Here is a 57,671-nt window from a genome sequence, read left to right as displayed (position 1 = left end):
GCACGACCCGTCCGGCACCGGAGCCGTCTCCCGGCCCTCCCGGAAGCCGGTGAGCGTTCCGAAGGGCGGTCGGCCGGCGGAGAAGTGCGCGTAGTCGGCGGCGACGGCGAGCCCGCGGCCCAGGCTCGCCACCGCGGCGGCCCAGGCGATGTCCCTGGGGAGCCCGATCTCGGCCCGGGCACCCACGGGGGACGCCGCCCGCGCGGGCAGCGGCCACCAGCGCCGCAGCCACCGTTCGTCCGTCCCCGTCACCGGTTCCCCGAGACGTTCCGTGCCGTCCTCCCGTACGAGGACCAGGCGCCGTACTCCCTCGGCGTCCACCTCGGCGACGTCCACGGGCACGTTGTCCAGCCACTCGTTGGCGAACAGCAGCCCGGTGATCCCCTGCGGGGGCCCGGCCGACCACTCGATCCCGTGATCGAGGCCCGCGGGGCGGTCGGCGCGCTCGACCGCGTACCCGCGCGCGCGGGAGGCCACCTCCGCGGGGAGCGCGGCGAGCACGCCGGTCACCAGCTCGCCGCGGCCCGCAGCCATGTCCACGAAGTCGAGCCGGGCGGGGCGGCCGAGCGCCTCGTCGACCCGGCACAGCAGCCGGGCCACGGCACCGGCGAAGAGCGGGGAGGCGTGCACCGAGGTGCGGAAGTGTCCGGCGGGGCCCTCGGACCTGCGGTAGAAGCCGGAGGGCCCGTACAGCGCCTCCTCCGTCGCCTCGCGCCAACCCCGCCACTCGCCCGCCGCCTCACGTCTCACGGGGCCAGGCTAGGCCTGCCCGGCCGCCGGGCAGGCCCGGACAGGGGGCCCGGCCCGGCGGGAGTCCCGGCGAACGGCGCCGCGACGGTACGGACACCCGTCCCGGCCGACCGGGTCCGGGACCGGGCCGCCAGGGGGCTTCAGCCGCCAGGAAGGGGTGAGCCTCCACCTTGGGGAGTACGAGCACCGGTTGCGGATCGACCCTCCGGTTGACCCCTGCACACTGCACGCTTCCCTACTCTGGGTTACGTGCAGCGCCTCTATGACTTCCTCCGCAGGCACCCGACATGGGTCGACAGCTTCTGGGCCGTCGTCCTGTTCGGGATCACCTGCGTGAACCTCGTGAGCGTCAACGGGGCCCCGGAGCAGCACGGGGCGCCCGCCGTGGCGTTCCCGATCGCCGTGCTCCTGTGCGTCGTCGTCGCGCTGCGCCGCCGCATGCCGGAGAAGATGCTCGTGCTGGCCGCTGTGCTGGGCCTTCTCCAGCTGATCACCGACGTCGAGGTGATGCCCGCCGACTTCGCCATGATGGTGATCATCTTCACCGTCGCGGCGGACGGCGCCCGCTGGGCCTCCCGGTTCGCGCTGACGGGCGGTCTCTGCGCGGGGTTCCTCTCGCAGCTGCGCTGGCCCGCCCAGGAGGCGGGCGGTCTGAACGTCGTCCTCATAGCCGTCTTCCAGACCGTCCCCTTCGCCCTCGCCTGGGTGCTCGGTGACTCCCTGCGCACCCGCCGTGCCTACCTCGCCCAGCTGGAGGAGCGGGCCGCGCGCCTGGAGAAGGAGCGCGAGGCGCAGTCCAAGGTCGCCGTCGCTGCCGAGCGCGCCCGGATCGCCCGCGAGCTGCACGACGTCGTCGCGCACAACGTCTCGGTGATGGTCGTCCAGGCGGACGGTGCCGCCTACGTCATGGACACCGCGCCGGACCAGGCCAAGAAGGCGCTGGAGACCATCTCCGGGACCGGCCGCCAGGCCCTCGCCGAGATGCGCCGGCTGCTCGGCGTGCTGCGCACCGGCGAGCACCAGGAGGGCGGCGAGTACGTGCCGCAGCCCGACGTCGAACAGCTCGACGACCTCATCGAGCAGTGCCGCACCGCGGGCCTCCCCGTCGACTTCAAGGTCGAGGGAACCCCGCGCCCGCTGCCCAGCGGTGTGGAGCTCACGGCGTACCGGATCGTGCAGGAGGCGCTCACCAACACGCGCAAGCACGGCGGCCCGAACACCGGCGCGAGCGTGCGCCTCGTCTACTTCGACGACGGCCTCGGCCTGCTCGTCGAGGACGACGGCAAGGGCGCGCCCCACGAGCTGTACGAGGAGGGCGGCGCCGACGGCCAGGGCCACGGCCTGATCGGCATGCGGGAACGCGTCGGTATGGTCGGCGGCACCCTGGACGCGGGACCACGGCCTGGTGGAGGCTTCCGCATCAGCGCGCTCCTGCCGCTGAAACCGGCCCACTGACCACGGCCCACTGACACCTGTAACGACCGTTTTCGACCGTTTCTGAATATTTCTGGCTGTTCCCAAAGCTTTTCGGCCTTTGGTGGAGAGGGAAGAGGACCCCGATGGCGATCCGAGTCATGCTCGTCGACGACCAGGTGCTGCTGCGCACCGGTTTCCGGATGGTGCTCGCCGCCCAGCCGGACATGGAGGTCGTGGCCGAGGCGGGCGACGGGGTCGAGGCCCTCCAGGTGCTGCGCACCACCGCGGTCGACGTGGTCCTGATGGACGTTCGCATGCCGAAGCTGGACGGCGTCGAGACGACCCGGCGGATCTGTTCCGATCCCAACCCGCCGAAGGTGCTCATCCTGACCACCTTCGACCTCGACGAGTACGCCTTCTCCGGGCTGAAGGCCGGCGCCTCCGGCTTCATGCTCAAGGACGTGCCCCCGGGAGAGCTGCTCACCGCCATCCGGTCCGTGCACAGCGGCGACGCCGTGGTCGCCCCCTCCACCACCAGGCGCCTGCTCGACCGCTTCGCTCCGATGCTGCCCAGCGCGGGCAAGCAGCCGCAGCACAAGGAGTTGGAGCGGCTCACCGACCGTGAGCGCGAGGTCATGGTCCTCGTCGCGCAGGGTCTGTCCAACGGCGAGATCGCGGCCCGCCTCGTGCTGTCCGAGGCGACCGTGAAGACGCACGTCGGGCGCATCCTGACCAAGCTGGGGCTGCGCGACCGGGTGCAGGTGGTCGTGCTCGCCTACGAGACGGGGCTCGTGCGCGCGGGCGGACACGGCTGACCCGGGGCCGACCGGGGCGTGACCCCGGCGTGACCGGCGGCCACTAGGGTCTGCGCATGCTCCTGTGGATCAACGGCCCCTTCGGGGGCGGCAAGACACAGACCGCACACGAGATCCGGCGACGGCTGCCCGGCAGCGTCATCTGCGATCCGGAACACGCCGGTTTCGGCCTGCGGCGGATGCTGCCTCCTGAACTGCGCGGTGATTTCCAGGACTTGGCGTCCTGGCGCGAGGGCGTGGTCGAGGTGCTGGACCTCGCCCTCGCCAAGCACGACGGCGTGGTCATCGCCCCCATGACGGTCACGAACTCCCGCTATTTCGAGGAGACGGTCGGCCGGCTGCGCGAACGGGGCCACGACGTACGGCACTTCGCGCTGCTCGCCGAGCGCGAGACCGTGCTCGAGCGGCTGCGGGAGCGCGGCTTCGGGCACCTCCTGCGGTACGTCGCGGGCAAGGACGCCCCGCTGCGCCGCGAGAGCTGGGCAGTGCAGCAGCTCGACCACTGCCTGGAGCGGCTGCGCGAGCCCGAGTTCGCCGAACACCTGTGGACCGACCACACGACGGTGGCCAAGACCGCGGACCGGATCGCCGTACTGGCGGGGCTGACGCTCACGCCGAACCGCGACGGGGCGCTGCGGGGGCGGCTGCGCAGGGCGTGGACGGGCGTGCGGCACATCCGGTTCGACTGACCCGGGTGGAACGGCTTTCGACCCGGGTGGAACGGCTTCTGACCCGGGTAGAACGGCTTTCGACCCGGGCGGAACGGCTTCTCCTGCCCGACGTCGGCCCGGGCAGGCCGGCCTGCGGGCGGGTGCCGTGTGCCGCGCGGAGGCCGGCGCGGGACACGACGTCGGCAGGGGACACGACGTCGGCGCGGGACTCACGGGCCCCGGACGGCCGACCGGGCCTGCGGCGCGTGCCGTGCGGGCGTCAGCGCAGCACGCTCTCCAGGAAGTCGCTGCCCAGACGGGCCACCACGGTGACGTCCAGCTGGTGCAGCACGTATCGGCCGCGGCGGCGCGTGGAGATCAGGCCCGCCTTCTTGAGCACGCCCAGGTGGCGGGATATCTCGGGTGCCGTCATCCCGTGCACCTGCGCCAGCTCGCCGGTGGTGTACGCGCTGCGGGCCAGATGACGGCAGATCCGCATCCGGACCGGGTGGGACAGCGCGGTCATCCGCCGGGACAGCTCCTCGACGGAAGGCGGCGCGGCGAGCTCGGGCGAGCCGACGGGGTAGTGCAGCACGGGCTGCCAGCCGGGCCGGTGCAGCACCATCAGGTGCGGCCGTCCGAGACTGGTGGGGACGAGGAGCAGACCGCCGTCCGCGGTGACCGTGTGCCCCTCCGTCAGCTTGTCGACGGTGAGCCGCCCGGCCGCCTCGTCCAGCGACACCGCGGGGGAGACGGACGTCAGCGCCTCGGCGGGGCCCTTGTGCCGCAGCAGATCCGTCTTGTGGCGGGCCTCCGCGGCGAGCTGGTGGCGCAGCCGGGACCAGGTCTCCGCGAAGAACGCCTCGTCGCAGTCCTGAAGGAACTGCCTCAGCCAGGCCCGCACGCGCGGCGGATCCTCCAGGAGGCGCTGCGTGAAGCGGGTCTGCTGCGGTCCGCGTGAGGCGGCCAGGTCCACGGCGCGGCGCCGCACCTCGGGATCGGAGAGATAGCCGGGCTCCTGCGAGCCGTACGCCAGCGCGCAGGTGAACTCCAGCGCCGCGTCCACGAACTGCTCGTCCGTCAGCTTGTCCAGCAGGTCCAGGTCGTCGGCGAGGGTCGCGCCCGGCAGGGTGCTCCCGCCGGGGATGCCGGCGAAGGGCAGGAACAGGTCCGAGAACGTCGTCCGCCACAGGAAGTCCGCCTCGCACATCCGGTCGGCGAGATGCGGGTCGAGCCGGGTCGTGACCCCGGTCGCCCAGGCCTGGAGGCCCGGATGGTGCCCCGGCTCGGCGAGGGCGTGCAGCGCCATCCCGAGCTCGGCCAGCGGGGAAGGCACGACGGCGATCCGCTCCCGGCGCAGCCCGGAGATGTCGATGTGCACGCTCATGCCCCCATGGTGCACCCCGCCACCGACAACGCCGCCGTCGATTGACGCCGCCCGTCAATCGGGGCGACATGTGCCGGGAGCGGGCGCAGCCTGGGAGGACACCGGGGCAACCGCGGGCCTTCGGATCCCATCTCCCGTCCCGAGAGGCGACCGGCCGTGAGCATCACCCAGCAGTACCTTCTCGACACCTACCGGTCCCGGCAGCACGGCGAGCCCGTGCCCCCGGCGCCCGGCCGGCACGACCGGCGGCTCGTGCGCGAGTTGCGCGTCCAGCGGCAGTTCCGGGCCGTACTGGCGGGACACCCGGCCCACGGCCGGATGCGGGAGGCCATGGTCCGTCTGCTGCACGGGCGCCGCCGCCAGGCCGGCTGCTGACCCCGTGCGGGGGCGCGGCTGCGGCGCCGGGAGGGCGGGCGCGCCGGCTCGGCCGCGCCCGCCGTACACGTCAGCGCGGCAGCCGCTCCACGAGGTCCTTCACGACCGACCTGACGTCCTCGGCGGTCCACTCCAGCCCTGCCGCGTCCACCGTGACCTCGGTGGACGCGAGGCCGGGGCCGGCATGCCCCCACCGCTGCCCGAAGAGGCCGGCCCCCGTCTCCTCGACCTGTGCCGTGCCCGCCTCCGTGAGGACGTCGGCGTCGTACGGCAGCCAGACCTGGAACTGGTGGGTGTGGGGCTGCTCGGGGTGCACGCGGGCCCACGCCACCCCGGCCTCCGTGAACCCCTCGCGCAGCGCGGCGGCGACCACGCGCGCGTGCGCCACGTACTCGGGCAGCCGGGGCAGCTCCCGCTCCAGGCCGACGAGCGCGGCCAGGGCCGTCGGGAACTGCTGGAGGACCATGCCGCCGTACCGGTGCCGCCAGGCCTTCGCCTCGTCGACGAGCGTGCGGGGCCCCGCGACCGCCGCCCCGCCCAGGCCGCCGAGGGACTTGTAGAACGACACGTACACGCTGTCCGCGAGGCCCGCGATCTCCTCCAGGGGGCGGCCGAAGTGCGTGGTGCACTCCCACAGCCGGGCGCCGTCGAAGTGGACAACCGCGTCGCGCTCCCGGGCGGCCTCCACCACCTCGGACAGCTCCTCCCAGGACGGCAGCACGAAACCGGCGTCCCTGAGAGGCAGCTCCAGCATCAGCGCCCCGAAGGGCTCGTCGAAGTCCCGTATCTCCGCCGCGGTCGGCAGCCGCTGCCCGTCCGTCACCCGGACCGGACGCAAACCGCTGACCTGGCTGAACGCATGCCGCTCGTGGACTTCCGGATGGCTGAGCGCGTGCACCCCCACCGTGGTGTTCCCGGTGCGGCCCGCCCAGCAGCGCAGCGCGACCTGCTGGGCCATCGTGCCGGTGGGGAAGAAGACCGCGGCTTCCTGGCCGAGCAGGTCCGCGACCCGTTCCTCCAGGGTCTCGACGATGCCGTCGCCGTACATGTCGACCGGCCGGTCGAGGTCGTACACGCCCTCGGCGTTCTCCGCCAGCCATGCCAGACGCTCGCGGACCGTGTCGCGGAAGCTGGGCCGCCACAGCACCCGACGCGCCGCCCGCCACGCGGCCGCCCGCCGCTCCTTCCCCCCGTCCGCCGGCTCCGCGCCGGCCGTCGCTCCCGCCTGCGGGTCCCTGGCCGTCCCGTCCCCGTGCCGTCCCGCCGCCTCTTGCGTCCTGTCACTCATGACCGGATCATCCCGCGGGCCGACCTGACGAAGCACCCCGATTTCGGCACCCGCGTGACCTGCGGAAACCCACAGGCTGTGGACGAGGAAACAGCCGCTCGGACCAATCGCGTTAACATGACGAGAAATCGTCCGGTACCCCGAGCGGACTGGAACGGAAGGCCGCCGTCGAGTGAGTACATCCCCACAGCAAGATCCCAAGGACCGCCCCGCCAGGCTGACCGTCGGTGTCGTCGGGGCCGGCCGGGTCGGCCCCGCGCTCGCCGCGGCGCTGCAGCTCGCCGGGCACCGGCCGGTCGCCGTCTCCGGGGTCTCCGACGCCTCCAGGCGGCGGGCCGCCGAGATGCTGCCCGACGTGCCGCTGGTGTCCCCGGCCCAGGTCCTGGAGCGTGCCGACCTGGTGCTGCTGACCGTCCCCGACGACGCCCTGCCCGGTCTCGCGGAGGGGCTCGCCGAGACCGGAGCCGTGCGGCCCGGCCAGCTGCTCGTCCACACCTCCGGGCGGTACGGCGCGCGCGTGCTGGACCCCGCGCTCCGGGCCGGCGCGCTGCCGCTCGCGCTGCACCCCGCGATGACGTTCACCGGCACCCCCGTGGACGTCCAGCGGCTCGCCGGATGCTCGTTCGGGGTCACCGCGCCCGAGGAACTGCGGCTGGCCGCCGAGGCCCTGGTGATCGAGATGGGCGGCGAGCCCGAGTGGATCGCCGAGGAGTCCCGGCCGCTGTACCACGCGGCCCTCGCGCTCGGCGCCAACCACCTGGTGACGCTGGTGGCCGAGTCCATGGACCTGCTGCGCGCCGCCGGCGTGGAGGCCCCCGACCGGATGCTCGGCCCGCTGCTCGGCGCCGCCCTGGACAACGCGCTCCGCTCGGGCGACGCCGCCCTCACCGGCCCCGTCGCCCGCGGTGACGCCGGCACCGTCGCGGCGCACGTCTTCGAGCTGCGCAGGCACGCCCCGCAGACCGTCGCGGGCTATCTGGCGATGGCCCGCGCCACCGCCGACCGCGCGCTCGCCCACGGACTGCTCAAGCCGGAGCTCGCCGAGGACCTTCTCGGGGTGCTCGCCGACGGGACCGCCGGAACTGCCGGGCCCGGCAGCGCCGAGGGAGACGCCCGATGAGCGGGGTGCGCGACGCTGCGCCCGTCCGGGCCCGGAGCGGGGCCGCGGCCCACGCCCGCCCGGCGGACCCGGCCGCGTCCGGGACCGCAGACGAAGGCCGCCCGACCCCGCGCGTGCCGGAGAACGGAGACGCCCGATGACCACCGTCCTGCTGCGCACCGCCGACGAACTGCACGCACGCCCGCGTGCGGGCCGCCGAGCCGTCGTGATGACCATGGGCGCCCTCCACGAGGGGCACGCCACGCTGGTCCGCGCCGCCCGCGAGATCGCCGGGGACCGGGGCGAAGTGGTCGTCACCGTCTTCGTCAACCCGCTCCAGTTCGGCGCGGGAGAGGACCTCGACCGTTACCCGCGCACCCTGGACGCCGATCTGAAGATCGCCGAACTGGCGGGCGCCGACGTGGTCTTCGCCCCCTCCGCCGACGAGGTCTACCCGGGCGGCGAACCCCAGGTCCGTATCAGCGCGGGCCCCATGGGCGAGCGCCTGGAGGGCTCCTCTCGGCCCGGGCACTTCGACGGCATGCTCACCGTCGTCGCCAAGCTGCTGCACCTCACCCGGCCCGACGTGGCGCTGTACGGGCAGAAGGACGCGCAGCAGCTGGCCCTCATCCGCCGCATGGTCCGGGACCTGAACTTCGGCGTGGAGATCGTCGGTGTGCCCACGGTGCGGGAGGAGGACGGGCTCGCTCTCTCCAGCCGCAACCGCTACCTGTCGGCCGAGGAGCGGCGGACCGCGCTCGCCCTGTCGGGCGCCCTGTTCGCGGGCCGTGACCGGCACGCCGCCCAGGAGGCGCTGCGCGCGCGTGCCCGCGAAGTGCCCGCCACGCGCGCGCGTGCCGAGGCCCTGAGCGCCATAGGCGAGTCCCGCGCCGCCGCCGACGCCCACGCCGTGGCGAAGGCCGTCCCCGGCGGTCCCGCGGGCGTCCGCGCGGCGGCCCGGCTCGTCCTCGACGAGGCGGCCCGTTCGAAGCCGCCGCTGCTTCTCGACTACCTGGCCCTGGTCGACCCCGCCGACTTCACCGAGGTCGGGGACGATTTCACCGGCGAGGCGGTCCTCGCCGTCGCCGCGCGGGTCGGGACGACCCGGCTGATCGACAACATCCCCCTCACCTTCGGAGCCGCCTCGTGACCGGCACAGGCACAGGTACTGGTATACGACTGCACGCGCCCGCCCCCGGCTGGGCCCTCACCGCCGACGTCGTGGTCGTCGGCTCCGGAGTGGCGGGCCTCACCGCGGCCCTGCGCTGCGAGGCGGCGGGGCTGCGGACCGTCGTGGTCACCAAGGCCCGTCTGGACGACGGGTCGACCCGCTGGGCGCAGGGCGGCATCGCCGCGGCCCTCGGCGAGGGCGACACCCCCGAGCAGCACCTCGACGACACGCTGGTGGCGGGCGCGGGCCTGTGCGACGAGGAGGCCGTCCGCATCCTCGTCACCGAGGGCCCCGACGCCGTACGCCGTCTCATCGCGACCGGCGCCCACTTCGACGAGTCCTCCGAGGGCGATCTGGCCCTCACCCGCGAGGGCGGCCACCACCGGCGCCGCATCGCGCACGCGGGCGGCGACGCCACGGGCGCGGAGATCTCCCGCGCCCTGGTCGAGGCGGTCCGCGCGCGTGGTCTGCGCACCGTCGAGAACGCGCTCGTCCTGGACCTCCTCACGGACGCCGACGGCCGCACCGCGGGTGTGACCCTGCACGTGATGGGAGAGGGCCAGCACGACGGCGTGGGAGCCGTGCACGCCCCCGCAGTGGTCCTCGCCACCGGCGGCATGGGGCAGGTCTTCTCGGCGACCACCAACCCGTCCGTGTCCACGGGGGACGGCGTCGCGCTCGCCCTGCGCGCCGGGGCCGAGGTCAGCGACCTCGAGTTCGTGCAGTTCCACCCGACGGTGCTCTTCCTCGGCCCGGACGCGGAGGGCCAGCAGCCGCTGGTCTCCGAAGCGGTGCGCGGCGAGGGGGCCCACCTGGTCGACGCCGACGGCGTGCGCTTCATGGTCGGGCAGCACGAGCTCGCCGAGCTGGCGCCCCGGGACATCGTCGCCAAGGGCATCATGCGCCGCATGCAGGAGCGGGACGCCGAGCACATGTTCCTCGACGCCCGGCACTTCGGCGCCGAGATGTGGGAGCACCGCTTCCCGACGATCCTCGCCGCCTGCCGGGCCCACGGCATCGACCCCGTCCACGAGCCGATCCCGATCGCCCCGGCCGCCCACTACGCCTCCGGCGGAGTCCGCACCGACTCGCGGGGCCGCACCACGGTCCCGGGTCTGTACGCGTGCGGAGAGGTCGCCTGCACCGGCGTCCACGGCGCCAACCGGCTCGCCTCCAACTCGCTCCTGGAAGGCCTGGTCTACGCCGAGCGGATCGCCGCCGACATCACGGGCAGCCACGCGGAGAACGGCCTGCACGCGCGCGTGCCCCAGCCGGTCCCGCACCCGGAGAAGCCGGCGCAGCCGCTGCTGGCTCCCGAGGCCCGCTTCGCGATCCAGCGGATCATGGCGGAGGGAGCGGGCGTACTGCGCTCCGCAGGGTCCCTCGCCACCGCCGCCGACCAGCTCCAGCGGATGCACACCGACGCGCGCGACGCCCTCGACGAGAACGGCAAGACCTCCGAGCCCGGCGTCGACACCTGGGAGGCCACCAACCTCCTGTGCGTGGCACAGGTCCTGGTCGCCGCCGCCCGGCTGCGCGAGGAGACCCGCGGCTGCCACTGGCGGGAGGACCACGCCGACCGGGACGACGCACGGTGGCGCCGTCACATCGTCGTACGGCTGAATCCCGACCGGACGCTCGCGGCGCACACCACCGACACAGCAGACTTCCCCCCGACCCTCCCAGGGGGGACCCCCGAGCCCCAGCCGGCGCTTCGGCATCGTTCTCAGGAGCAGTGACAGCAGTGAGCACCCCCGACCTTCCCCTCGCCCAGAGCGGCGGCTGCGGCGACGGCTGCGGCTGCGGCGCCGAATCGGACGACGCGTACCTGGAGTGCGGGCTCGACCCCGCGCTCGCCCAGCTCCTCGCCGACGCCGGACTCGACCCCCTGGAGGTCGAGGACGTCGCGAACGTCGCCATCCAGGAGGACCTCGACCACGGCGTGGACGTGACGACCGTCGCGACCATCCCCGAGGACGCCGTCTCCACCGCCGACTTCACCGCCCGGGACGCGGGCGTCGTCGCCGGCCTGCGGGTGGCCGAGGCGGTCATCTCCGTGGTCTGCACCGACGAGTTCGAGGTCGAGCGGCACGTGGAGGACGGCGAGCGCGTCGAGGCCGGCCAGAAGCTGCTGAGCGTCACCACCCGCACCCGTGACCTGCTCACGGCCGAGCGCAGCGCGCTGAACCTCCTGTGCCGCCTCTCCGGCATCGCGACGGCCACGCGCGCGTGGGCGGACGCCCTGGAGGGCACGGGCACCCGGGTCCGCGACACCCGCAAGACGACGCCGGGTCTGCGTTCCCTGGAGAAGTTCGCCGTGCGCTGCGGCGGCGGCGTCAACCACCGCATGTCCCTCTCGGACGCCGCGCTGGTCAAGGACAACCACGTGGTCGCCGCGGGCGGTGTGGCACAGGCCTTCGAGGCCGTGCGGGAGGCCTTCCCCGAGGTCCCGATCGAGGTCGAGGTCGACACGCTGCACCAGCTGCGCGAGGTCGTGGACGCGGGTGCCGACCTCATCCTTCTGGACAACTTCACGCCGGTCGAGTGCGAGGAGGCGGTGGCCATCGTCGACGGCCGGGCGCTGCTGGAGGCCTCCGGGCGGCTCACCCTCGACAACGCCGCGACGTACGCGAAGACGGGCGTCGACTTCCTCGCGGTGGGCGCGCTGACCCACTCCTCCCCGATCCTGGACATCGGCCTCGACCTGCGAGCGGCGGAGTAACCGGGACCATGCTGCTGACCATCGACGTGGGCAACACCCACACCGTCCTCGGCCTCTTCGACGGCGAGGAGATCGTCGAGCACTGGCGAATCTCCACCGACTCGCGCCGCACCGCGGACGAGCTCGCCGTGCTCCTCCAGGGCCTCATGGGCATGCACCCGCTGCTCGGCGAGGAGCTCGGCGACGGGATCGACGGCATCGCGATCTGCGCCACGGTCCCGTCCGTGCTGCACGAACTGCGCGAGGTGACCCGCCGCTACTACGGCGACGTGCCGGCCGTCCTGGTCGAGCCGGGCGTGAAGACCGGCGTGCCGATCCTCACGGACAACCCCAAGGAGGTCGGCGCCGACCGCATCATCAACGCCGTCGCGGCCGTCGAGCTGTACGGCGGGCCCGCGATCGTCGTCGACTTCGGCACGGCGACGACGTTCGACGCGGTCAGCGCCCGCGGCGAGTACGTCGGCGGTGTCATCGCGCCCGGCATCGAGATCTCCGTCGACGCGCTCGGGGTCAAGGGCGCGCAGCTGCGGAAGATCGAGGTGGCCCGGCCGCGGGCGGTGATCGGCAAGAACACCGTCGAGGCCATGCAGTCCGGGATCATCTACGGCTTCGCCGGGCAGGTCGACGGGGTCGTCAACCGGATGGCCCGCGAGCTGGCCGACGACCCCGACGACGTCACCGTCATCGCCACGGGCGGGCTGGCCCCCATGGTGCTCGGCGAGTCCTCGGTCATCGACGAGCACGAGCCGTGGCTGACGCTCATCGGGCTGCGCCTGGTGTACGAGCGGAACGTGTCGCGCACCTGAGGGGCCTCGCGGCTCCGGCAGCGCCCCGCACCGTCCCGATCCGTGGGCGGCAGCCCCGTGTCCGTGGGCTGCCGCCCACGGCCGTTCGGCGCCGGACGGGGCGGACGCGCCGCGATATGCCCGCTATGCAGATTTTGTCTGATTAGCGCGTATCGTCGGCGCATGCCCACGCCATACGGATCCCACGGCGGCATGGCGTTCGGTGCGGAGGAGCTGCGTGTGCTCCGCCGCGCTCTCGCCCTCGCCCTGCAGCCCAGCCCCGCCTCGGCCGAGGACGTCCAGGACTGTCTCCGCCTAGCCGAGTCCGTCGACGAGGCCGCCCGCGAAGGGGCCAGGCTCCGGGCCTTCCTGCTGGCCGACCTAGGCCGCTACCGGGCCGCACTGCCGGGCTCGGTCGCCGGGTACCTCGCCCTCCTGGAGGAGGTGCTCGTGGCCGGCTACCGGCCCGTCCCCGACGACCTCGCGGCGCTGCGGGCGCTGCGCGGCAACCCCGCGGCGGCCGCCCTCCTGGACCGCTGCCGGGCTCTCGCCGAACAGGACGTGCGCACCCGCCTGGCGGGCCGCGCCGCCCCGGTGGTCCCGCACTCACGCACCCGTCTGCTGGCGCTACCCGGCGGCCGGGCGGCCGACGAGCCCGCGAAGAAGCCGGCGGAGCGGCCCGCCGCCGCGCCGAAGCCGCAGTCCCCGCCCCCGGACAGGTCGCCGCGACCGGACAGGCCCATCCCCACCCCGGGCGAGGTCTTCCCCCCGAGGCGCAAGCCCACGCCGCCACCGGCGAACCCGCCGCAGCAGCTCGCGGCGGGCTAGCTACTCTGGAGGCATGGACTACGTCTCCGCGCTCGTGCCCCCGGTAGTGATGGCCGTGTTCTTCATCGGGCTGATCGTGACGATCGTGAAGACCCAGGGCGGGGCCAACAAGGCCAAGGAGGACGCCGTCGTCGACGCCGCCCTCGCCCGCGCGGAGGGCGTCCCCCGGCCCGCGAAGGACGCCGGGGCCTGACCCGCCCGGCGCGGTTCCGGGCGGGCCCGTACCCGCCCGCAGCACGTCCCACCTGCCCCTCCCGGCATCCTGCGGCCCGTTCCCGACCCTTCGACGGGACGCCAGGGCGTACGACTCATACGTTTTTCGAGTCGTACGCCCTTTTTGTCGCCCATCTCCCACTATTGTGCTGAGCGTGCCTCGCCCATTGGGAGAACTCGAAGACGCGGTCATGACGCGGGTGTGGAAGTGGAACCGCCCGGTGACCGTTCGGGAAGTCCTGGAAGACCTTCAACAGGAACGGTCCATCGCGTACACGACGGTGATGACCGTTTTGGACAATCTCCATCAGAAGGGCTGGGTGCGCCGCGAGGCGGAGGGCCGGGCCTATCGATATGAGGCGGTCTCCACCCGAGCCGCCTACGCGGCCGCACTGATGAACGACGCGTGGTCGCAGAGCGACAACCCGGCGGCCGCTCTCGTCGCCTTCTTCGGCATGATGTCGGCGGAACAGCGCGAAGCCCTGCGGGACGCCGTGCGTATGGTCCAGGGGCCGGAAACCCGCGCGGGGCAGAACCCGCCGGAGGGTCGTGCGGGCGAGCGCCCTGCCGCCCCCGAGGGCGAGGACGGGCGATAGCGTCCGTTCATGCCAGCAGAGCATCCCGCAGAGCATCAGGCAGGGGTTTCGGCACAGCGTCCGGAAGCCGCGGCAAAAGCCGTCACCGTCCGACGGGCCAGGACCAGCGATGTCACGGCCGTACGACGCCTCCTGGACCAGAACGTCCGGCGCCGCATCCTGCTCGACAAAGCGACCGTGACGCTTTACGAGGACATCCAGGAGTTCTGGGTCGCGGAACGCGACGACAACGCCGAGGTGGTCGGCTGCGGTGCGCTGCACGTCATGTGGGAAGACCTCGCGGAAGTCCGCACTCTCGCGGTGAACCCGGCGGTCAAGGGTCTCGGGGTCGGACATCACTTGCTGGAGAAGTTGCTGCAGACCGCGCGCTGGCTCGGCGTTCGACGCGTTTTCTGTCTGACCTTCGAAGTCGACTTCTTCGCGAAGCACGGCTTCGTGGAGATCGGGGAGACACCCGTCGACACCGATGTGTACGCGGAGCTCCTTCGCTCCTATGACGAGGGCGTCGCCGAGTTCCTCGGTCTCGAACGAGTGAAACCGAACACCTTGGGCAACAGCCGGATGCTTCTGCATCTGTGATCGCCCGCCGGTATTCCGGCGGAGTGCACTGCCCAGGTTCCCTATGTCCGAAACGCGCACCTTTCCGGGCCGTCGGACCGCAGTGGGTCTCCTCCAGGGGTTTGTGTTTTTCCAGCAAAAGCGGTTTGCTTTCCGACGTACTGCAGTACTGCATATAACAGGGGACGGCGAAACGGGTGGACGCCGCAGACCCCCGGCCCTGAAGTTTTCGATGAAAGGAAATCCGGTGGCACAGAAGGTTCAGGTCCTTCTTGTCGACGACCTCGACGGTGGCGAGGCGGACGAGACCGTGACGTTCGCGCTGGACGGCAAGACGTACGAAATCGATCTCACGACCGCCAATGCGGACAAGCTCCGTGGCCTTCTCGACCCCTACGTGAAGGGTGGCCGTCGCACCGGAGGCCGCGCTTCTGGAGGCCGCGGAAAGGCCCGCGTCGCTTCCGGTGGTGGCAGCCAGGACACCGCGCAGATCCGCGCTTGGGCGAAGGAGAACGGCTACGAGGTCAACGACCGTGGCCGAGTTCCCGCGTCCATTCGCGAGGCCTACGAGAAGGCCAACGGCTGAGCGCACGCGCGCCGCAGCCTCACGCGATGGCAGTGTGTCGCCATCGTGTCCACGAGTCGTACGAGATCGGGGGCGCCCCCACCGCCCCCTCCGACCGCTCGGCCGCCCAGGGCCGACAGCGTCGGCAGGGTCGGCTCGACCTCGCAGCCGGGCTCCGGGGGCCGCAGCCAGACGGCGGCCCTTCGTGGGCCCAGGCGTGTTCTCGCCCCCGGCGCGGGCCGTGCGGCGGCCCCGGCCGTCCGCTCCTCCTCCGGCGCCGCGGGCACTCCGGTGCCGTGCCCCGGCGGCGGCCCGGCCGTGCGGCCGGCGGGCGGCCCGTCGGCGCCCCATGGAGGCGTCGGGGCCTCGATGCTCCCGCCCACACCGATGGCCGTCAGGTCCAGCGGTAGATCCCCCCACTCCAGCCAGTCGAGCAGGCCGGGCAGCTCGTCCGCGCTGCCCGCGGCCACCAGGAGCAGCATCCGGCCGCCGCGCAGGGCCACCGGAGACGCGGGACCCAGATGCCGCAGCGCCGCGTACCCCGCCTCCGCCGGGACCTCCAGGACGTCGAACCGCAGCCCGGTGACGAGCCGCAGCGGTGGGCCGGGCACTGCCGTCCACCCCAGTTCGTTCTCGTACCAGTGCCGCACCGGATCGTCCGGGCCGAGCGGCCGGCGAGGGAGAGGGGCGGTGGGGTCCATGCCAGGAGCAACCGCCGGAAGCCGCCTGAGGTTACGCTGTGTATTCCCGTGAATGCGCAGAGTGCCGGTTCAGGGGGCGCGCGAGGCCGGTCGGCGGCGCAAGGATGTTCGCCCATAGCGGAGGGAACCGGTGCGCGCGGCATGGAGTGTCGGTGCGTGCGGGTAAGACATCCCTAGTGGGAGGGGCGACACGTATGGCTCGGGCACCTCACGTTCGCCATCGGCGTACAGCTGGAGAGGGTATCTGCCTGGCCTGCGGGAACATCGTCTCGCACCATCGGGTTGGAGCATATGTCGGCGTTCGGGGTCAGGAGGCAGTGCTGGTTCTCGGTCCGGTGTCGGCAGTTGGAATGAGCGGTCCCCGCTTGCGGGACTAAGCTGCGGAAGGACAGGGAGGGGAGCGTCCCCTTACTGCCTGACCGCTCTGAGGAGCGATTAACGATGTTCGAGAGGTTCACCGACCGCGCGCGGCGGGTTGTCGTCCTGGCTCAGGAAGAAGCCCGGATGCTCAACCACAACTACATCGGCACCGAGCACATCCTCCTGGGCCTGATCCACGAGGGTGAAGGTGTCGCCGCAAAGGCCCTGGAGAGCCTCGGCATTTCGCTTGAGGCGGTCCGCCAGCAGGTGGAGGAGATCATCGGCCAGGGCCAGCAGGCTCCGTCCGGGCACATCCCCTTCACCCCCCGTGCCAAGAAGGTCCTGGAGCTGTCGCTCCGCGAGGCTCTTCAGCTGGGCCACAACTACATCGGCACGGAGCACATCCTGCTCGGCCTGATCCGTGAGGGCGAGGGCGTCGCCGCCCAGGTCCTGGTCAAGCTGGGCGCAGACCTCAACCGGGTGCGGCAGCAGGTCATCCAGCTGCTCTCCGGATACCAGGGCAAGGAGACCGCCGCGGCCGGCGGTCCTGCCGAGGGCACCCCCTCCACGTCCCTGGTCCTCGACCAGTTCGGCCGGAACCTCACCCAGGCCGCTCGTGAGTCCAAGCTCGACCCCGTCATCGGGCGCGAGAAGGAGATCGAGCGGGTCATGCAGGTGCTGTCCCGCCGCACCAAGAACAACCCGGTCCTCATCGGTGAGCCCGGCGTCGGCAAGACCGCCGTCGTCGAGGGCCTCGCCCAGGCCATCGTCAAGGGCGAGGTGCCCGAGACCCTCAAGGACAAGCACCTCTACACCCTGGACCTCGGTGCGCTGGTCGCCGGCTCCCGCTACCGCGGTGACTTCGAGGAGCGCCTGAAGAAGGTGCTCAAGGAGATCCGCACCCGCGGCGACATCATCCTGTTCATCGACGAGCTCCACACGCTGGTCGGTGCGGGTGCCGCCGAGGGCGCCATCGACGCCGCTTCGATCCTGAAGCCGATGCTGGCGCGCGGTGAACTCCAGACCATCGGTGCGACCACGCTCGACGAGTACCGCAAGCACCTGGAGAAGGACGCGGCCCTTGAGCGCCGCTTCCAGCCCATCCAGGTCGCGGAGCCGTCCCTGCCGCACACCATCGAGATCCTCAAGGGTCTGCGCGACCGGTACGAGGCGCACCACCGCGTCTCCATCACCGACGAGGCACTGGTGCAGGCCGCCACCCTGGCCGACCGGTACATCTCGGACCGCTTCCTGCCGGACAAGGCGATCGACCTGATCGACGAGGCCGGTTCCCGGATGCGCATCCGCCGGATGACCGCGCCGCCGGACCTCCGCGAGTTCGACGAGAAGATCGCCGGCGTCCGCCGCGACAAGGAGTCCGCGATCGACTCGCAGGACTTCGAGAAGGCCGCGTCCCTGCGCGACAAGGAGAAGCAGCTCCTGGCCGCCAAGGCCAAGCGGGAGAAGGAGTGGAAGGCCGGCGACATGGACGTCGTCGCCGAGGTCGACGGCGAGCTGATCGCCGAGGTCCTCGCGACCGCCACCGGCATCCCGGTCTTCAAGCTGACCGAGGAGGAGTCCTCGCGTCTGCTCCGCATGGAGGACGAGCTCCACAAGCGGGTCATCGGGCAGAAGGACGCCATCAAGGCGCTCTCGCAGGCGATCCGTCGTACGCGAGCGGGTCTGAAGGACCCGAAGCGTCCCGGCGGTTCGTTCATCTTCGCGGGCCCGTCGGGTGTCGGTAAGACCGAGCTGTCGAAGACCCTCGCCGAGTTCCTCTTCGGTGACGAGGACGCGCTGATCTCCCTCGACATGTCGGAGTTCAGCGAGAAGCACACGGTGTCGCGTCTCTTCGGTTCGCCCCCCGGATACGTGGGCTACGAAGAGGGCGGCCAGCTGACCGAGAAGGTCCGTCGCAAGCCGTTCTCCGTCGTCCTGTTCGACGAGGTGGAGAAGGCCCACCCGGACATCTTCAACTCGCTGCTGCAGATCCTGGAGGACGGTCGGCTGACCGACTCCCAGGGCCGGGTCGTGGACTTCAAGAACACGGTCATCATCATGACGACCAACCTCGGCACCCGGGACATCTCCAAGGGCTTCAACCTCGGCTTCGCGGCCGCGGGTGACGTCAAGACCGGCTACGAGCGCATGAAGGCCAAGGTCAACGACGAGCTGAAGCAGCACTTCCGCCCGGAGTTCCTGAACCGTGTCGACGACACGGTGGTCTTCCACCAGCTCACCGAGGAAGACATCATCCAGATCGTCGACCTCATGATCGCCAAGGTGGACGAGCGGCTGAAGGACCGGGACATGGGCATCGAGCTCAGCCCGACCGCCAAGTCGCTCCTCGCGAAGAAGGGGTACGACCCCGTCCTGGGCGCCCGGCCGCTGCGCCGGACCATCCAGCGCGAGATCGAGGACATCCTCTCCGAGAAGATCCTCTTCGGGGAGCTGCGTCCCGGCCACATCGTGGTCGTCGACACGGAGGGCGAGGGCGACGCCAAGGCCTTCACCTTCCGGGGCGAGGAGAAGTCCGCGCTCCCCGACGTCCCGCCGATCGAGCAGGCGGCCGGCGGCGCCGGACCGAACCTGAGCAAGGACGCGTGACACCGCGCCCGCGCAAAGCATGACAGGGGCGCCCGACCGGGCGTCACGAGGTGGCCCCCCGGAACCACGGTTCCGGGGGGCCACCTTTTCGTGCGGCAAGGGCCCTAGAACTCTCCGGGCCTCAGCACACGCCCATTGGCCTCGATCACCAGCCCGGGGTGGTGGCCCAGCGGGGACAGGTCGAGCGGGGCGTTCCGCGGGTAGTGGAGGGTGAGGCGGACGAGCGAGGGAAATACCCGGGCGAGATCCGCCGCGGAACCGCCGCGGCCCACCGATCTCAGCGTCAGACTTCGAATTCCGGGCAAGGGGTCGAGTTCGCGCGGTTTGCGGGGAAGCAACTCAAGACCTTCGATACTGGGCGGCTCGATCTGCCGCGGCAGGTACAGAGAAGGCAGCGAGAAGTCCAGGCTGTGCAGTGAAGGAGCCCTCGAAACCGCGAGGAGCAGTGAGTGCGCGTCGCAGTCGCCCTGCACGACGAGTTCCTCCAGCAAAGGCCACTGACCGAGTTCGTTGATCACTATCGGTATCTGACTGGCGACGCGCAGATTCCGTACGTTCGGATGCCCGGCGGGCAGAGGGATATCGCTGTCGAGAAGACTTCCCACCAAAGACAGGGACGTGAGCCGGTCGAGGCGCTGAAGGGAAGCCAGATCCGCCTTCCGCACTTCGTGGAGTTCCAGCCCCAGCGAGGTGAGTGCCAGTCCTTCGAGCGCGGACAGGTCCCGTACCCGCGGGCAGCCGGTGAGCCGCAGGGAAGTGAGCCCGGACAACTGCCGCGCGAAGGAGAGGGAGACCAGGCGTGGATTGTCGACCACTTCGATTTCACGGATGCCCTCGTGCGGCAGGAACGCGCGGAGTTCTCCGTCGTCGAGCGGTGTGTCCACGACCAGCCGGCCGATGGGCCCGCAGTGACGCAGCGCCGCCGTCATGCCGTCGTCGACGACGATGACCCGGTCGTCCGCCAGGTCCATGTGGGCGAGGACCTCACGGGCGTAGTCGTCCGCCGGATAGCGCGGCCACGCCGTGGTGAGGACGCCGCGGACCTGCGGGGAGGGGTGTGGGGCGAACCGCCGCAGCAGGGGCAGCGACGCGGGACCCCCGATGTCGCGGACCAACTGCACCACCGTTTCGGCCTCTTCGGCGCTCAGTTCCTCGGGGCCGGGGACGAGCGGCAGTACGTACGCGCCGAGGGACGTCAGCTTGGCGGCCAGGGTGGCGTCGGCCGGCGGGATCAGCGCCCGGATGCGGTCGGCGATCTGTTCGCGTACCTCCTCGTCCAGCACCACCGCGCTGATCGCGCACCGGGCCGCCAGGACGTGGATGTCGCCGCGGGCCCTGCCCTCCTCGGCCTGGTCGCCCCGTTCCACCAACCCCTCGACCAAGCGTCGGACTTCACCGCGACGACAGTGGCCGACGGCCAGCAGGACGATGTCCTGCCACTGTTCGTCGGCCGCGTGCTGCAGCAGCTCGCCCAGGCCGTCGCTCTCCTGGAGCTCCTTCGCAGCGAGGTAGTCCTGGAAGGTGCGGTGGATGAACTGGACGACCTTCTCGTTGCGTTCCTGAAGGAGGCCGCTGCGGTTGAGCAGGTGGACGAGTACGTCCTGCGGGGTGCCCTGGTCGCGGACCTGGGGCATGCCGCGCATCGCGAGTTCGATCTGCCATGCCGCCTGGCCGTGGGTGAACTCGACGTGCCCGCTGCGCGCGAGCCACGCCGCGATGGTCTGGAGGAGCTGCTGGTGCTCCTCGACGCCCAGGCTGATGCCCTCCGGCGCACCGACCCTGCGCAGGGTGTCCCGGCCGCCGAGGAGCATGGTCAGGGCGGCGTTGTAGAGGGACCAGCGGGATTCGGGCAGGAACCCCCTGCGGCGGCGGTGCAGCGCGCAGACGACGCCGGCCAGCAGCGGGGTACGGGCCAGTGAGCGCAGCGTCGTGTTGTGCCGCAACTCCCGTTCCAGGGCCTGTTCCAGGGCGCGCAGGTTCTCGTCCTCGGCGGCGGCCCGGTGGGCGTCGCGGAAGCCCGCGCATTCGAGGCGGGCCGCGTTGTGCCAGGCCTTGGAGAAGGCCAGGATGTCGTCGTCCCGCATGGGCAGCAGGCGGAGTTCCTCGAAGTGCTCCGAGGCCAGCCAGTCGCTGGCGACGGCGAGGGGCCGCACGGTGACCAGGCAGCGGTTGTGCGGGTACATGCCCAGCAGGTCGGTGAGACGGCGCCGTGCCGCGTCCCGCTCGGCCGGCGGCACCTCGTCGATGCCGTCGACCAGGATGAGGGCCCGGCCGGCCTCCAGCACGCGGCGCGCCCATCCCTCGGGGACGCCGTCGAGGGGGAGTTCGGCGACCGAGGGAAGCTGCTGGGGCGAGGGGAAGGCCATGCCGAGGGTGGGCAGGCTGCGCATGGGGACGACGAAGGGCACCAGGTCGTTCAGTTCGGCGAGTTCGTGGCCGAGTGCCCCGCAGGCCGCGTGGGAGGCGAGCCACCACACCAGGGTGGTCTTGCCGGCTCCGGCCTCGCCGCGCAGCAGGGTCTTCGGGCGGTCGGCGAGCAGGTCGTTCACCCGGCGCGGCACGGCGACGGAGTCCTGTGCGAGTGCGGGACCGGAAGGGCGTGCGGTGGGGACGGCCTCCAGGCTCAGATACGCGGTGTCGAGGTCCCAGGTGGTCTCGGTGGTGCCGAGTTCGTCGATCCCGAAGATCTCGATCTTTCGGTAGCGGGTCCGCAGCGCGCGTGCGTAGTGCCGCTCGAACTCCTCGTCCCGGAGGTGGAATCCCGAGACCGGCTCCAGGACGGGCGGCACATGGCCGGGTTCGGCGCCCATCACATGGCGCGGGAAGTCCGGCGCCTCCAGGATGCGTGACACGGGTACGGCCTCGACGCGACGGTGGTCCCGGCCGTCCGGGACCTCCGTCACCACGCCGATGAGGACGGCCCCGGCGAACACGGGCGCCCCGGACAGTCCGGCAAGCGGTGACTCCCCGCGCCGGGGCGGCGCGACCGGTGGCCTGTCGAACTCGCACACCAGCGTCGACCTGATCCGCCCCGCCATGGGGAGCACGGTCCCGGTCAGCTGGTCGGACTCCAGGTGCTGTTCGGGCCCGTACCGTCCCACGGCGGGGAAGCCGACGGTCTGGCAGCCGGGCAGCGGGTCCGTGGTGTCGAGGACACCCCAGCGCAGCCGGGCGAGCGCCCACTTCTCCGGGGCGACCAGTTCCTCCCCGGTGAGCAGCAGCGCGACGTCGCTCTCCTCGTCCCGCCAGATCGTCCGGCCCGGGATCGGCCGCTCACTGTCCGGATGGACCGTGCGGATCCATTCCTTGTCGCGCAGGACGTGTGCGCTGGTCAGCACGAGGCGCGGGGACAGCATCACGCCGCTGCCCTGCGAGCCCGCCAGGACCACCACGGTCCGTTCGGCCGCCGAGCGCAGCATCACGGGGCCGTGGAGGAGCCGCGGCCGAAGGCGGCGACACTTCCCTCGGTCTCGTTGCTCACCTTCAGCGGCGCGCCGGTCCGGGCGTCCTGGGCCCGCAGGGTGAAGGACACCTTGTGCGTACGGCTGCCGGCGCGGGTGCCGTCGATGTTCGCGTCCACCACCCAGGCGCGTACCTTGGCGCCGGCCTTCAACTCCTTGCGCAGCTCGACGGTGAACTCCATCTGGATGTCGCCCAGTTCGAAGACGATGTCCTGTCCGGCCGCGTTGCGCGACGCGAGCAGCAGCTCGTCGCGGATGCTCCGCACGGCGTCGGACAGTCCGATGCGCGTCTCGTCGGGGTTGCTCATGGTCTCCCTCTTGCTGGTTCGGGCAGGACGCCGGTGACGTCCGGCTCCTCGTTCTCCGGGCCGCGCCGCACACCGGGCGGTCACGTCTGCTGGGTCCAGGTCGTTCCGCTGAGGTGGCGCTGGGGCTGATGGACGACAGTCTGCTCCGGGAGCTGGTCGACGCCGCACAACTCGCCCTCCCCGCCCGGGACGACGAGCAGCTCCCGCAGGCCGTGGGCGGCCTTCAGGGGGGAGACGTCCAGTCGGGTGCGGGTGGTGACGTCACCGATGATGTGCAGCTTCGTCAGGTGCGGGAAAGCCGCCGGGACTCTCTCCAGGTCGAGGGTCCCCGCCATGTCGTCGAGGAGGAAGAGGTCGGTGACGCCGGGTAGTTCCAGGGAGTCCGGGCACAGCGCGAACAGGCTCACGCTCATCTGGAGATGGACGAGTTCGGGCAGTGTGGCGACGGCCGACCAGCCGTGGAGGAACCGGGTGTCCGCGGGCCAGCCGCTCGCGAGGAAAGCGAAGGTCAGCTCCTTCAGATGGCGCAGCGTCGCCAGCGGGCGCAGGTCCGGCTCGGGGCCCAGGCCGCCGAGGATCAGTGCCTCGATGGTCTGTCCGGTCAGGGCCGACAGGTCGGTCAGGTGCGGGCAGGCGTCGATCTCCAGGCGGGTCAGCGTCGTCGCCCCGCCGAGGAAGGAGACGTCGGTGAGGGTGCTGTTGCTCCGGATGCACAGATGGGTGGGCGGGACCTCCGAGACGTACGCGCGTAACTGGTCGGCGGGCAGGTCGCCCTGGACGTCCACCATGGGGCGCCCGCCCAGTGCCCGCAGTGACCGCAGTTGTGCGGCTTCGGTGACCAGGAAGTAGACCTCGTGCGGGTCGACCTGGGCGATGACCTCGCGGGCGAAGCGCTCGGTGTCGAACCGGGACCAGCTCCTGACGATCCGGTCGCGGACCCGCGGGGAGTCGTGGCAGGCGAATCGGGTGAGGTACGGGATCGCCGCGTCCGACGCCAGGTGCAGCGCGGTCGCGACGACGGCGCCGGCCTCCTCGACGCTGAGTTCCTCGGGCCCCGGGAGCAGGTCCAGGACGAGGGGGCCGACGGTGGCGAGTTCGACGGCCTCCTGCGAGGTGGACGGCGGGATGAGTGTGCTGGTGCGTTCCTTGACCGCGAGCCGGACTGCGGGGTCGAGCTCGGCGGCGTGCTCCAGACAGGCGGCGGCCAGCAGGAACACCCGGTTGCGCACCGGAACGTCCGTGGTCCGGTCGCCCACGGCGAGCAACTCGGTGAGGAGGTCGGCCCGTTCGCGCGGCCTGCTGTGGGCCACGGCCATCCGGATGACGTCCTCCCACTGGTCGTCGGCCGCGTGCTCGATCAGCAGGCCGATGTCCCACACCTCCACGGCCGCTCGTGCTCCCAGATAGTCCTGGAAGGTGCGGTGGATGAAGTCGACGGCGCCGGGGGCCGGTTCGCGCAACAGGCCGCTGCGCAGAAGGAGATGGCGGAAGACGGCCGCCGCGTCGCCCAGGGCTGCCGCGGCGGGCACCGAGGGGAGGGCCTCCTGGATGATCTGCTCGGCGCGTTCGCGGTCGAGTTCGGTACGGCCGTTGCGGATCAGCCAGTACGCGAGCCGCTGGAGCAGTTGGGTCTGTGGCTCCTGCCGCAGTTCGAGCGTCAGGATGTCGCGCTCCCGGTCCCGGCGCGTCAGCAGCATGGTGAGCGCGGCCTCGTACAACTCCTTGCGTCCTTGCGGGAGATAGCCGCGCCGGTCGCGGTGGAGCGCGCAGATGAGCCCGCACATGAGCGGGTTGGTGGCGAGCCGGCCAAGATCTCCCTTGCTGCGTACGGCGGTCAGCAACTGGCTCTTGTACGTGGTGAGGGCCTCGTCCTCGTCCGGGCTGCCGATCCGTGCGGCGGTGTGCCAGCGCTCGATGAACGCGGCGACGTCCGCCGGGCTCATCGCGGAGAGGGTGAGCTCGGCGAAGTCGTCGTCCGTGAGCCAGTTCTCGCGCACCGCCGAGGGCCGTGAGGTGACCAGCCAGCGGTTGCCGGGATACGCGCTGATGAGGTCGCTGAGCCAGACACGGGTCCGCGCCCGTTCGGCGTCGGGCACCTCGTCGATGCCGTCGACGAGGACCAGTCCGCGCCGCGAGCCGAGGACCCGGTCCGCCCAGCCCTCCGGCTGGCCGGCGGCGAGCGGGCAGCCGGTGGCCTCCAGGAAGCGGTCGGGCACGGGGAGCCGCTCCCCGTGCCGGGTGAGGGTGCGCAGGGGGAGCACGAAGGGGACCCTCTCGTGCAGGTACGACATCGGGCCCTCCGGTGCCGAGCGGGCGGCGGAGACGGCCAGCCACTGGACGAGGGTGGTCTTGCCGGAGCCGGCGACCCCGCGCAGCAGGACGCGTTCGTGGGCGGCGAGGGCCTGGTCGGCGGGGCGCGAGTCGAAGCGTTCGAGGTGGCGCCGGCCCGCCTCGGTCTTCGCCGGGGCCGGGACCGCACGCGCGCCGCGGGTGCCCGTGCCGGCGGGCTGCCGGTCGGGGGCGGCCGTGGGCGGCGTGCCGGGCGCCTCTTGCGCGGACGCGGTGCCGGCGGTCTCCTCGGATGCCGGGTCGGCGGTCTCCCCGGGTGCCGTGCCGTCGTTCCGTCCGAGGCCCGGGCGGGAGGCGGTGAACGTGCCGGGCCGCACATAGCCGAGGAGTCTCTTGCGCGGGGCGGTCGCCTCCAGGCTCAGGTACGCGGCGTCCAGCGGCCACTTGCCGGGGGAGTTGGTCAGGTCGATCCCGTAGATCGTGAGCTGCCCCTGCTTCTTGGCGACATAGGCGAGGTAGCGGCGCTCGAACGAGGTGTCGCGCGCGTCGGGCCGTGGGACGCGGGTGATCAGCTCGTCGAGTTTCGTGACGAGTTCGGCCAGCAGGCGGGTCTGTTCCACCAGCGTGCGCGCCACGAACGTGGAGCGCTGGGTGAAGAAGTGCATGACATGGACGCAGGCCCACTCGGTCAGGGAGTCGAGGAAGAAGGAGGCGTCGGCGGAGAGGCCTCGGGTGGGGGCCCTGTGGTGGAGCTTGCGGGCCAGTTCGCGGTGGCCGAGCCGGACGGCCTGGACGTCGTCCATGTCGAGGTCGCCGAGGGCGAGCAGCTTGCGGGACAGCGCGTCCGTGACCGCTGTCTCCTCGTCGGGCGGGAAGGGGCGCTCGCCCGGCGAGTCGAGCGCCGCCCGGACCAGCTGGGCGGCGAGGCGGTGGACGTCCTGCTCGGTGAGCGTGCGTTTCTCTCCGCGGAAGGAGACCAGGGCGCCAAGGCGTACCGGTTCGTCCACGAGGCCGGCTCCCGGGCCGTCGCGCCGGAAGAGTTTCCTGACCAGAGGCGCGATGAGGCTCGACGCCAGTTTTGTGCCCAGTACCGACGGATCCATACGGCCTCCCCCAAGAGCCCTGAACCAGGCAAGCAGCGTAGCCCCGGTCACATTCCCTGGGGGCTTGATCTTGCCGCCTGGTGACATGGCGCACAGGCGTTTTGTCCGGTACTAACCCGCCTAGTGGAAAGAGCGAAACGGACATTCAGGACCTTTGACCCGGAGCTCTCGGGACGATCCGCCCGCCATGGGGCTGAAGGGTCGTGAGGGGCTTTTTCCAGCGGGTGCAGCCCTCCGAAGTGCGGTTAAACCGTGTTTCGGGCAGGGAAAGCGGCGGATCTGGTACGGGATGTCCGAACTGTCAAGGTTCACTAAGTTTTCGGGTGAAGTACGACCTAACGTCGTAGGTCACACTGTTTGGGGGTCTCTGGGGTGGTGGGTTACCAAGGGATAGGCCGCTCGACGGACGACATGTCCACCGGGCGGTTTCCCGAGTCCCAGTCCCCGTTCTCGAGAGGTCCTCATGTCGAAGCGCGTCACGTCCCGTCAGTCCCGTACGTCCCTGATTCGCACCCGGGCCGCCGTCCTGGCCGTCGGCCTCGGAGCCACGGCCGTACTGGGCGCCGGGGTCGCGAGCGCCGCCGAGACCGGCCTGAACAGTGCCGGCACCGTCAAGGCCGCGAACACTGTCCAGGCCAAGTCCGCCGCCGCCAAGAAGGGCGCCTCCTGGGTCGACCCGGTGAAGCGGTACGCCCTGTCCGCCAGCTTCAACCAGGCCGGCGGCATGTGGGCCCACAAGCACTCCGGCCAGGACTTCGCCGTGCCGCAGGGCACCCAGGTCGTCGCCGCGCACGGCGGTACCGTCGTCAAGGCCGGCCCCAACGGCGCCGGTGACGGCCCCGCGTACGGCAACGCCATCGTCATCAAGCACGGCAACGGCACGTACTCGCAGTACGCCCACCTGTCGCGCATCGACGTGCGGATAGGCCAGGTCGTCGGCACCGGTCAGCACATCGCGCTGTCCGGCAACACCGGCAACTCCAGCGGCCCGCACCTGCACTTCGAGATCCGTACCACCCAGAACTACGGGTCCGCGATCGACCCCGTCGCCTTCCTGCGCGCTCAGGGTGTCGTCGTCTGATCACCTGACCCCCACAGGGTGATCACCCCGTAGGTGAGGCCGGGCGTCCCGAAAGGGGCGCCCGGCTTCATGCGCCGGCGCCGCCGTTGGCCTGCGTCACCAGGTCGATCGCGACCTCCAGGACCGCCTTGCGCTTGTCCTCGGGGTCGCCTTCGACGTCCCTGAGGACGAACATCCCGGCGTGCATGGAGAAGAGCGCGCTGATGCACCGGACCTGGTCCTTCAGGTCGGCGTCCGGCTCCTTGAGCAGGTCGACCATCCGGATCATGCGGTCCTTGAAGTCCTCGCCCGTGCGCAGCTCGCGCACCGTCGCCTGGTTCTCCTGCATGAAGCGGAAGAGCGGGGCCGCCTCGGCGAGGGCGTCGCTGTAGCGGTGCAGGATCTCCTGCTTCGTCGCCAGTGTGCGCGGCTGCCGCGCCCCCCATTCGATCAGCTCGTCCATGGGCCGGGACAGGTCCTGGAAGAGGCTGATGAGGATGTCTTCCTTGGTCTTGAAGTGGTAGTAGAGCGCCGCCTTCGTCACGTCGAGGTGCTCGGCGATCTCGCGGAGCGAGGTCTTCTCGTAGCCCTGCTCGGAGAAGAGTTCGAGGGCCACGTCCTGGATGCGCTGGCGGGTGTCGCCGCGGCGCTGTCGCTTGGTGCCGTCCATGGTGCCGCCCATCCTCTTACTCCTCGCGCTCCCTGAAAACTTACCTGTCGACCGGCTGGTAAAACTACTTAAACTTACTTGACGCCCGGCTAGTTCGGGGTCTAGTTTCCCTGAGTGTAGTCAACTTGCCGGTCGGCAAGTAAGTAGTCGAGGGGCGGCGGCCGCACCAGAGGCCGGCGGCGGTACTCAGGGGAGTGGGAAAACGATGGCGGACAACACGGCGGCGGCCGCACCGGTCGCCGAGGACGGCGGGAAAGCGCCTCGCAGCGTGCGGGTCGTACTGCTCGCGCTCATGATCGCGATGCTGCTCGCGATGCTCGACAACATGATCGTCGGTACGGCGATGCCCACGATCGTCGGTGAACTGGGCGGGCTGGCGCACCTGTCCTGGGTCGTCACCGCGTACACGCTCGCGACCGCCGCCTCGACCCCGATCTGGGGCAAGCTCGGCGACATGTACGGGCGCAAGGGCGCCTTCATGACCTCGATCGTGATCTTCCTGATCGGCTCCGCGCTCAGCGGCATGTCCCAGGACATGGGGCAGCTCATCGGCTTCCGCGCCGTCCAGGGTCTCGGTGCCGGCGGTCTCATGGTCGGTGTCATGGCGATCATCGGCGACCTGATCCCGCCGCGGGAGCGCGGCAAGTACCAGGGCATGATGGCCGGCGTCATGGCCTTCGCCATGATCCTCGGCCCGCTGGTCGGCGGCTCCATCACCGACCACTGGGGCTGGCGCTGGTCCTTCTACATCGACCTTCCGCTCGGCGTCGTCGCGCTCCTCGCGGTCAGCGCCGTGCTGCACCTGCCCAGGAAGCGGGTCCAGGCGAAGATCGACTACCTCGGCGCCGGCCTGCTGGCGCTCGGCATCTCGTCGATCGTGCTGGTCACCACCTGGGGCGGCACCGAGTACTCCTGGGGCTCCGCGCGGATCATGGAGCTGATCGGCATCGGCGTAGCCGCGCTCGTCGGCTTCGTCTTCTGGCAGACCAGGGCCGCCGCGCCGATCATGCCGCTGCACATCTTCCGCAGCCGCAACTTCACCCTGATGTCCGTCATCGGCTTCATCACCGGCTTCGTGATGTTCGGTGCGGTGCTCTTCCTCCCGCTGTACCAGCAGTCCGTGCAGGGCGCGTCCGCGACCAACTCCGGTCTGCTGCTCCTGCCGATGCTCGGCGCGATGCTCGCCGTGTCCATGGTCGCGGGCCGGGTCACCACCAACAGCGGCCGCTACAAGGTCTTCCCGCTCGTCGGCAGCGTCCTGATGATCGTCGGGCTGTTCCTGCTCGCCCAGATGGACACCGGGACGACCCGCCTGACCTCGGGTCTGTACATGGCGGTGCTGGGCGCGGGCATGGGCTGCCTGATGCAGATCACCATGCTGGTCGCACAGAACAGCGTGGAGATGAAGGACATGGGAGTCGCGTCCTCCTCGACCACCCTGTTCCGGACCCTCGGTTCCTCCTTCGGCGTCGCCATCATGGGCGCCCTGTTCAACCACCGGGTGCAGGACGTGATGGCCGAGCGGGCCGGAGCGCTCGGCTCCAAGGTGACGGAGCAGTCCGCGCAGCTCGACGCGGCCAGCCTGGCGAAGCTGCCCACCGCGGCGCGCGAGGCCTACCAGTACGCGGTGTCCTCCGGTACGCACTCCGCGTTCCTGCTCGGCTCCGTGGTGGCAGTGGTGGCGCTGGTCGCCGCCGTGTTCGTCAAGGAGGTCCCGCTGAAGGGGGCGGCGGGCGCGCCCAAGCCGGACGACGGCGCGGCGCAGGACGCGGCCCCCGCGGCGAGCATCGCCGAGGCGGTCTGACCCCCTCCACGACCCCACGAGTTCGGCGAGCTCCGGAGTTCGGCGAACTCCACCCGAGATCCGCGCGTACTCGGACCGAAGGCCCCCGGCGTTGTCCGCCCCGGGGGCCTTCTCCCGTCTTCGGCTCCGGCCCGCGACGGGCCGGGTGTTCCGGCGCCGTCGGGCGACGGCCGCGGCGGTGTCGGTGCCGCGTGCCACCATCGGGAACGTGGACAGTATGCGGCAACTGCGGCCGGCCGAGGACGCGATGGTCCGGGACTGGGCCGAGCCCGGCCTCGATCTCGACGCGCCGGCCGCGCACGCCGGGTACTCGCGCTTTCACGTCATCCGCGCCTTCAAGGCGGCGTACGGCGAGACACCCGGCCGGTATCTGACGCACCGCCGCTCGCTCACCGAGCGCAGCGAGGCGCTCGACTTCTCCAAGGACTTCGGCTGCCGAGCGTGCCGCCGCGCGCCGCGGCCGCCCCCGGCCGGTGAGGGGACCGGGGCCGCCGGACCCTCACTTGCCGGAGGCCGACGGCAGCATCGGATAGCTCCCGGTGTTCGTCGGGGCGTGCTCCGGCAGCCACAGCACCGCGACCGCGCCCTCCGCGGGCACGTCGTCCGGAGCCCCGGCGGGCCGTACGTTGCGGAACGTCAGCCGGGCCCCGAGCACCCGCGCCTGCCCCGCGGCGATGGTGAGGCCCAGCCCGTGCCCGTGACCGGCGCGGTCGGTGCTGCCCGTACGGAAGCGGCTCGGGCCCTCGGCGAGGAGCTTCTCGGGGAAGCCGGGGCCGTGGTCGCGGACACGGATGACACGGCCCTCGACCGTGACCTCCACCGGCGGCCTGCCGTGCCGGGAGGCGTTCGCGAGGAGGTTGAACAGGACGCGTTCCAGGCGCCGCGGGTCGGTCGTGACCTCCGACTCGTGGACCACGCGCACCTCGACGCCCGCGTCCTTCGCGGCCACGCGCCGCGTGACGAACTCGCCGAGCATGATGTCCTGCAGCTCGGCCCGCTCGGAGGCGCCGTCGAGGCGGGCGACCTCCAGGACGTCCTCGACGAGCGTGCGCATGGCCTGCGCCCGGTCCCTGACGAGTTCGGTGGGACGGCCGGGCGGCAGCAGCTCCGCCGCCGTCAGCAGCCCGGTCACCGGCGTGCGCAGCTCGTGGGCGATGTCGGCGGTCACCCGGCGCTCCGCCTCGATGCGCTGCTGGAGCGCGTCCGCCATCGCGTCGACGGCCCGTGCCAGGTCGTCGGTCTCGTCGCGCACCACACCGCCGATCGCGTCCCGCACCCGCACGTCGGTGTCGCCCTTGGCGACCTGGTTCGCGGCGGCCGCGGCCTTGCGCAGCCGGCGTGACAGCTGGCCGCCTATGAGCACGCCGAGCGCGCTGCCGCCGAACACGACCGCGATGGACCCGATGATCAGGGCCTGGTCGAGGTCCTTCATGACGTCCGCGTTGCGGTCGGTGAACCGCTCGTGCCAGGACAGCACCCGGCCGTCCCTGAGCGGTACGGCGGCCCAGATGTCGGGCACCCCGTGCGTGCCCTCGGAGATATAGGTGGCCCGCCGGCCGTGCGAGACGCTCTCCAGCAGGTCACCGGGGATGGACGGGTCGTCGATCTTGGCCCCGAAGGGCGGCGGCCGGCCGGGTCCGTACATGCGCTGGGCGAGCTGGATGCGCTCGTCCGCGAGGTCCCGCGAGTTGTCGAGCATCGACACCCGGGCCGCGTTGTGCACGACCAGGCTCAGCGCGATCGCGACGAGCGCGCCGACCAGGGCGATCGCCGTGCTCAGCTTCCAGCGGATGCCGGTGCGGATGTTCGTGCCCGAGTCGGGGCCGTCGGCCGCGGCACCGCCGGGACGCGCGCCCGTACCCGTCCGTCCGCCCGGGACCGGGCCCGTGCCCGTCCGTCCGCCCGGGACGGCGCCCGTACCCGTCCGTCCGCCCGGGACCGGGCCCGTACCCGTCCCTCCGCCCGGGACCGGGCGCCCTGCCGGTTCACCGGACCCCTGAGGCCGAAACATCCCCCGCATACCCCTGCTCAGGCTTTCAACTTGTAGCCGAAGCCACGGACCGTCTCGATCCGGTCCTGGCCGATCTTCGTGCGCAGCCGCTGCACGTGCACGTCGACGACGCGGGTGTCACCGCCCCAGCCGTAGTCCCACACGCGTTCGAGCAGCTTGTCGCGGCTCAGCACCGTACCCGGCGCGGCGGAGAACTCCAGCAGGAGCCGCATCTCGGTGGGCGTCAGCGCCACGTGCGCACCGCTCCTGCGCACCTCCATGCCCTCGGTGTCGATCTCCAGATCACCGAAGGCGAGGACCCCGCCGTCCACCGGGGCCGGCTCGTCGGCCGCCGCGCTCCGTCCGCCGTTGGCGTGCCCGAAGCGGCGCAGCACCGCGCGGATGCGGGCGACCAGAACGGCCCCGTCGAAGGGCTTGGTCACATAGTCGTCGGCGCCGGCCTCCAGGCCGAGCACGACGTCGATCGAGTCGGCGCGCGCGGACAGCATGATCACGGGGACGGTCGACTCGTCCCGGATTCGCCGGCACAGCGAGACGCCGTCGAGCCCGGGGACCATCACGTCCAGCAGGGCGATGTCCGGGCGGTCGGCACGGAACGCCTCCAGGCCCGACAGCCCGTCGGGCATGGCGGTCACCGCGAAGCCGTCGCGCTCCAGGGCGAGTTGCGTGGCCTCCCGGATGACGTCGTCGTCCTCGACGAACAGGACGTGGGTCTGCTCTGCCATCCGTCTGCTCCGCCTGCTCTCAGTTCGCCTCGGGCGAGGGCGAGTCGGCGCCGCCCACCGCGTCGCTGTAGTCGTTGTGGATCCGGGACTCCTCGGTGAAGTGGGTCGCGGACCAGCCGTAGGTGATCACTTCTTCGCTGGAGGGGTACGACACCGGGTCGCCCTTCTCGTACAGCTGCTGGGTGACCACCAGATCGCCGCGGTCTATCTCCGCGTAGACCGGCGGCTCCTCGGCCTTGAACACATTCTGGTACCTGCCGTTGGCCTCGCGGTACACGTACGAGCCGATGCCGACGGCGTCGCCGCAGGTCATCACGTTGACCACGACGTCGTTCGAGGAGCTTTCGGTGAGGTTGCCGTACGACACGTCGACGGGGTACTCGTCGCCGACGCACGGCTTCAGGTCGCGTTTTACCGCCGCGCTGACGCCCGGGTCGTTCTTGACCAGCCGGACGGCGTCGACGCGCCGCGCCGCCTTGCTCGGAGAGACGGCGGCCGTGGGCGTGGCGGCGCCCTTCGCGACGGCGTCGCCGCCCGCCGGGCCCTCGTCGCGGGCGCCTGTGCCACCGGTGGCACAGGCGCTCACGAAAAGGCCGAGGGCGGTGAGCACGGCAGTGGCCGTACTCCCCGCCTTCAGGACCTGATAGGCCCGACTTTCTAGGCCGCGCAACGCTCCCGCTCCTCACCCGGCTCGAGCGCGCGGGCGCCGCGCTCCGCGAGGTCGCGGCTCTCCAGCTCCTCGCGGAGCCGGGCCAGCGCCCGGTGCAGCGTGCTCTTGACCGTTCCGGCCGACATGCCGAGGGCGGCGGCCGTCTCCTCCGTGGACATCTGCTCCCAGTGTCGCAGCACCACGACACTGCGTTGCTTGGGAGCGAGAACCTTCATGATGTCCATCAGCAGCGCGCGGTCCGCGTGCTGCTCGGTGGAGTCGTCGACGCTGGCGTCCGGAAGCTGCTCGGTGGGCACCTCTTCGAGCTTGCGGGCCCGCCACCACTCGGTCCGGGTGTTGATCATGACGCGGCGCAGGTAGGCGTCGGCCAGCCGCTTGTCCGCGATGCCGTCCCAGCGGCCGTACGTCCGCACGAGCGCGGTCTGCAGCAGGTCCTGCGCGTCGACCGGGTCGGGGACCAGGCGGCGGGCACTGCGCAGCAGCGCGTCCTGCCGGGTACGGACGTACTCCTCGAATTCGAGCACCTCGCCCTGCGCCATGATCAACCGCCTCCATCCCCGTTTCCGACCTGCCTGCTGCCGGTTGTCCGTCTGCTGTCGCACCGCCTGCGTGCCGCGGTCTGTGCGGCCGCTCCTGCGGTACGGCAATGAAGCTACGGAGGCGTTGTCACGGGGTTGTCCGAGACAGCCTGCGGCAAGCAATCGGCTGTCCGTCGGTTGTGTAACGGATGTAGGCGCGGGGTAAGAGAGAGGCTGCTTTCTGTCCTTACTGGTCCCGTTGCGGGTGCTTTTGTCAGGTCAGGGGGAGCCGATACAGAGCTCCGGGGAGCGGCTCCACCAGTCCGTCGGCGACGAGCCCGTCGAGCGCGCGCGCCCGCTGCACCGGTTCGCCCCACACACGGTCAAGTGCCGCCTGCGGCACGGGCGCGACCGCTTCCCGCAGCACGGCGAGCAGCTTTCCGCGCACCTGCCGGTCCGTGCCGGCGTAGGTCTGACCTCGCCGCGGTGGGCCCTGGTGCTCCGGCTTGCCCGCCAACTGCCACGCGCACTGCGAGGCGATGGGGCAGCGGTGACAGGTCTCGTTCTTCGCCGTGCAGACGAGCGCGCCGAGCTCCATGGAGGCGGCGGCCCAGCGGGACGCGGTGTGCTCGTTCTCGGGCAGCAGCGCCCGCGCGAGCTTGCGCTCGGCCGCGGTGGTGGCGTTCGGCGGGTACTGGACGCCGGTGACGGCCCGCGCGAACACCCGGCGCACATTCGTGTCCAGCACGGCGTGCCGCTGGCCGTAGGCGAAGGACGCGACCGCCGCCGCCGTGTACTCCCCGATGCCGGGCAGCGCCAGCAGCTGGGCGTGCTCCGCCGGTACGTCGCCGCCGTGCCGCTCCGTTATGGCCACCGCGGCGCCGTGCAGGCGCAGCGCGCGCCGTGGGTAGCCGAGCCGGCCCCAGGCGCGGACGGCCTCTCCCGGGGCCTCCTTCGCCAGGTCGGCGGGGCGGGGCCAGCGCGCCAGCCACTGCTCGTACACGGGGAGTACGCGGTTGACCGGGGTCTGCTGGAGCATGAACTCGCTGACCATCACTCCCCAGGGACCGGCGTCGGGGCGCCGCCACGGGAGGTCACGGGCGTGCTCGTCGAACCAGGCGATGACGGGTGCGTGCAGCGTCTCGCCGGAGGCGTTCTGGGTGGGTTTGGTGGGTGCAGTCATGGCTCTGTCGATCCTGCCAGATCTTTGCAGCCCGTCCGGCGATTGAGCGCGGGCCCGTCAGGGCCGTCACGGTGCCCGGGCACGAAGTCCGCAGGTACCGGACGGGTAGGGGCGGAGGGGGTGAAAACTCGCCGTGCCCCGGGATGATGATCCGGAAAAGTTGCCGACAGGGCGGCGGGTGCGGCAAGCCGCGGCGCCGATCTCTCGTACAGTTTGCGCCGTGGGATCTCTGCGCAATCCTGTCGGGCCGCTGCCCTCCACCATCTACTGGCGTCGGAGGGCCGTTCTGCTGTCTGTGGTAGCGCTGTTGGCGCTGCTCGTCGTGTGGGTGGTCGGTTCCGGCGGCGGAGGCGGAAAGCACGACAACGGCGGGTCCAACGGGAAGAACCCCGCGCCCACCATCACTCCCGGCCCCTCCGGTTCGGGTCCCGCGATCAGCCAACACCCTGGCGGGCGCGACGAGTCGAGCGGCAGTGGTAGCGGTGGCGGCGACGAGGGCGACGAGGGCGGCGACGGTGACGGCGACACGAGCGGCGGCGCTTCCGCCGGCGGTGCCGGTTCCGGCGGCTCCGAGGAGAGCGGTGGCGGGACCGGAGGCGGCTCGGACGACGGGTCCAAGAACGGCGGCGGGTCGGGCGACCGGCTCCCGGCCGGCTCCACCGTCCCCAACTGCACTCCCGGCGACGTGAAGTTGACGCTGCACAGTGAGCACAACAGCTACGCCCCCGACGAGACCCCCACGATCGACCTCATCGCCAAGAACTCCTCGGGCAGTGCCTGCAAGCTCGATCTCGGGCCCGAGAAAACCGTGCTGACGATCACTCAGGCCGGAAGTGACGACGACATCTGGTCCTCGGACGACTGCCCGAAGGGCGGCGGCAGCCAGCTGTACCGCGTGCCCGCCGACGACCAGGTGATCTACAAGGTGAGGTGGGACCGCAAGGCCAGCGCCCCCGAGTGCGCCACGCCACCGGCGGGTTCGGCGTCCGCGGGCACGTACCTGGTGGAGGCGAAGGCGCCCGGACTGGCCAAGGCCCAGACGTCGTTCGTCCTGGCCAAGGACTGAGCGAGGACTGAGCCTGGACCGGGCCCAGGAACGGCGCCGGGGTCGCGCCGGCTCCCACTCCGAGCGCTCAGGTCCCGGGCGGGCGCCCAGGCCCGGGACCCGGCCCGCGGGCCGAAGAGAAGGGGCCCGGCCCGAGCAGTGCGGAGCTGGAGCGCCGAGGGCCCGGCGATCCGCCGGACCGGCTAGACGTACCGCTCCAGGATCGACGACTCGGCCAGGCGGGACAGGCCCTCGCGGACACTGCGCGCCCGCGCCTCGCCCACGCCGTCGACCGTCTGGAGGTCGTCCACGCTGGCCGCGAGCAGCTTCTGCAGCCCGCCGAAGTGCTCGACGAGCCGGTCGATGATCGCGCCGGGCAGCCGGGGCACCTTCGCGAGCAGCCGGAAGCCGCGCGGCGAGACCGCCGAGTCCAGCGCCTCGGGGGAGCCGGTGTAGCCCAACGCCCTCGCCACGGTGGAGAGTTCGAGGAGCTCCGCGTGGGTCAGCGCGTCCAGTTCGAACAGCGCTTCGTCGACCGTGCGGGAGCGCTTGGCGGTCGGCTCCGGCACGTAGTCCCGCACGACGAGCTCACGCTCGGGCTCCACGCCCGCGATCAACTCGTCCAGCTGGAGCGCGAGAAGACGTCCGTCGGTGCCCAGTTCGACCACGTACTCGGCGATCTCGGTGGCGATGCGGCGGACCATCTCCAGGCGCTGGGCGACCGCCGAGACGTCCCGGACGGTGACCAGGTCCTCGATCTCCAGCGCGGACAGCGTGCCCGCGACCTCGTCGAGGCGGAGCTTGTAGCGCTCCAGGGTCGCGAGCGCCTGGTTGGCGCGGGAGAGGATCGCGGCGGAGTCCTCCAGGACCCGGCGCTGACCGTCGACGTACAGCGCGATCAGGCGCATCGACTGGGAGACCGAGACGACGGGGAAGCCGACCTGCTTGCTCACCCGGTCCGCGGTGCGGTGCCGCGTGCCGGTCTCCTCCGTGGGGATCGTCGGATCGGGCACCAGCTGCACGCCCGCCCGGAGGATCTTGGTGATGTCCTTGTCGAGGACGATGCCGCCGTCGAGCTTGCACAGTTCACGCAGCCGCGTGGCGGTGAACTCGACATCCAGGACAAAACCGCCCGTACACATCGCTTCGACGGTCTTGTCGGAGCCCAGCACGATGAGTCCGCCTGTGTTGCCGCGGAGAATCCGCTCGAGCCCGTCGCGCAGGGCCGTGCCGGGTGCCACGGCGCTCAGTGAGGCGCGCATCAGGCCATCGGCACCGGAGCTCCCACCGGACTTTCCGGGAGCTGCTGCCCGGTCGTTGGCTGCCACTGCACTCCTCCGGTCGCAGGTTTCCGGTCGCCCTCGGTTCGTACGGACGGGCGAGACCAGGGCAAAGTCTACCGGCGCTCTTCCTCCGCCCGTGGGGCCTCTCGAGGACGGGAGCGAGGAAGGACCCGCAGCGCGTCGCCCATGTCGGCGACTTCCAGGACCTTCATACCGGGAGGGATCTTGCCCGGGTCGGCCGGTACGAGGGCGTGCGTGAAGCCCAGGCGGTGCGCTTCGGCGAGCCTGCGCTGGACGCCCGTGACCCGTCTGACCTCGCCCGCAAGCCCCACCTCGCCGATCGCCACGAGGTTCTTGGGCAGCGGGGTGTCACTCGCGGCCGAGGCCAGCGCGAGCGCGATCGCGAGGTCCGCGGCGGGCTCGGAGAGCTTCACGCCGCCGACCGTCGCCGAGTAGATGTCCCGCTTGCCGAGAGCGCTGATCCGTCCGCGCTGCTCCAGGACGGCGAGCATCATCGAGACCCGTGAGGTCTCCAGGCCGGACGTCGTCCGGCGCGGGGAGGGGATCTGCGAGTCCACGGTGAGCGCCTGCACTTCGGCGACCAGGGGGCGACGGCCTTCGAGCGTGACAGTCAGGCAGGTCCCGGGCACCGGCTCGTCGCGGCGCGTCAGGAACAGGCCCGAGGGGTCCGCGAGGCCCGTGATGCCCTCGTCGTGCAGCTCGAAGCAGCCGACCTCGTCCGTCGTCCCGTACCGGTTCTTCACTCCTCGGACGAGCCGGAGGCGGGCGTGCCGGTCGCCCTCGAAGTGCAGCACGACGTCCACGAGGTGTTCGAGCAGGCGGGGGCCCGCGATGGCGCCGTCCTTGGTGACATGGCCCACGAGGAGGGTGGACATGCCCCGCTCCTTGGAGGCTCGGATGAGCGCTCCGGCGACCTCGCGCACCTGCGCCATGCCACCGGGGGCGCCGTCGATCTCCGGGGAGGCGACGGTCTGCACCGAGTCCATGATGAGCAGGGACGGCTTCACCGCGTCCAAGTGGCCGAGGACGGCGGCCAGATCGGTCTCCGCGGCGAGATAGAGGTGGTCGTCGATCGCCTTGATGCGATCGGCGCGCAGCCGGACCTGGCTCGCCGACTCCTCGCCGGTGACATACAGCGTGCGGTGTTCGTCGCTCGCCGACTTTGCGGCGACGTCGAGCAGGAGGGTGGACTTGCCGACGCCGGGCTCGCCCGCGACCAGGACGACCGCGCCGGGCACCAGGCCGCCGCCGAGGACCCGGTCCAGCTCGGGCACGCCGGTGGGGCGGGCGGTGGCCTGACGGCCGTCGACCTGCCCGATCGGTACCGCGGAGGTGGTGACGCGGCCCGGCGCCGTGGTGCGCACGGCGGGCGCGCCGTACTCCTCGACCGTCCCCCATGCCTGGCACTCGGGGCAGCGGCCGAGCCACTTGGCCGTCTGCCAGCCGCACTCGGTGCAGCGGTAGGACGGCCGGTCCTTCGCGGTTTTCGTACGGGCAGCCATGACGGAACCGTAACCGAGCCCACTGACACCCCGGCCTCGAGCGGTGGGGAAGGCCGGGAAGCGGGGCCGGGGCGGTGGCCGGGCGCTCGGCCGGCGCCTCCGCCGGGCCGGTGCTCCCCGGTCCGCCGGCGCACCCGGCAGGGGTATCTGCCATGGCCTGCCATCGCCGCCCGTGCCGGCCTGGGCCACGGGATCGGAGGTTCGTGTACCCGATTGAGGGATCGTTTCACCCGTACGGATTAAATGTGCTCAAGGTGGAAGAAGGGGCCACCTCGGGGCGCCTACGGTCGCACGGGTGATGAGCAGCAGTCCGGAGACCACCACGCACACAACCGGCGCACACCGGGCGCACGGACCCGCCCGCAAGCGGGTGGCGGCGCCCCGTGGCGCGAGCACCCGCACCCTTGCCCAGCGTCCTCCCGCGCGCTACGAACCGTACCTGGACGGCCTGTTCACCTACTGCCTGAGCGTGCTGTGCGACCACGACTCGGCCACCGCCGCCCTCGGCGACGTTCTCGCGCTGGCCGAGCGCCGGAGCCCGCGCGGCCCCGAGTCCGCGGCCGACCGCCGCGCCTGGCTGTACGCGCTGGCCCGCTGGTCCTGTCTGCGCAAGCTCACCGAAGCCCGGCGCAGACGCCAGGCGGCGCACGCCTCCGGGCGGCGCGCGGCCCACCGGTCGCACCAGGACACCGCCGACCGGCGAGCGGCCGAGGCGCTGGGCAGCACCGTGTCCGAGGAGGTCAGGGCGCGGCGCCAGCGCGAACTCGCCCTGCTCGCCTGGCCGGAGGCCGCCGGCACCACTCCCGAGCAGCGCGAGGCGCTCGAACTCGCCGTGCGTCACCAGCTCGCCGCCCACGAGGTCGCCGCCGTCCTCGGCATGGACCTCGCCGCCGCCCGCGAGCTGCTCGCCTCCGCCGCCTGCGAGGTCGAACGCACCCGCGCCGCGCTCGCCGTCGTCGAGACCGGTGCCTGCCCCGGCGTCGCCCGCCTCACCGGTGACAACCAGCTGGTCCTGAGCGCCGCCCTGCGCTGCGAGCTGGTCAGACACGTCGACGACTGCCCCCGCTGCCGCCGCACCGCCGAGCGCGCGGTCCCCGGCGCCTGGCCCGGCACCAGCGTCACCCCCGCCGCCCTGCCCGTCCTGGAGGCGCCGCGCCGGGCCCTGCACACCGCGATGGCCCACGCCCCGCGCGCGCGGAGCGGCGCGCCGCGCTTCGACCGGCGCGGCTTCCCGATGGACCCCAAGGACCACGCGGCCCGCCGGGACCGGCTCCGCGCGCGTGCCGTCACGACGACGGTCGTCGCCACCGTCGTCGCCGCACCCGTGCTCGCCCTTTGGGCCGCCTACCGGGGCGCGCCCCTCACCGGGGAGGGGACCGACGGCCGCCCGGTCACGGCGAGCGAGGCGCACGGCCCCGACGGCATGGACGGCGACGGGTCGGGCGGCTACGAGAACGCGGGCAACGCCAGCGCCCGTCCCGACGCGCGCTTCACCAAGGGCAGCCGCTCGCCGGACGTCTCCGTGGAGGTCGTCAGCGCCCCCGGAAGCACCCCGGGGCAGGGCGCCGGGCAGCTCGCCGTGACGGCGGGCAACAGCGGGGACACCACCCTCATCACACTGACCGCGTCCGGGAGTTCACCGGTCCACTGGTCCGCCCGCACCGGAGCCTCGTGGCTCTACCTGAGCCAGTCCGCGGGGACCCTCGACCCGGGCGAGTCGGTGACGGTCAAGGTGTACGTCGATCATCTCCGGGAGCCGGTCGGCCACTGGAGCGCGCAGGTGGCGATCGCCCCCGCGCGTGCCGTGGTCACGATCGCCGGCTACGGCAACGCGGGGCCCTCCGGTCCCGGGGGTCACGACCCGGCCCCGACGCCCAGCGCCCCGGTCCCGACCGACCCCGGCTCGACCCTGCCGCCGTCCGACCCCGGCCCGTCGCCGACGCCGTCCGACCCGACGACCTCCCCGGCGCCCACCGACTCGACGCCGTCGGACCCGGGCGGCTCGACGCCGCCGCCGAGCGACACCGGCGCGCCGACCCCGTCGTCGTAGGGCGACGTGCCGATACGGCCCCGCGGCCGTCGTCCGGGCCCGACGCACCGGGTGCGGACGCTCTGCGGCCCTGTCGTCCCGGCCCGCCGTGCCCGCGGGCGTGGACGCGCCCCGCGCCCCGTCTCAGTCCGTCGGGTCCGCCGGGTGCGGTGCCAGCAGCGGCAGCTGCGACGCCAGCCGCTCCTCGCAGAGCTCGACGAGGCGGTCGTACCCCGCCTTGCCCATGAGCTCGATCAGCTCCGGGCGGTACGACACGTACACCGGGTCGCCCGCGCCGTGCGCGGAGGTCGCCGAGGTGCACCACCAGTGCAGGTCGTGGCCGCCCGGGCCCCAGCCGCGGCGGTCGTACTCGCCGATGGAGACCTGGAGCACCCGGGTGTCGTCGGGCCGGTCGATCCACTCGTACGTCCGGCGGACGGGCAGCTGCCAGCAGACGTCCGGCTTGGTCTCCAGCGGCTCCCGGCCCTCCTTCAGGGCGAGGATGTGCAGCGAGCAGCCCGCGCCGCCCGCGAAGCCCGGACGGTTCTGGAAGATGCACGAGCCCTGGTACGGGCGCGTCTGGCGGTCGCCGTCCTCGTCCTCGGAGACCCAGCCGGTCTTCGTGCCCACGTCATGGTGCTGCCAGATGTCCGGCGTGAGGCGCGCCACGTGCTCGGCCACCCGCTTCTCGTCGTCCTCGTCCGAGAAGTGGGCCCCCAGCGTGCAGCAGCCGTCGTCGGCGCGGCCCGCCTGGATGCCCTGGCAGCCGCTTCCGAAGATGCAGTTCCAGCGAGAGGTCAGCCATGTCAGATCGCACCGGAAGACCTGCTCGTCGTCGGCGGGATCAGGAAATTCCACCCATGCGCGAGCGAAGTCGAGTCCCTTCTCGTCGGACACGGCGGCCTTCGGCGGGGACTTCTTGGGCTTGGGCGCCTTCGCCTGCGAAGGACCCTTGGCTGATTTGTCGGGCTTCGCCTTTTTCGTCTTTGGCACCCGTCCAGGGTAAGTCGCTTCTGCCCGCTCCGGGGACGGTCGACGACCGAGGGGGCAGTAGCGTTCCGTACATGAGACTCGGTGTCCTCGACGTGGGTTCGAACACGGTGCATCTGCTGGTGGTGGATGCCCACCCCGGCGCCCGTCCGCTGCCCGCGCACTCGCACAAGGCCGACCTGCGGCTCGCCCAACTGCTCGACGGGAGCGGGGCGATCGACCCCGCGGGTGTCGACAAACTGGTCGAAACGGTCCAGGACGCGCTGGAGGCCGCCGAGGACAAGGGCGTCGAGGCACTGCTGCCCTTCGCCACGTCCGCGGTCCGTGAGGCGCGCAACGCCGACGACGTCCTGGCCCGGGTGCAGGCCGAGACCGGCGTCGAGCTCCAGGTCCTGACCGGCGAGGAGGAGGCCAGACTCACCTTCCTCGCCGCCCGCCGCTGGTTCGGCTGGTCCGCGGGCAAGCTCCTCGTCCTCGACATCGGCGGTGGCTCCCTGGAGATCGCGTACGGCATGGACGAGGAGCCGGACGCGGCCGTGTCGCTGCCGCTGGGCGCGGGGCGGCTCACCGCCGGCTGGCTGCCCACCGACCCGGCCGATCCGGCCGACGTGAAGGCGCTGCGCCGCCATGTGCGGGCGCAGATCGCCCGCACGGTCGGAGAGTTCAGCCGCTTCGGCGCCCCCGACCATGTGGTCGCCACCTCCAAGACGTTCAAGCAACTGGCCCGCATCGCCGGCGCCGCACGCTCCACGGAGGGCCTCTACGTCCAGCGCGAGCTGAAGCGGCGGGCGCTGGAGGACTGGGTGCCGCGTCTCGCCTCGATGACCGGGGAGGAGCGCGCGGAACTCCCGGGCGTCTCCCCCGGCCGCTCGGGCCAGCTCCTCGCGGGCGCGCTCGTCGCCGAGGGCGCGATGGATCTCTTCGGCGTCGAGACCCTGGAGGTCTGCCCCTGGGCCCTCCGCGAGGGCGTCATCCTCCGCCGCTTGGACCACATGCCCTCGGAACAACCCCCACCCGCCCCGCACGGGTGAGCGTGGTCGGGTCGGGCGGACGTAGGGGCGCGGGGAACTGCGCGCGCCCGGCGGCACCCGGCGGTCACGGGTGAGCGTGGTCGGGTCGGGCGGACCCAGGGGCGCGGGGAACTGCGCGCCCAGCCACGCGCAACCCGCACGGACCGGCGCACGCCGAAACCGCCTCACCCGGTGCGCGGGGAGCAGGCAGTGCCCCCGGCGGGGCGGTGCGTCGCCGGGGCGGGTGGCGATGCGGGGTGACCACGGCGCCGTGGGAGGCAGGGCGCCGTGAGAGGCAGGGCGCCCAGTGCCCCGCGCCCCTGGCCGGGTGGCCGCAACCCGCGCTCATCCGCGCGGCCCCGCTCGACCCCGGGAACCGGACGAACCGCTCCGGAGCCCCACCCCCGCGAACAGGACAAAACACCCCCGCGCCGCCGAGTCCCCACCACGTGACGGAGCCCACCCCCGGCGCGAAAAGGCCGGGAGACCACGGGCCACAGCCCCTGACGCCCCCGGCCGGAAGCCCACCACTCACGGCCCCCCGCCGGAGCCAACCCGTACTCTGTCCCTCGTGGCAGAACCAGTCGTACGCATCCCGGATGCGAAGGTCGCGCTGTCCACGGCCTCCGTGTACCCGGAGTCGACGGCGACGGCCTTCGAGATCGCCGCACGCCTCGGCTACGACGGAGTCGAGGTCATGGTGTGGACCGACCCGGTCAGCCAGGACATCGAGGCGCTGCGCAGGCTCAGCGACTACCACCAGATCCCGATCCTCGCCGTACACGCCCCCTGCCTGCTGATCACCCAGCGGGTGTGGTCCACCGACCCGTGGGTCAAGCTCCAGCGCGCCCGCGCGGCGGCGGAGAAGCTCGGCGCGTCGACCGTCGTCGTGCACCCCCCGTTCCGCTGGCAGCGCCAGTACGCGCGCGACTTCGTCAGCGGGATCTGGCGGATGGCGCACGAGACGGACGTTCGGTTCGCCGTCGAGAACATGTACCCCTGGCGCTACCGCGACCGCGAGATGCTCGCGTACGCCCCCGAGTGGGACGTGACGAAGGACGACTACCGGCACTTCACGATCGACCTCAGCCACACCGCGACGGCCCGTACCGACGCCCTGCAGATGATCGACCGCATGGCAGACCGCCTCGGCCACGTCCACCTCGCCGACGGCAACGGATCCAACAAGGACGAGCACCTGGTCCCGGGCCGCGGCACCCAGCCCTGCGCCGAGCTGCTCGAACGCCTCGCGCTGTCCGGGTTCGACGGCCATGTCGTCATCGAGGTCAACACCCGCCGCGCGATGTCCGGCGCCGAGCGCGAGGCCGACCTGGCCGAGGCCCTGGCCTTCACCCGGCTCCACCTCGCCTCCGCCGTGAAGGTGCCCCGCCGGTGACGGACGCCACTCCCCGCCGCGGCCGGGGGCGCCCTTCCCGCACGCAGACCCAGGCGGCCCCCGCCACCCGCGACCAGATCCTGGAGGCGGCCCGCGCCGAGTTCTCCGAGCGCGGCTACGAGAAGGCCTCGGTCCGGGGCATCGCGAAGGCCGCCGGGGTGGACTCCGCGCTCGTGCACCACTACTTCGGCACCAAGGAACAGGTCTTCGAGGCGGCCATCGAGGTCGCCTTCGCACCCGCCCTGGCCGCTCCGGCCGCCATCGAGGACGGCCCCCTCGACGGGGTCGGCGAACGACTCACCCGCTTCGTGTTCGGTGTCTGGGAGAACCCGGCCACCCGCACCCCGCTCCTCGCGATCGTGCGCTCCGCCGTGAACAACGAAGCGGCCGCCGCCGTCTTCCGCCGTCTCGTGGTCACCCAGCTGCTGCGCCGCATCGTCCAGCAGCTCGACCTGCCGGACGCAGAGCTGCGCGCCGAGCTCGCCGCCGCCCAGCTCGTCGGCATCGCGATGCTGCGCTACGTGATCAAGATCGAGCCGCTGGCGTCGGCCGACCTGGAGCGGATCGTGGCGCGGGTGGCGCCGGTGGTCCAGGGACACTTGACAAACCCCTGAGCGAGCGGTCCCCCGGGCGGCGTACCGCTGTTTCACTGGACGTACGCCGATGTCCGAACCCGTCCGTCGGCGTGCGGCCGGCGACCGAGATGTGCGTCCCGTATTCCGGACCGCCCGTCCGGATCCTGGAGCACCGGCGTACGCTCGACCCAGTCATAACTCTCCGAAGGAGCGAGCGACGATGCCCGAGCTGAGGTCCCGCACAGTCACCCACGGCCGCAACATGGCGGGCGCCCGCGCCCTTATGCGCGCCTCCGGTGTACCGGGCGCGGACATCGGACGGAAGCCGATCATCGCGGTCGCCAACTCCTTCACGGAGTTCGTGCCGGGCCACACCCACCTCCAGCCGGTCGGCCGGATCGTCAGCGAGGCGATCAGGGAGGCCGGCGGCATCCCGCGCGAGTTCAACACGATCGCCGTCGACGACGGCATCGCCATGGGCCACGGCGGCATGCTCTACAGCCTGCCCTCCCGCGACCTGATCGCCGACAGCGTCGAGTACATGGTCGAGGCCCACTGCGCCGACGCGCTGATCTGCATCTCCAACTGCGACAAGATCACCCCGGGCATGCTGAACGCCGCCCTGCGGCTGAACATCCCGACGGTCTTCGTCTCCGGCGGCCCGATGGAGTCCGGCCGCGCGACCCTCGTCGACGGCACGGTCCGCACGCTCGACCTGGTCGACGCGATCTCCGACGCCGTGAACGACAAGATCTCGGACGAGGACATCCTCCGCATCGAGGAGAACGCCTGCCCGACCTGCGGCTCGTGTTCCGGCATGTTCACCGCCAACTCGATGAACTGCCTGACCGAGGCGATCGGCCTCTCCCTCCCGGGTAACGGCTCGGTCCTGGCCACGCACACCGCCCGCAAGGCGCTGTACGAGAACGCCGCCCGCACGGTCATGGACATCACCCGCCGGTACTACGAGCAGGACGACGAGACCGTCCTGCCCCGCAACGTCGCCACCTTCGCTGCCTTCGAGAACGCGATGGCCCTCGACATCGCGATGGGCGGCTCGACCAACACGATCCTGCACCTGCTGGCGGCGGCGCAGGAGGCGGGCGTCCCCTTCGGCCTGGAGGAGATCAACGAGGTCTCGCGCCGTGTGCCCTGCCTCGCCAAGGTCGCCCCGAACGTGGCGAAGGACCGCACGTACTACATGGAGGACGTGCACCGCGCCGGCGGCATCCCCGCGCTGCTGGGCGAACTGCACCGCGCGGGCCTGCTGAACGAGGACGTGCACGCCGTGCACAGCCCGTCCCTGGCCGACTGGCTCAAGACGTGGGACGTGCGCGGCGGCTCCCCGTCCGCCGAGGCGGTCGAACTGTGGCACGCGGCCCCCGGCTGCGTCCGCTCCGCCGAGGCCTTCTCCCAGTCCGAGCGCTGGGAGGCCCTCGACGAGGACGCCGAGGGCGGCTGCATCCGCTCCGCCGAGTACGCGTACTCCAAGGACGGCGGCCTGGCGGTCCTCAAGGGCAACCTCGCCGTCGACGGCTGCGTCGTGAAGACGGCCGGCGTCGACGAGTCCATCTGGACCTTCGAGGGCCCGGCGGTCGTCTGCGAGTCGCAGGAGGAGGCCGTCCAGAAGATCCTCACCCAGCAGGTCAAGGAGGGCGACGTCGTCGTCATCCGCTACGAGGGCCCCAAGGGCGGCCCCGGCATGCAGGAGATGCTGTACCCGACCTCGTACCTGAAGGGCCGTGGCCTGGGCAAGGCATGCGCCCTGGTCACCGACGGCCGCTTCTCCGGCGGCACCTCGGGCCTGTCCATCGGCCACGCCTCCCCGGAGGCGGCCGCGGGCGGCACCATCGCCCTGGTGCGGGACGGCGACCGCATCCGCATCGACATCCCGAACCGCTCGATCGATCTGCTGGTGGCGGACGAGGAGCTGGACGCCCGCCGCGAGGCCCTGAACGGCGTGTACGCCCCCGCGAACCGCGACCGCAAGGTCTCCGCCGCCCTGCGCGCCTACGCCGCGATGGCGACCAGCGCGGACAAGGGCGCGGTGCGCGACGTCTCGAAGCTGGGCTGAGCCCGGCCGGCGGCCACGTCGGCCGCCCGGACCGACAGCCGTGCGAGGGGCCGCTCCTTCAGGAGCGGCCCCTTCGTTTCCCCTGGCCCGGGCGTGCCGGGCGTCCCGGGCGTCACGAGGCGGCCGAGTCGGAACCCCGGGACTCGTACCTCACCACGCCGACGGATCGCGGGCGTCGACCGCGAACAGCGAGCCGTCGGGGGCGGTCCCGTAGACCCTGCCCGGGGCGGCGACCGGAGCGGGAAGCACATTGACGAGGGAGCCCCGCCGGTCGCCCAGGCGTGCCTTCGTCTGGCCGAGCAGGGTGCCGCGCGCCGTGTCGACCGCGAGGAGCCTGCCGTCCACGGCGCTCAGGTAAAGCCGGTGCCCGGCCACGACGGGCGCGGACGCCCAGCTGACGGACGTCTCCGCCCGCCACAGCTGCTTCGACGTCCTGGTGTCGACGGCCACCAGCGCGCCGCCGTCGGCCAGCAGATAGACGGTGTCGCCCGCCACGGCGGCCTGTGCACCGGGCAGCGGGAAGCGCAGCGCGACCCGCTCGGCCGCACGGCGGGCGACGTCGTAGCGGACGACGGCGTCGGTGTAGCTGTCGGTGGCCGTCGAGGTGAACCACACCGCCCCGTCGTGCGCGCCCACGATGCTCAACGTCCCGGCCAGGTGCCGTTGCCAGCTCATGGCGCCGGTCTGCGGATCGACCGCGGCCACCCGGGTCTCCGTCCCGGCCGCCGTCACCGCGTAGGCGACTCCGTCCCCGTACGAGGAGAAGCTCGGCATCGTCTGCCCCGGGAGGGCGTGCCGCCACTTCTCCTTCCCGGTCGCCGCGTCGAGTGCGGTGACCCGGGAGTCGGGGCCGGTGAGCAGGACGACGCCACCGGCGTGCGCGACGCGACCCTCGTAGCGGGTGACGTCGCGGCTCCAGCGGGTCCTGCCCGTGGCCGGGTCGAGCGCAGTCAGCTGCTTGCCGCCCCGGCTGAGGACGTGCAGGAGCCCGCCGGAGAGGACCGGCTCCTGGGCGACGTCGGTGCCCCGCCGGGCGGTGTCGTCCCGGGACCACAGCACCCGGCCGTCCGTCGCGTCGACGGCGGCGGCCAGCACGCCGGGCCTGATGCAGTACAGGGTGTGGGGGGTGTACGTGCAGTGCGGCTGGCCGGTGGCCTCCGCGCCCCGCGCGGTCAGCCCGACCTCCCACGGACGGAAGGCGCTCGCCGACCGCTGCCGGGTGTCCTTCTTCTGTGGTGCCGGGTGGTCCGATCCGGCGAGGAGGACCGTGGCGCCGACGGCCACCACGACCGCCAGCCCGGCCGCCGCCACGGCGAGGGGCAGACGCCGCCGGGCCGACCGCGGCGCGGCCGGGCCGGTCTCCGTCCCCGACGTCCCCGAAGCCCCCGAAGCCCGCGACGCGCCGGGCTGCGCGGGCCTGCTCTCGGGAGCGGGCGCCTCGGGGTGCGCCGGACCGCTCCCGCGCGCGTGCGTCTCGTCGTCGGCCGCCGGACCGCTCCAGGCGCCCGACACCGGACCGTTCCCGGCTCCGGACACCGGACCGCTCCGGGTCCCGGACACAGGCCCGCTTTCGGACGCGGGACCCTCGTCGTCGGCCGCCGGGTCGGTCCACGGCGAGGCGGCCGAGGGGGACGGTGCGTCCGCCCGTCCCTCCTGCCCGTGCCTCGCCGATTCCCCGTTCCGGGTGCGCTGTTCGGGTATGAACGCCTGGGTGTCGTACGAGGCCGACACCGAGCGCAGCGCGGTCATCAGCTCGTCCGGCGTGGGCCGGTCCTCGGGCTCCTTGGCGAGGCACCGCGAGACCAGACCGGCGATGTCCTCCGGCACTCCTGTCAAGTCCGGCTCGTCGTGGACGACTTGATACGCGACGAGATACGGACTGTCCGAGTCGAAGGGCCCGCTCCCGGTGGCCGCGTGCACTATCACCGAGCCCAGCGCGAAGACGTCGGCGGCCGGCCCGACCTGCCGTGGCCTGCGGAACTGCTCGGGAGCCATGAACGGAGGCGTGCCGATCAACTTGCCGGTCTCCGTGCGCAACTCGCTGTCCGAGGGCCGGGAGATGCCGAAGTCGATGACCTTGGGACCGTCGCCCGCCAGCAGCACGTTGCTCGGCTTGAGGTCGCGGTGCACGACACCGGCCCGGTGGATGTCGCGCAGCGCCTCGGCCAGCCCGGCCATCAGATGGCGCAGCCGGGCGGGCGGCAGCGCGCCGTTCCGCTTCACATGCTCGGCAAGGGTCGGCCCGGGGATGAACAGGGTGGCCATCCACGGGAGTCCGGCCTCCGGGTCGGCGTCCACCACGGGCGCGGTGAAGGCGCCGCTGACCCGTCGGGCCGCAGCGACCTCCTGCCTGAAACGCCCCCGGAATTCCGGGTCTTGAGCGAACTCGGCGTGGACGACCTTGACCGCGAGCCGTAGTCCGGAGGCGGACCGTGCGAGATGCACGATGCCCATGCCACCGGATCCGAGTTCCGCCTCCAGCAGGTACTGCCCGGCGTACCGCGGATGTTCCGCTTCCGCGTCCGTACCGGTGCTGCGCCGTGGCGGCATCACTCACCCCCGTGTGTTCGTCCGCACGCGCGACGCGCAGAGCCTAGTCGATGCTTCGTGCGAAACCCCGGCGGCTTGCTAGCCTCGGCGCTCAGCATGAACTTGGCGTGAACCATTCACGGGGGGAGGCCAGAATGGCCACGGAGGACATCGAGATCACGGGCGCGGGGGAGACGGCGGACGCCGAGGCTCTGAGCGCCGGGACACTGAGCGCCGAGACGGCACGGACGTACCCGCTCGCACCGGGGTACAGCGTCAACGTCCGCAGCGGCCCGGGCACCCACTACAGCATCGTCCGCACCCTGCCGGCGGGCTCCAGTATCCCGATCCGCTGCCAGTGCCCGGGCGAGACGGTCACCGGCCCGTACGGGACGTCGAAGATCTGGGACAACATCGCCAACGCGCAGTTCGTCGCGGACGCGTATGTGAAGACCGGCAGCGACGGATACGTCGCCCCGCGCTGCTCCTGACCGAGGACGGTCCCGGCCGTCGTCCGACGACGGCCGGGAATCCCGCGACGGAGTGCGCGAGCGATAATCGTCCCGTGAGCGACGAGACAGAGACCGGCACCCCGGCAGGCCCCCAGCCCGAGCCCCTGCGTTTCTTCGGGACGAGCTGGGTGGCGCACGAGGGCGGCTACACGGGCCGCCGGGTCGGTGTCGCCGTGGGGTCGCTGGCCGCCGCGGTGGCATCCTGCTTCGTGCTCCGCCTCGCCTACCAGGGCCTTGCCGTCGCGGACGTCGGCAGGCCGGTGACCCTGCTGGTCGTGGTGATGTTCGCGGTGTGCAGCGCCCTCGCGTTCCGGCACACCTGGGACTCGTTCGCCAGGCGCCCCGACGCCGAGCGTCAGGCGTCGCTCCGCGGTCTGCTGGCCATCGGCTTCATCGGCTCCCTCTTCGCCTACTTCTTCCGCTCCCTCACCGAGGCCCCGGGCGAGCGCGTGCACCGCGAGGAGTACGAGGAGGCACGGCGGCAGTACGAGCGGCGCAGCAAGCGCCGTACGGGCAACCCGTCGAAGAAGCGGGCCCGACGCTCCTGACTCCCGGCCCCGGACCGGGGCCGGGACCCTGGGAGCCGGGGCTCGTTCGTGGTTCCTGCGCGTGGCTCCTGTGCGCGGGACGGCCGGGCCGAGTCACCGCCGAGATGCCGGGCCGCCGAGGTGCCGGGCCGCCCGAGGTGCCGGGTCCGCCGGGGCGCGGGACCGGGTGCCGGACCGCGGCCGGGCCGAGTCACCGCCGAGGCGCCGGGCTGCCCGAGGTGCCGGGTCCGTCGGGGCGCGGTCCGCAGCCGCGGCGGGCCGAGCCGGAACCCGAAAGCGCCACCGGGACACGTACCGGACGACAGGCGGCGGCGCTCGGCCAGGGGCACCCGCCGATGCCCCCTGCCCCCGGCACGTACCCCGCGCCACCATGGACACATGACCGCTTCCGCCTCCGTGTCCTCGCACGCCGCCCGAGCCCACTCCTTCAACGCAGCCGCGGCCCAGTACGCCGCGAACCGCCCCTCCTACCCGCCGGCCCTCTTCGACGCGATCGAGGACCTGGCGTCCCGCCCGCTCGCGGGTGCGAAGGTCGTCGACGTGGGTGCGGGCACCGGCATCGCGACTGCACTCCTGCACGCACGGGGCGCGGACGTGCTCGCCGTGGAGCCGGGCGAGGGCATGACCGCGCAGTTCCGCCGCACCCTGCCCGGCGTCCCGATCGTCCGGGGCACCGGCGACGCCCTCCCGCTGGCCGACGCCTCCGTCGACCTCCTCACCTACGCCCAGGCCTGGCACTGGACCGACCCGGCCCATTCGGTGCCCGAGGCGCTGCGCGTCCTGCGCCCGGGCGGCGCCCTCGCCCTGTGGTGGAACACCGACGCCCTGGACGTCCAGTGGATCGCCGAGGAGGCCGAGCGCGTCCAGCGGCGCTTCGGCATCGACCCGGTCGTGGAGAAGAGTGGCAGCGGTGCCCGGGCCGCCGCCATGCTCGCCGCCGACCCGGGCCGACGGCTGGACTTCGACCGCCGCCAGGTCCGCTGGAGCCGCCGCGTCCCCCTCGACACGCATCTCGCCAACCTCGGCAGCCACTCGGCGTTCCTGGTCCTCGGCGAGGAGGCCACCCGGGCGTTCCTCGCCGAGGAGCGCAATCACCTCCTGCCCCTCTTCCCGGACGGAATCGTGGAGGAGACCTACGTCGTGGACCTGCTGGTGGCGACCCGCTCGTGATCCCGCCCGGCGGCCCAGCCCTCCAGGGCCGCCGCACACGCGTGGTCCACATGCCGGAGCCCGCCCAACTCCAGCCGTACGTCGCGGTCGTGAGGCAGCGCCTCCAACGCGTCCAGCAGCTTCGGCAGCCGCAGGAAGGTGGCGTTGCCGACGACCCGTACGACGATGCCCGCGGCCCCGAGGTCCTCCGTCTCCACGTGCACATGGCTGATGTCCCACGCCGTCTTCGCCACCGCGAGCGCCAGCCCGGCCAGCACGCCCTCGAACAGGTTCCCGACCACGATGGCCACGGCCGTCACCGTGAGCACCACCAGTTCGCCCCGGTGCGCCCGCCACAGCGGCCGCAGCTCCCGCACCGGCACGAGCTTGCAGCCCGCGTGCACCAGCAGCCCGGCCAGCGCGGCCACCGGGACCACGCCGAGCACTCCCGGCACCACGGCCGTGAAGAGCAGCAGCCACACCCCGTGCAGCATCCGCGAGGCCTTGGTCCGCGCCCCGGCCTGCACGTTCGCCGCGCTCCGCACGATCACCGCGGTCATCGGCAGCGCCCCGAGCATGCCGCACACGGTGTTGCCCGCGCCCTGCGCGATCAACTCACGGTCGTAGTCGGTGCGCGGACCGCGGTGCAGCCGGTCCACGGCCGCCGCGCTGAACAGGGACTCCGCCGAGGCGATCAACGCGAACGCCAGCACCGTCCCTATCACGCCCACTTCCGTGAGCCGCCCCAGATGGTCGGCGGTCGGCGGACGTACGGCGTCGAGCAGGCCGCGCACCTCGACGCGCCGCACCGACAGGTCGAACAGCCCGGTCACGAGTGAGGCGAGCGCCACCGCCACGAGCGGCGCCGGCACCAGGCGGGCCCCTCGCCGCCACCGCGGCCACAGCAGGAGTACGGCCACGGTGGCGCCGCCGACCGCCAGCGCCACCGGGTCTGCGGCACCGGCCAGCGACACCAGCCCGGCGATCTTCCCGAGCCCGCCGCCGGGCGCGGTCGCGTCACCCATCGTGTACACCTGGCCGGCGATCAGGACGAGCCCGATCCCGGCGAGCATGCCGTGCACCACGGCCACGGACACGGCCCGGAACCACCGTCCGAGCCGCAGCACTCCGAGTGCGAGCTGCACCAGTCCGGCCGCGAGCACCAGCACGCCCAGCGCCTCCACGCCGTACGCACGCACCGCCTCGTACACCAGGACGGTCAACCCGGCGGCGGGCCCGCTCACCTGGAGGCTGCTCCCGGGCAGCGCCCCGGCCACCAGCCCGCCGACGATCCCGGTGACCAGCCCCAGTTCGGCGGGCACACCGGAGGCCATGGCGACCCCCACGCACAGGGGCAACGCGACGAGGAACACGACGAGGGACGCGAGTAGATCGGCTTTACGCATGACAACGGCACCTCCGGTCGAAGAGCGGGAGATGCGTGGGTGCCGGGCCGGGGGAGGGCACGGCGGACCTGCCGGCGCGTCACACGGTCACACGGCACCCGTCGTCCGGGCGCCGAGCGGCATATGTCCGCGCACTGAAATCCATTGTCAGGAAGGGGCGTTGATCGCGCACCCCTTCCGTGCAACAGCCACGTGAACACGGAAGCGCACCGTCCCGCGCACGCCCGGAGCGCTTCCTTCCGATCACGCCGACGCGCGCTTGCGCCGTCTCGTGCGACGGGGTTGACCGCCGCGCCGCGCGGGAGGAATATTCATCGAATGATGATTATTAGGTCGCGTCCGCCCGACCCGTCGGACCCCTCCACGCCCTTTGACCAGCCCGCTGTCCGCGCCCAGGACCTCACCGTCGTCCGAGGAACGCGCACCGTCCTCCGCGGACTCGAATTCGCCGTGCCCCGCGGCCAGATCACCGGACTGCTCGGCCCCTCCGGCTGCGGCAAGTCGACCCTCATGCGCTCCATCGTCGGCACCCAGGCCAAGGTCACCGGCACACTCGACGTCCTCGGCCGCCCCGCCGGCGCCCCCGCACTCCGCTCCCGCATCGGCTACGTCACCCAGGCCCCCTCCGTCTACGACGACCTGACCGTCCGCCAGAACCTCGACTACTTCGCCGCGATCCTCGACCCCGGCCGCGCCGCCGCCGAACGCCGCCGCGCCGATGTCACCCAGACCATCGCCGACGTCGACCTCACCTCCCACGCCGACGCCCTCGCCGGCAACCTCTCCGGCGGCCAGCGCAGCCGCGTCTCCCTGGCGGTCGCCCTCCTCGGCACCCCCGAGCTCCTCGTCCTCGACGAACCGACCGTGGGCCTCGACCCCGTCCTGCGCCGCGACCTGTGGAACCTCTTCCACACCATCGCCGCGGAGCGGAACGCGACCCTGCTCGTCTCCTCCCATGCCATGGACGAAGCCGAGCGCTGCCACCGCCTCCTGCTCATGCGCGAGGGCCGGATCCTCGCCGACGACACCCCCGACGCCCTGCGCGCACGGTTCGACGCCGACACGGTCGAAGCCGCCTTCCTCCGGTTGGTCGACGAGGCGACAGCGGCCGGCAACCAGCCGGCGAAGGACGCCGGGTCGGCGAACGACGCCGGGACCGCGACGGGCGAGGCGTCCGCGTCGGGCGACGCGCAGGGAACCGACTCACACACCGGCGACCCCGACCGAAAGGAGACCGCACGATGAGCACCGCCAGCACCACCAGCGGCACGTCACCCGCGAGCCCAGGCACCAGCGCGTCGGCCGCCCCCGCACCACGCCCGAGCGCCTTCGACCTCTCGCGCACCACCGCGACGGCGACCCGTGTGCTGCGCCAGCTCCACCACGACCCGCGCACCATCGCCCTGATGATCCTCATCCCGTGCGTGATGCTCTTCCTGCTGCGCTACGTCTTCGACGGGAGCCCCGCCACCTTCGACTCCATCGGCGCCTCCCTCCTCGGGATCTTCCCGTTGATCACGATGTTCCTGGTGACCTCGATCGCCACACTCCGCGAACGCACCTCGGGCACCCTCGAACGCCTCCTCGCCATGCCCCTGGGCAAGGGCGACCTGATCGCCGGCTACGCCCTGGCCTTCGGCGCCCTGGCCATCGTCCAGTCCGCCCTCGCCACGGGCCTGGCCGTCTGGTTCCTCGGTCTGGACGTGACCGGCTCCCCCTGGCTCCTCCTGCTCGTCGCCCTGCTCGACGCGCTTCTCGGCACCGCCCTGGGTCTCTTCGTCTCCGCCTTCGCCTCCTCCGAATTCCAGGCCGTCCAGTTCATGCCGGCCGTGATCTTCCCCCAGCTCCTCCTCTGCGGCCTGTTCACACCCCGTCCCAACATGCACCCCGTCCTCGAAGCCATCTCCGACGTGCTGCCCATGTCCTACGCGGTCGACGGCATGAACGAAGTCCTCAAACACACGGAGATGACGGCCGACTTCGTCCGTGACGTCGTGATCGTCGCGGGCTGCGCCCTGCTCGTCCTCACCCTCGGAGCCGCAACGCTCCGGCGTCGCACCGTCTGACGGCCCGCACCGTCCGCACACCGGACACACCGACCCGTCCGCCTCCCTGAGTGCGAGGATGAGCCCAGGACGACGCACCCCGGAGGGCACCCGCACATGACGCAGAAAGTCGCAGTCCTCGGCACCGGCAAGATCGGCGAAGCCCTGCTCAGCGGAATGATCCGAGCGGGCTGGGCTCCCGCCGACCTGCTGGTCACCGCCCGGCGCCCGGATCGGGCCAGGGAACTCCAGGAGCGCCACGGAGTCACCCCGGTCACCAACCCGGAAGCGGCGAAGACCGCCGACACCCTGATCCTCACGGTCAAGCCACAGGACATGGGCACCCTCCTCGACGAACTCGCCCCGCACATCCCCGCCGACCGCCTGGTCATCAGCGGTGCGGCCGGCATCCCCACCTCCTTCTTCGAGGAGCGCCTGGCCGCAGGCACCCCGGTTGTCCGCGTCATGACGAACACGCCCGCCCTCGTCGACGAGGCCATGTCCGTCATCTCCGCCGGCAGCCACGCCACCGCCGACCACCTCGCCACCGCCGAGGAGATCTTCGGAGCGGTCGGCAAGACGCTCCGCGTCCCCGAGAGCCAGCAGGACGCCTGCACCGCCCTGTCCGGCTCCGGCCCGGCGTACTTCTTCTATCTGGTCGAGGCCATGACGGACGCGGGCATCCTGCTCGGCCTGCCCCGCGACAAGGCCCACGACCTGATCGTCCAGTCCGCGATCGGCGCCGCCGTGATGCTCCGCGACAGCGGAGAGCACCCCGTGAAGCTGCGCGAGAACGTCACGTCCCCCGCGGGCACCACGATCAACGCGATCCGCGAACTGGAGAACCACGGCGTGCGCGCCGCGCTCATCGCCGCCCTGGAAGCGGCCCGCGACCGCAGCCGCGAACTGGCCTCCGGCAACAACTAGCCGAGCAGCTCCCGACTGGCCCGGGCCTCCCGGGCCACAGCCCAGGACGCTCGGCAGCCTCCGGGTCACAGCGGGAAGACGGTGGGCCTGCCTACGCCGGCCCGCCGTCCCTCAGCTCACACCGACCCCGCCCACCCGGCACCCGCGTCTTCGCACCCGGCCCCTGCCGAGCCCTGCCGACGCGTACCGGATCGCATCAGTTCGCCGGCAGCAGCCCGATCGCCCGATAAACGGCATCGACTCTCGGCCTCGCCATGGTTCTGGCCTTCTCCGCCCCACTTCGGAGCACCCCCTCCACATACGCAGGATCCGCGCACAACTCCTTGTGCCTCTCCTGTACGGGCCTGAGGAGCTCGACCACGGCCTCGGCGGTGTCCTTCTTCAAAGCGCCGTACGACTCATATACACCGGCCAAGGCCTCGGGGTTCCCACCCCCACAGGCCGCGAGGATCTCCAGCAGATTCGAGACCCCCGGCCGCGCCTCCCGGTCGTACACGACGTCCTGACCGCTGTCCGTCACCGCGCGCATGATCTTCTTCCGCACGACATCCGGCTCGTCGAGCAGATAGACCACCCCCGGTCCCACGTCGTCGCTCTTGCCCATCTTGGACGTCGGCTCCTGGAGGTTCATCACCCGTGCGGCGACCTCCGGACGGGTGGCCCGGGGTACCACGAACGTGTGGCCGTACCGCTGGTTGAAGCGGACCGCCAGATCCCGGGTCAGCTCGACGTGCTGGGTCTGGTCCTCTCCGACCGGCACCTCGTCGGTTCCGTACGCCAGGATGTCCGCCGCCATCAGCGCGGGATACGTCAGCAACGACAGCCGCACACTCCCGCCGCGCTCCCGCTCCCGCGACGCCTTCTCCTTGTACTGGATCATCCGACGCATCTCCCCGTCGGTCGCGACGCACTCCAGCACGTACGACAGCCGGGCGTGTTCGTCCACATGGCTCTGCACGAACACGGTGCACAGGTCCGGATCGAGCCCGGACGCGAGCAACAGCGTCGCCGCCTGCCTGCTGAGCCTGCGCACCCGCGCCGGATCGTGGTCCACGGTCAGCGCGTGCAGGTCGACGACGCAGAACAGGGCGTCGGCCCGGTGCTGATCGACGTCGGCCCAGCGCCGTACGGCCCCCAGGTAGTTCCCCAGCGTCAGATGCCCGGTCGGCTTGACCCCGCTGAAGATCCGCGTCATCTCTCCACCTCCTGGTCGAGGCCGCCACGCCGGCCGGCCGGCTCTCCAGGAGGGAGATACAAGAACGGCCGCCGAGGCGGCGGCCGTTGAGTACATACGTGAGTACGGCCGCCGTCAGGCGGCCCACCACAGCTGGGTGCACGTACGCGTTGTCATGGAGACGAGCGTACGCCTCCAGGACACCGTCCGGACCCGAGTTGACACACCCTGGCCCCGTCCGTACTGTTCTCCGAGTTGTCCGACGTGAGCGCCGACTCCGGTCGGTCCCCGGACAGCCATTCCGCACCAAGCACTCAACGATCGACGACCTCGTCGTCGATGCGTTTTCATGCGTGTTTGCGAAATGAGGAATCCGCGTTCGAAAGAGCGCGACCCCGATTAGCTCGGGGGCCGCGATTCCGCTAAAGTCTCACTCGTCGGAACGGCCCAACAGCCGGGAAGACAAGCCCCACCGACAGGGAATCGGACGCGAAAGAGTCTGATAGAGTCGGAACCGCCGGAAAGGGAAACGCGAAAGCGAGAACCTGGAAAGCACCGAGGAAATCGGATCGGAAAGATCTGATAGAGTCGGAAACGCAAAACCGAAGGGAAGCGCCCGGAGGAAAGCCTGAGAGAGTCTCTCGGGTGAGTACAAAGGAAGTGTCCGTTCCTTGAGAACTCAACAGCGTGCCAAAAATCAACGCCAGATATGTTGATACCCCGTCCATCGGAAACTTCCGGTGGCGAGGTTCCTTTGAAAAAGTCCTG

Annotated in this window: 48 protein-coding genes and 1 pseudogene (1 of these 49 running past the window's edge); 30 read left to right on the top strand and 19 right to left on the bottom strand. The window is 72.0% G+C overall.

The genetic code is table 11. From position 1 onward, the window contains the following. A protein-coding gene (locus H305_RS0102740) for an SAM-dependent methyltransferase (RefSeq protein WP_028799061.1) crosses the window boundary here: on the bottom strand, positions 1-750 show its 5' portion. The gene continues 306 nt to the left of window position 1, outside the view; the window shows 750 of its 1,056 coding nt (coding positions 1-750); the start codon lies at positions 748-750; its stop codon lies beyond the left edge, outside the window. Positions 751-999: 249 nt separating this feature from the next. On the opposite strand from H305_RS0102740, the gene H305_RS0102735 reads away from it, so the two are divergent. The 3 genes from H305_RS0102735 to H305_RS0102725 all read left to right on the top strand — a co-directional run bounded on the left by H305_RS0102735 (position 1,000) and on the right by H305_RS0102725 (position 3,670). Beyond that, positions 1,000-2,205: a sensor histidine kinase gene (locus H305_RS0102735; RefSeq protein ID WP_028799060.1), complete on the top strand. Its 1,206-nt coding sequence runs from the start codon at positions 1,000-1,002 to the stop codon at positions 2,203-2,205. Between the two features lie 104 nt (positions 2,206-2,309). Further along, positions 2,310-2,981 carry a response regulator transcription factor gene (locus H305_RS0102730; RefSeq protein WP_028799059.1) on the top strand — a complete coding sequence of 224 codons (672 nt, stop codon included), beginning with the start codon at positions 2,310-2,312 and terminating at the stop codon, positions 2,979-2,981. A 56-nt stretch (positions 2,982-3,037) separates the two neighbouring features. Beyond that, positions 3,038-3,670 (top strand): AAA family ATPase, encoded by a 633-nt coding sequence (locus H305_RS0102725; RefSeq protein WP_028799058.1) that lies wholly within the window; start codon positions 3,038-3,040, stop codon positions 3,668-3,670. Positions 3,671-3,911: 241 nt separating this feature from the next. Here the strand turns inward: H305_RS0102725 and H305_RS0102720 are convergent, their stop codons facing one another. Beyond that, positions 3,912-5,018, bottom strand: coding sequence for a DUF5937 family protein (locus H305_RS0102720; RefSeq protein ID WP_028799057.1), 1,107 nt, complete (start codon positions 5,016-5,018; stop codon positions 3,912-3,914). Between the two features lie 156 nt (positions 5,019-5,174). On the opposite strand from H305_RS0102720, the gene H305_RS0102715 reads away from it, so the two are divergent. Further along, entirely contained in the window at positions 5,175-5,393 is a 219-nt protein-coding gene (locus H305_RS0102715) for a hypothetical protein (protein WP_028799056.1), read from the top strand. 70 nt (positions 5,394-5,463) lie between these two features. Here the strand turns inward: H305_RS0102715 and H305_RS0102710 are convergent, their stop codons facing one another. Continuing rightward, the gene (locus H305_RS0102710; protein WP_028799055.1) at positions 5,464-6,681 is read right to left on the bottom strand and encodes a threonine aldolase family protein; all 1,218 of its coding nucleotides are present in this window, start codon (positions 6,679-6,681) and stop codon (positions 5,464-5,466) included. A 172-nt stretch (positions 6,682-6,853) separates the two neighbouring features. Between H305_RS0102710 and H305_RS0102705 the strand changes: the two genes are divergently transcribed. The 10 genes from H305_RS0102705 to H305_RS0102660 all read left to right on the top strand — a co-directional run bounded on the left by H305_RS0102705 (position 6,854) and on the right by H305_RS0102660 (position 15,239). Next, positions 6,854-7,801: a Rossmann-like and DUF2520 domain-containing protein gene (locus H305_RS0102705; RefSeq protein WP_028799054.1), complete on the top strand. Its 948-nt coding sequence runs from the start codon at positions 6,854-6,856 to the stop codon at positions 7,799-7,801. Between the two features lie 136 nt (positions 7,802-7,937). Further along, the gene (panC, locus tag H305_RS0102700) at positions 7,938-8,930 is read left to right on the top strand and encodes a pantoate--beta-alanine ligase (RefSeq protein ID WP_028799053.1); all 993 of its coding nucleotides are present in this window, start codon (positions 7,938-7,940) and stop codon (positions 8,928-8,930) included. After that, positions 8,927-10,690 carry an L-aspartate oxidase gene (locus H305_RS0102695; RefSeq protein WP_028799052.1) on the top strand — a complete coding sequence of 588 codons (1,764 nt, stop codon included), beginning with the start codon at positions 8,927-8,929 and terminating at the stop codon, positions 10,688-10,690. Before panC ends, H305_RS0102695 begins: the two co-directional genes overlap by 4 nt. A 5-nt stretch (positions 10,691-10,695) precedes the next feature. Continuing rightward, complete coding sequence (nadC, locus tag H305_RS0102690) at positions 10,696-11,673, top strand: carboxylating nicotinate-nucleotide diphosphorylase (RefSeq protein ID WP_028799051.1); 978 nt, start codon at positions 10,696-10,698, stop codon at positions 11,671-11,673. Positions 11,674-11,681: 8 nt separating this feature from the next. Next, positions 11,682-12,479 (top strand): type III pantothenate kinase, encoded by a 798-nt coding sequence (locus H305_RS0102685; protein WP_028799050.1) that lies wholly within the window; start codon positions 11,682-11,684, stop codon positions 12,477-12,479. A gap of 192 nt (positions 12,480-12,671) precedes the next feature. Continuing rightward, positions 12,672-13,286 (top strand): hypothetical protein, encoded by a 615-nt coding sequence (locus tag H305_RS0102680; protein WP_028799049.1) that lies wholly within the window; start codon positions 12,672-12,674, stop codon positions 13,284-13,286. A 13-nt stretch (positions 13,287-13,299) separates the two neighbouring features. Next, positions 13,300-13,479 (top strand): hypothetical protein, encoded by a 180-nt coding sequence (locus tag H305_RS0102675; RefSeq protein WP_028799048.1) that lies wholly within the window; start codon positions 13,300-13,302, stop codon positions 13,477-13,479. 211 nt (positions 13,480-13,690) lie between these two features. After that, positions 13,691-14,095, top strand: coding sequence for a BlaI/MecI/CopY family transcriptional regulator (locus H305_RS0102670; protein ID WP_028799047.1), 405 nt, complete (start codon positions 13,691-13,693; stop codon positions 14,093-14,095). Between the two features lie 9 nt (positions 14,096-14,104). Next, positions 14,105-14,674 (top strand): amino-acid N-acetyltransferase, encoded by a 570-nt coding sequence (locus tag H305_RS0102665; protein WP_063611244.1) that lies wholly within the window; start codon positions 14,105-14,107, stop codon positions 14,672-14,674. A 226-nt stretch (positions 14,675-14,900) separates the two neighbouring features. After that, positions 14,901-15,239: a histone-like nucleoid-structuring protein Lsr2 gene (locus H305_RS0102660; protein WP_028799045.1), complete on the top strand. Its 339-nt coding sequence runs from the start codon at positions 14,901-14,903 to the stop codon at positions 15,237-15,239. Here H305_RS0102660 and H305_RS0102655 read toward each other — a convergent pair. Further along, entirely contained in the window at positions 15,218-15,919 is a 702-nt protein-coding gene (locus H305_RS0102655) for an SCO3374 family protein (protein ID WP_028799044.1), read from the bottom strand. The genes H305_RS0102660 and H305_RS0102655 overlap by 22 nt on opposite strands. 441 nt (positions 15,920-16,360) lie before the next feature. On the opposite strand from H305_RS0102655, the gene H305_RS0102650 reads away from it, so the two are divergent. Then, the gene (locus H305_RS0102650; RefSeq protein WP_028799043.1) at positions 16,361-18,886 is read left to right on the top strand and encodes an ATP-dependent Clp protease ATP-binding subunit; all 2,526 of its coding nucleotides are present in this window, start codon (positions 16,361-16,363) and stop codon (positions 18,884-18,886) included. 104 nt (positions 18,887-18,990) lie between these two features. Here the strand turns inward: H305_RS0102650 and H305_RS44270 are convergent, their stop codons facing one another. From H305_RS44270 to H305_RS44265, 3 genes are all read right to left on the bottom strand, one after another. Next, a complete protein-coding gene (locus H305_RS44270) occupies positions 18,991-22,305 on the bottom strand; it encodes a serine protease (RefSeq protein ID WP_078628872.1) in 3,315 nt (1,104 codons plus the stop codon). Continuing rightward, positions 22,305-22,655, bottom strand: coding sequence for a trypco2 family protein (locus tag H305_RS0102640; RefSeq protein WP_028799042.1), 351 nt, complete (start codon positions 22,653-22,655; stop codon positions 22,305-22,307). Before H305_RS0102640 ends, H305_RS44270 begins: the two co-directional genes overlap by 1 nt. An 80-nt stretch (positions 22,656-22,735) precedes the next feature. Next, complete coding sequence (locus H305_RS44265) at positions 22,736-26,047, bottom strand: NACHT domain-containing protein (protein ID WP_051370338.1); 3,312 nt, start codon at positions 26,045-26,047, stop codon at positions 22,736-22,738. A 463-nt stretch (positions 26,048-26,510) separates the two neighbouring features. Here H305_RS44265 and H305_RS0102630 point away from each other — a divergent pair, with 463 nt between their 5' ends. Then, complete coding sequence (locus H305_RS0102630; protein ID WP_028799041.1) at positions 26,511-27,128, top strand: M23 family metallopeptidase; 618 nt, start codon at positions 26,511-26,513, stop codon at positions 27,126-27,128. Positions 27,129-27,195: 67 nt separating this feature from the next. On the opposite strand, the gene H305_RS0102625 is transcribed toward H305_RS0102630, so the two are convergent. Next, positions 27,196-27,789: a TetR/AcrR family transcriptional regulator gene (locus tag H305_RS0102625; protein ID WP_028799040.1), complete on the bottom strand. Its 594-nt coding sequence runs from the start codon at positions 27,787-27,789 to the stop codon at positions 27,196-27,198. 193 nt (positions 27,790-27,982) lie between these two features. Between H305_RS0102625 and H305_RS0102620 the strand changes: the two genes are divergently transcribed. Then, positions 27,983-29,581, top strand: coding sequence for an MDR family MFS transporter (locus tag H305_RS0102620; protein ID WP_028799039.1), 1,599 nt, complete (start codon positions 27,983-27,985; stop codon positions 29,579-29,581). 217 nt (positions 29,582-29,798) lie between these two features. Then, a pseudogene (locus H305_RS49990) lies at positions 29,799-29,993 on the top strand (helix-turn-helix transcriptional regulator); the annotation flags it as partial. Between the two features lie 87 nt (positions 29,994-30,080). Here H305_RS49990 and cseC read toward each other — a convergent pair. The 5 genes from cseC to H305_RS0102595 all read right to left on the bottom strand — a co-directional run bounded on the left by cseC (position 30,081) and on the right by H305_RS0102595 (position 34,688). Beyond that, the gene (cseC, locus tag H305_RS0102615; protein ID WP_078628843.1) at positions 30,081-31,601 is read right to left on the bottom strand and encodes a two-component system sensor histidine kinase CseC; all 1,521 of its coding nucleotides are present in this window, start codon (positions 31,599-31,601) and stop codon (positions 30,081-30,083) included. Positions 31,602-31,609: 8 nt separating this feature from the next. After that, positions 31,610-32,317 (bottom strand): two-component system response regulator CseB, encoded by a 708-nt coding sequence (cseB, locus tag H305_RS0102610; RefSeq protein ID WP_028799037.1) that lies wholly within the window; start codon positions 32,315-32,317, stop codon positions 31,610-31,612. A gap of 19 nt (positions 32,318-32,336) precedes the next feature. Further along, positions 32,337-32,987 carry a hypothetical protein gene (locus H305_RS0102605; RefSeq protein ID WP_078628842.1) on the bottom strand — a complete coding sequence of 217 codons (651 nt, stop codon included), beginning with the start codon at positions 32,985-32,987 and terminating at the stop codon, positions 32,337-32,339. Continuing rightward, on the bottom strand, positions 32,975-33,526 hold the full coding sequence (locus H305_RS0102600; RefSeq protein ID WP_028799035.1) for a SigE family RNA polymerase sigma factor: 552 nt from the start codon (positions 33,524-33,526) through the stop codon (positions 32,975-32,977). The genes H305_RS0102605 and H305_RS0102600 overlap by 13 nt, the downstream gene beginning before the upstream one ends. Before the next feature lie 253 nt (positions 33,527-33,779). Then, positions 33,780-34,688: an A/G-specific adenine glycosylase gene (locus H305_RS0102595; protein WP_028799034.1), complete on the bottom strand. Its 909-nt coding sequence runs from the start codon at positions 34,686-34,688 to the stop codon at positions 33,780-33,782. Positions 34,689-34,908: 220 nt separating this feature from the next. On the opposite strand from H305_RS0102595, the gene H305_RS0102590 reads away from it, so the two are divergent. After that, positions 34,909-35,754: a hypothetical protein gene (locus H305_RS0102590; protein WP_028799033.1), complete on the top strand. Its 846-nt coding sequence runs from the start codon at positions 34,909-34,911 to the stop codon at positions 35,752-35,754. A 182-nt stretch (positions 35,755-35,936) separates the two neighbouring features. Here the strand turns inward: H305_RS0102590 and disA are convergent, their stop codons facing one another. Then, positions 35,937-37,061 (bottom strand): DNA integrity scanning diadenylate cyclase DisA, encoded by a 1,125-nt coding sequence (gene disA / locus H305_RS0102585; protein ID WP_028799032.1) that lies wholly within the window; start codon positions 37,059-37,061, stop codon positions 35,937-35,939. Positions 37,062-37,129: 68 nt separating this feature from the next. Next, a complete protein-coding gene (gene radA / locus H305_RS0102580) occupies positions 37,130-38,539 on the bottom strand; it encodes a DNA repair protein RadA (protein ID WP_028799031.1) in 1,410 nt (469 codons plus the stop codon). Positions 38,540-38,834: 295 nt separating this feature from the next. On the opposite strand from radA, the gene H305_RS0102575 reads away from it, so the two are divergent. Beyond that, on the top strand, positions 38,835-40,589 hold the full coding sequence (locus H305_RS0102575) for a BACON domain-containing protein (RefSeq protein WP_028799030.1): 1,755 nt from the start codon (positions 38,835-38,837) through the stop codon (positions 40,587-40,589). 123 nt (positions 40,590-40,712) lie between these two features. Here the strand turns inward: H305_RS0102575 and H305_RS0102570 are convergent, their stop codons facing one another. Then, positions 40,713-41,561, bottom strand: a complete 849-nt coding sequence (locus H305_RS0102570) for a hypothetical protein (protein WP_028799029.1) — start codon at positions 41,559-41,561, stop codon at positions 40,713-40,715. Between the two features lie 71 nt (positions 41,562-41,632). Here H305_RS0102570 and H305_RS0102565 point away from each other — a divergent pair, with 71 nt between their 5' ends. From H305_RS0102565 to ilvD, 4 genes are all read left to right on the top strand, one after another. Continuing rightward, entirely contained in the window at positions 41,633-42,589 is a 957-nt protein-coding gene (locus H305_RS0102565; protein WP_028799028.1) for a Ppx/GppA phosphatase family protein, read from the top strand. Between the two features lie 550 nt (positions 42,590-43,139). Beyond that, positions 43,140-43,964, top strand: coding sequence for a sugar phosphate isomerase/epimerase family protein (locus H305_RS0102560; RefSeq protein ID WP_028799027.1), 825 nt, complete (start codon positions 43,140-43,142; stop codon positions 43,962-43,964). Beyond that, complete coding sequence (locus H305_RS0102555; RefSeq protein WP_028799026.1) at positions 43,961-44,578, top strand: TetR/AcrR family transcriptional regulator; 618 nt, start codon at positions 43,961-43,963, stop codon at positions 44,576-44,578. The genes H305_RS0102560 and H305_RS0102555 overlap by 4 nt, the downstream gene beginning before the upstream one ends. A gap of 181 nt (positions 44,579-44,759) precedes the next feature. Then, a complete protein-coding gene (gene ilvD, locus H305_RS0102550; protein WP_028799025.1) occupies positions 44,760-46,613 on the top strand; it encodes a dihydroxy-acid dehydratase in 1,854 nt (617 codons plus the stop codon). A gap of 150 nt (positions 46,614-46,763) precedes the next feature. On the opposite strand, the gene H305_RS0102545 is transcribed toward ilvD, so the two are convergent. Further along, positions 46,764-49,163 (bottom strand): serine/threonine-protein kinase, encoded by a 2,400-nt coding sequence (locus tag H305_RS0102545; RefSeq protein WP_028799024.1) that lies wholly within the window; start codon positions 49,161-49,163, stop codon positions 46,764-46,766. A 134-nt stretch (positions 49,164-49,297) separates the two neighbouring features. On the opposite strand from H305_RS0102545, the gene H305_RS0102540 reads away from it, so the two are divergent. The 3 genes from H305_RS0102540 (at position 49,298) to H305_RS0102530 (ending at position 51,372) form a co-directional block, all read left to right on the top strand. Continuing rightward, positions 49,298-49,633: a peptidase gene (locus H305_RS0102540; RefSeq protein ID WP_028799023.1), complete on the top strand. Its 336-nt coding sequence runs from the start codon at positions 49,298-49,300 to the stop codon at positions 49,631-49,633. A 74-nt stretch (positions 49,634-49,707) separates the two neighbouring features. Further along, the gene (locus H305_RS0102535; RefSeq protein ID WP_028799022.1) at positions 49,708-50,202 is read left to right on the top strand and encodes a hypothetical protein; all 495 of its coding nucleotides are present in this window, start codon (positions 49,708-49,710) and stop codon (positions 50,200-50,202) included. Between the two features lie 378 nt (positions 50,203-50,580). Next, positions 50,581-51,372, top strand: coding sequence for a class I SAM-dependent methyltransferase (locus H305_RS0102530; RefSeq protein WP_028799021.1), 792 nt, complete (start codon positions 50,581-50,583; stop codon positions 51,370-51,372). On the opposite strand, the gene H305_RS0102525 is transcribed toward H305_RS0102530, so the two are convergent. Next, the gene (locus tag H305_RS0102525) at positions 51,336-52,757 is read right to left on the bottom strand and encodes a SulP family inorganic anion transporter (protein ID WP_028799020.1); all 1,422 of its coding nucleotides are present in this window, start codon (positions 52,755-52,757) and stop codon (positions 51,336-51,338) included. The genes H305_RS0102530 and H305_RS0102525 overlap by 37 nt on opposite strands. A gap of 318 nt (positions 52,758-53,075) precedes the next feature. On the opposite strand from H305_RS0102525, the gene H305_RS44260 reads away from it, so the two are divergent. From H305_RS44260 to proC, 3 genes are all read left to right on the top strand, one after another. Further along, the gene (locus H305_RS44260) at positions 53,076-54,002 is read left to right on the top strand and encodes an ABC transporter ATP-binding protein (RefSeq protein ID WP_078628841.1); all 927 of its coding nucleotides are present in this window, start codon (positions 53,076-53,078) and stop codon (positions 54,000-54,002) included. Continuing rightward, entirely contained in the window at positions 53,999-54,823 is an 825-nt protein-coding gene (locus H305_RS0102515) for an ABC transporter permease (RefSeq protein WP_028799019.1), read from the top strand. Before H305_RS44260 ends, H305_RS0102515 begins: the two co-directional genes overlap by 4 nt. A 96-nt stretch (positions 54,824-54,919) precedes the next feature. Further along, on the top strand, positions 54,920-55,729 hold the full coding sequence (gene proC, locus H305_RS0102510; RefSeq protein WP_028799018.1) for a pyrroline-5-carboxylate reductase: 810 nt from the start codon (positions 54,920-54,922) through the stop codon (positions 55,727-55,729). Between the two features lie 196 nt (positions 55,730-55,925). On the opposite strand, the gene trpS is transcribed toward proC, so the two are convergent. Continuing rightward, positions 55,926-56,924 (bottom strand): tryptophan--tRNA ligase, encoded by a 999-nt coding sequence (gene trpS, locus H305_RS0102505; RefSeq protein WP_028799017.1) that lies wholly within the window; start codon positions 56,922-56,924, stop codon positions 55,926-55,928. Positions 56,925-57,671: the final 747 nt, after the last annotated feature.

This window comes from Streptomyces sp. 142MFCol3.1 (genome assembly GCF_000424945.1).
In the GTDB taxonomy this organism is placed as follows: domain Bacteria; phylum Actinomycetota; class Actinomycetes; order Streptomycetales; family Streptomycetaceae; genus Streptomyces; species Streptomyces siamensis.
This window is presented reverse-complemented; position numbering and strand designations above follow the sequence as displayed.

Coding starts and splice junctions, on each gene's coding strand:
- H305_RS0102545 (WP_028799024.1), bottom strand. CDS start 49,163: ATGCCGCCACGGCGCAGCACCGGTACGGACGCGGAAGCGGAACATCCG.
- H305_RS44265 (WP_051370338.1), bottom strand. CDS start 26,047: ATGGATCCGTCGGTACTGGGCACAAAACTGGCGTCGAGCCTCATCGCG.
- H305_RS0102625 (WP_028799040.1), bottom strand. CDS start 27,789: ATGGGCGGCACCATGGACGGCACCAAGCGACAGCGCCGCGGCGACACC.
- H305_RS44270 (WP_078628872.1), bottom strand. CDS start 22,305: ATGCTGCGCTCGGCGGCCGAACGGACCGTGGTGGTCCTGGCGGGCTCG.
- H305_RS0102730 (WP_028799059.1), top strand. CDS start 2,310: ATGGCGATCCGAGTCATGCTCGTCGACGACCAGGTGCTGCTGCGCACC.
- H305_RS0102600 (WP_028799035.1), bottom strand. CDS start 33,526: ATGGCGCAGGGCGAGGTGCTCGAATTCGAGGAGTACGTCCGTACCCGG.
- panC (WP_028799053.1), top strand. CDS start 7,938: ATGACCACCGTCCTGCTGCGCACCGCCGACGAACTGCACGCACGCCCG.
- H305_RS0102655 (WP_028799044.1), bottom strand. CDS start 15,919: ATGGACCCCACCGCCCCTCTCCCTCGCCGGCCGCTCGGCCCGGACGAT.
- H305_RS0102710 (WP_028799055.1), bottom strand. CDS start 6,681: ATGAGTGACAGGACGCAAGAGGCGGCGGGACGGCACGGGGACGGGACG.
- trpS (WP_028799017.1), bottom strand. CDS start 56,924: ATGACGCGGATCTTCAGCGGGGTCAAGCCGACCGGGCATCTGACGCTG.
- H305_RS44260 (WP_078628841.1), top strand. CDS start 53,076: ATGATGATTATTAGGTCGCGTCCGCCCGACCCGTCGGACCCCTCCACG.
- H305_RS0102675 (WP_028799048.1), top strand. CDS start 13,300: ATGGACTACGTCTCCGCGCTCGTGCCCCCGGTAGTGATGGCCGTGTTC.
- cseC (WP_078628843.1), bottom strand. CDS start 31,601: ATGCGGGGGATGTTTCGGCCTCAGGGGTCCGGTGAACCGGCAGGGCGC.
- cseB (WP_028799037.1), bottom strand. CDS start 32,317: ATGGCAGAGCAGACCCACGTCCTGTTCGTCGAGGACGACGACGTCATC.
- H305_RS0102670 (WP_028799047.1), top strand. CDS start 13,691: ATGACGCGGGTGTGGAAGTGGAACCGCCCGGTGACCGTTCGGGAAGTC.
- H305_RS0102530 (WP_028799021.1), top strand. CDS start 50,581: ATGACCGCTTCCGCCTCCGTGTCCTCGCACGCCGCCCGAGCCCACTCC.
- H305_RS0102515 (WP_028799019.1), top strand. CDS start 53,999: ATGAGCACCGCCAGCACCACCAGCGGCACGTCACCCGCGAGCCCAGGC.
- H305_RS0102640 (WP_028799042.1), bottom strand. CDS start 22,655: ATGAGCAACCCCGACGAGACGCGCATCGGACTGTCCGACGCCGTGCGG.
- H305_RS0102595 (WP_028799034.1), bottom strand. CDS start 34,688: ATGACTGCACCCACCAAACCCACCCAGAACGCCTCCGGCGAGACGCTG.
- radA (WP_028799031.1), bottom strand. CDS start 38,539: ATGGCTGCCCGTACGAAAACCGCGAAGGACCGGCCGTCCTACCGCTGC.
- H305_RS0102725 (WP_028799058.1), top strand. CDS start 3,038: ATGCTCCTGTGGATCAACGGCCCCTTCGGGGGCGGCAAGACACAGACC.
- ilvD (WP_028799025.1), top strand. CDS start 44,760: ATGCCCGAGCTGAGGTCCCGCACAGTCACCCACGGCCGCAACATGGCG.
- H305_RS0102665 (WP_063611244.1), top strand. CDS start 14,105: ATGCCAGCAGAGCATCCCGCAGAGCATCAGGCAGGGGTTTCGGCACAG.
- H305_RS0102565 (WP_028799028.1), top strand. CDS start 41,633: ATGAGACTCGGTGTCCTCGACGTGGGTTCGAACACGGTGCATCTGCTG.
- H305_RS0102650 (WP_028799043.1), top strand. CDS start 16,361: ATGTTCGAGAGGTTCACCGACCGCGCGCGGCGGGTTGTCGTCCTGGCT.
- proC (WP_028799018.1), top strand. CDS start 54,920: ATGACGCAGAAAGTCGCAGTCCTCGGCACCGGCAAGATCGGCGAAGCC.
- H305_RS0102720 (WP_028799057.1), bottom strand. CDS start 5,018: ATGAGCGTGCACATCGACATCTCCGGGCTGCGCCGGGAGCGGATCGCC.
- H305_RS0102620 (WP_028799039.1), top strand. CDS start 27,983: ATGGCGGACAACACGGCGGCGGCCGCACCGGTCGCCGAGGACGGCGGG.
- H305_RS0102680 (WP_028799049.1), top strand. CDS start 12,672: ATGGCGTTCGGTGCGGAGGAGCTGCGTGTGCTCCGCCGCGCTCTCGCC.
- H305_RS0102525 (WP_028799020.1), bottom strand. CDS start 52,757: ATGCGTAAAGCCGATCTACTCGCGTCCCTCGTCGTGTTCCTCGTCGCG.
- H305_RS0102630 (WP_028799041.1), top strand. CDS start 26,511: ATGTCGAAGCGCGTCACGTCCCGTCAGTCCCGTACGTCCCTGATTCGC.
- H305_RS0102540 (WP_028799023.1), top strand. CDS start 49,298: ATGGCCACGGAGGACATCGAGATCACGGGCGCGGGGGAGACGGCGGAC.
- H305_RS0102685 (WP_028799050.1), top strand. CDS start 11,682: ATGCTGCTGACCATCGACGTGGGCAACACCCACACCGTCCTCGGCCTC.